A 56,294-nucleotide genomic window follows, 5' to 3' on the forward strand; every position below is an offset into this window, starting at 1 on the left:
ACGGGCCTGCTCGCCAGGCCGTGACGTCGGCCGGCCCCGAATGCCACACCCTGACATCTGTCAGGGTCGCGGCGTCCCTGGCGTGGTCTACGGTTCGAGGCGCTGACTCGGGGGAGCTCTTGGCCGCTCCGGCATCTGGAGCAGAGATGTGAGCGCTCCGGTCGGGTAATAGCAGCAGCCGTGGTGACTACATCTCGCCGTTGGAATGGCTGCATCGGTTGCGACTACGGAGGAGATCAAATGAGGTTGGGAAGAATCAGACGACGGTCGGCTGCGATGGTCGTGACGATGATCGCCGCGGTCCTTGTTCCGCTGGCTGCACAGGCACCAGCACAGGCAGCACCGAACGTTGCGACCGGAACGGCCGCATGGACACCGGAGATCTACCCGCTGTTCTCAGGCGAGTGGGTAAAGCGGGATGTGTCGGGTGCCCAGCGGAACAGTGAGCTGATCACGTGCTCCTTGGCATCTGGAATCGCCTGCGTGGCGATCGGTCAGGGCGACGGCAAGCACAGCATCTTCCACCTCTTCAAGTGCGATACGCGGTCGCTCTCGAACTTCGTCGACGCGCTCTCTGTCCGCAACAACCAGACTGGCGGCGCCCAGGTCCATTTCTGGGGTCCCCAGTACTCGTACTACGCCCCCGCGGACGGCAACATCTACAACTTCCCGGACCACGCGACGTACGACTTCAATCGTCTCGACATCTGCTGAGGGCACATCGATCCGGGCACGCTGATCATGGTGTCCGGGTCGATCCCCCTGTCGCGGCCGGTGTCGCCGCCGGGGCGATCGTTCGGTTCGGCACAGTGCGCTACGCTCTCGGCCCTCCGCCCGGCCCGGGCGGGCAGGACACGACGACAGGGGGGCGCGATGCGAGCTGGTACGGGGCTTCGGTCGCTGGTACCGCTGCTGATCTGCGGGGTCATGGCCGCGGCGGCGGGCTGCGGAGGTTCCACCGACGAACAGGGCGGTGAGTCCCTGGAGTTGGAGGCGAAGTGGCACGACAGGATCAGCGAGGCGGTGAGCGCGAAGCCCGACGGCTGCCGGGCGGGCGTGGGCAGTGCCTGCGAGACCCATGCGGCGGCCGTGCACGTGGTCACCGAGCAGTTGCACAAGGAGGTGGAGGCACGCCCCGACAAGGAGCGCTACCAGGCGACACTTGACGGCACCACCGCCATCGACGAGTCCTACGACCAGTACTTCACCCAGCTGTGCGCCACCGTGCCCGAGACGACGGTCGACGCTGCCACGACCCAGAAGTTCACGACCTGCTCCGGGCTCTACACCTCGATCATCACGGACGCGGGCGACCTCCAGAACAATCTGCGCCCGTCCGAGTAGCCCAGGGCGGGCCGAGGTCAGGTCAGGCCAGGCCGGAAGCGGGACGATCGCCTGCCTTCGACGCTGCGGCCGGGCGGGTCGCAGCCGACCTGAGTCAGTCGGCCCCTTCGAGGTCAGTCGGCCCCTTCCAGGTCAGTCGGTCCCTTCGAGGTACGACGCCAGGTTGGCCAGCGAGGAGGCGATCCCCGTTTCGTGGTCCGCCTGGTCGATGCCGGGCGGCACATCCGTCGCGGTGACGGTCACCTCGGTTCCGTCACCGGCGGCGGCGAGCTGCCAGGTCATCGTCATGGTGCCCGCGAACGACGGGTCGTCGGCCTCGAAGACCGCCCGCTGCACCACGCGTTCCGCCGGCACCAGTTCGGCGAACCCCACGTCGACGACATCCGTCGCGTCCGACGTCTTGCCGGGACTGTCGGTGGGGTCGAGGTAGGTGAGGACCATCCGGAATCCGCCACCCGGGCGGGGATCCCACCACTCGACCCGCCCGCGCATGCCGTCCGGCGGCAACCAGGCTTCCAGCGACTCCCGGTCCATGAGGGCGTCGTAGACATTCGCCGGTGGTGCCGCGATCATCCGGCTGGCGCGGTCGGTCCTGTCCATGGCCCGAGTCTAGGGCGAAGGTGGTTCCGCGCGCGGCGCAGAGTGACGGTGTCCGGGCCACCGCGGGGAAGAGGGCCGTGCCAGGGTGGCTGTCACCCGACGTGTCCGCTCCCGTACAGTCCGCCTTGGCGCCGGCGCACCGTCATGGCCGTGCCCGGCGGTTGACCAGGAGAGGAAACATGGACACTGAAGCCGGTCCCGGCTCCCCCTCGTACACCCCCGGAACCGGGCGGCCGTTCCCCGAAGCCGAGCCTGAGCTCGTGAAGCGGTGGCATTCGGGCGGCGGCGAACTGGTCGAGCTGCTGTCCCAGGTGCGCGAGCGCTTCGGCGGCGTCGCCGCGTTCCGGCTCGGTCCGACCCCCACCGTTCTCGTCACCGACCCGCAAGCGGTCCAGCACGTACTGGCCCGGTATCCGGAGCGGTACGTCAAGCGCTCCCACCGCGCCCGTGTGCTGATCGGCGACGGTGTCCTGGCCGCCACCGGTGCGGCATGGAAGCAGCAACGCCGCCTGCTGCAGTCCCAGTTCACCGGTACCGGGATGCGCCGCTACGAACAGCGGATCACCGATGCCGCCCGGACCACCGCAGGACGCTGGGACGCGTACGCCCGTACCGGGCAGTCCTTCGATGTCGGCCAGGAGATGCGCCGCTTCGCCCTGGACTCCATCTGGCGCTCCCTCACCGGGCACGCCCTCGATGACGAGACCGAGCGCGAACTGGCCGCCATGGAAAGCGTGGGGGCCGCCCTGCCGACTCTGCCCGCCGATATCGGCGACGCCCGGAACGCCGTTGCCGCCGATCTCGCCCGGATCGACGCGGTCGCGCGGCACGCCATCGAGGCCGCCCGCGGCGGAGCGGCCGGTCCCGACGGCCCGGGCCTGCTGCACGTCCTGCTCGACGCCGCCGCCGAGCACCCCGAGTACACCGACCGGCTGATCCGCGACGAGCTGGTCACGCTGCTGGCGGCCGGGCACGAGACCACCGCCACCACCCTGAACTGGCTCTACCTGCTCCTCGACCGGAACCCCGGCGCCCGCGAACAAGCGCTGGCCGCCGGCGGCGAGGGATCCCCGGAACGCCGCCAGGCCATCCAGGCCCTGATCCACGAAACGCTCCGGCTCTACCCGTCGGCCTGGATCCTGCCCCGCCACGCCACCGAGGACGACACGCTCGCCGGGTACGCCGTCGAGGCGGGCACCGACCTCCTGGTCTGCCCGTACCTCACGCACCGGGATCCCGAACTCTGGCCGGACCCGGAGGACTTCGACCCCCAGCGCTTCATCACGCCGGGCGCCCGCCCCACCCACCCGGGCGCCTACTTCCCCTTCGGCATCGGCCCCCGCGCCTGCCTCGGCCTGCAGTTCGCACTCCGCGAATCAACCGTCCTGCTCGAACACCTGCTACCGGCCCACACGCCGGTCTTCTCCTCCACCCCCACGAAGGCGGTACACGGAATCACCGTCCGCCCGGACGGCCCGACTCCGGCGGCCTTGGCTCCGCCGGTCACCTGAAGCGGGCCGTTCCCGTGCCCCACGCTCACCAGAGCCCGCTGGGCTCCCTTCCGGCCGCCCGGAGCAGGATGTCCCGTGTGGAACCCATCCCGAACTTGTCCACTTCACTGGAGAGTTCGGCCACGTCCAGCAGGAGCGGCCGGATGTCGACACCGGCGTCCCGGGCCTCCCCGCACAGACCGTTCAGGCTGACCATCATGTCCCGTGTGTCGCGGCCCTGATCCTCGACCGACATCTCCACCAGTCGCTGCCTGAAGCCTTGGGGCGTGGGCTCGAAGGGCAGCGTCGTCGCCCAGCCGAACGAGTGACACCGCTCCAGGAGCGCGCGCAGGGCGGCCCTGACCTCCTCGTCGCCCTCCTCGTAGCGAGAAAGGACGTCCCGCAGCGCCGCCTCGGCCTCCGCCCGAATCCCCGCCTCGTCCAGCGGACGCGGGCCCTCCTGCATCTTCCGCATCCAGTCGGGGTCGGTCGGATCAACCGGCCTCGTCGCGATGGGCTCGATGCACGCATCGATCACCGCCACCCATTCCTCGAGCTCCGCCAGTTCCCCCACCACGCGCCCCTTCCCCCGTCCGACCATCGGCGGCAGCATGCCACGGCCCGCCTCCGCTGCCGGAGGGCGGCAGAGTTCCGCAAGGCATTCGTGCCGGAAGCGCCCGTTCGTCTGTACTCACCTGCTGAGTACGGTGGCGTGAGCGGCCCCGGGCGATCTGTGCCGGGGCGCGATCGTGGTGAACGGTCCGAGGCGAGCGCGGGGTGAGGTGAGGGTGGTTGGTCTACCTGGTGCTGACTGCGACGGCGGTCGGGTCCGTCGTGGTGGCCGCCGCGATCGTGCTGGTGGGCCGTCAGAGGCGCCGGATGGATTCCGGTCCGGAAGCGCGGCGCATCGAAGCGGCGGCCACGAGAGGCGTGCGCGATGCGCGCCGCCAGGCTCATGCCCAGCAGCATTTCAACGATGCCGGCGGCATCGGCGCTCTGCGGGATCGCGACTCCCTCTCGTAGGGACTCGCGGTAGGAACCCGTAGGGACTCGCGGTAGGGACTCGCAGGGACCGCGGTAAGGACCCGCGGGGACAAGGAGACGACCTCGGACAACCCCTCGCTCCACCGATGACCGGATCGGTCCGCTCCTGGACCCGATGCGGCCTGGCCCCGGCCCTCCCTCGCGGCCCAGGCTTGGGGCATGACCCGAGCACTGATCGTCATTGATGTCCAGGAGTCCTTCCGGGCCCGTCCGCTGTGGGAGACCACCTCTGATCTGAAGATCGCCGACCAGGTGAACCGCCTGGTCCGGCTCTCCCGTCAGGCCGGGGACCTGGTCGTATGGGTGCTGCACTCCGACCCCGGCAGCGGGGGTGTCTTCGATCCGGCCCTCGGCCATGTCCGGCTCATGGAGGAACTGGAGCGGGCGGACGGGGAACCGCTGATCCACAAGACCTCGCACAACGCCTTCACCACCACCAACCTGCAGCAGCTGCTCACCGAGCGCGGTGTCAGCGAACTCATCGTCTGCGGCATCCGCACCGAGCAGTGCGTGGAGACCACCACCCGCGTCGCCGGCGACTTCGGCTACCAGGTCACCTTCGTCACCGACGCGACCGCGACCAATCCCATCCCCCACCGCGACGCCCCCTCCGACCAGAGCGTCGCCGAGCTGCTGGCCGACCCGCTCACGCTCCCCGCCGAAGAGGTCATCAGGCGCACCGAGTACGCCCTGGCCGGACGCTTCGCCACCATCGCGACCGTCGACGAGCTGGAGGCGGCGGCAGGACGTAGGGCATGATGACCGAATCGTGAGCCACATCGTCTTCTTCCTCGTGCCCGGAGTCCATCTGCTGGACCTGGCCGGCCCCGCGCAGGTCTTCTCGACGGCCGCCGACTTCGGGCACCCCTACACGCTGTCGTACGTCGCCGAGCGGCCGCAGATCTCCACCGCGCAGGGCCTGCCGCTGGTGGCCGTGCTGGACTGGCCCGAGCTCGGTCCCGAGGACCTGATCGTGGTGCCCGGCTGGCGGGCTGCGACCCTGGCCGACAGTCCCGCCATCGGTGCCGCCTCCCTCCAGGTCCTGCGGGACCACCACGCCAGAGGGGGGACGGTGGCCAGCGTGTGCGCCGGAGCCGAGGCGCTCGGCCAGGCCCGCCTGCTGGACGGCCGACGCTGCACCACCCACCACGACGTGACGGACACTCACCCGCCTCTTCAACCGCGCCACGGGACTCACCCCCCTGCGTTACCAGCAGGCCCTGCGCCTCGAACGTGCCCAACACCTCATCAGCCACGGCGCGACAACCGACGCCGCCGCACGCTCAGTCGGCTTCGAGGACCCCCGCATGCTGCGCCGCCTCCGCGCCCGCGCGGCCTGACGAAGCCGACACCCGGGCGAGCGTACGACGTCTCCTGCGGTGCGGCAGTTCGAGGGCCGGGTCAACACCGAGCCCGTCGGCGCCCTGCCTGACCGCACCCTCGACGAAGTCAGTTGGCGACGGTCAGGCACTTGCCGCTGTGGCGTGCTGCTGTTCTCGTTGATGACACGGAAGAAGCCGTTGCCCTGGGACTCCAGCCTCCAGAGCGGCAGGAATCGGGCTCTGCCCTGCCTCACGCCTCGCAGAAGCTCTTGGGGTCGCCGGCATCCGCGGTGCAGGTGTCGGTGTTGGCGCCCCCGTCGAGGGAGTCGTTGCCGAAGATGTTGTCCACGCCGTTGAGGGTGTCGTTCCCGGGGCCGCCGATGAGGGTGTCGGAACCGACGCCGCCGATGCTCTGGACGAGGTCGCCCTGGAGCGTGTCGTTGCCCGCCCCGCCGACCAGCCGGTCGTTGCCCCCGAAGCCGAGCATGTTGTCGTTCAACGCGCTCCCGGTGATCGTGTCGCCGAACTGGCTGCCGTAGATGGCCTCCACGTCGGTGAGGACGTTGTCGCCCTCCCCGCCGGTGCCGTCGTCGGCGGTGTTGTCGAAGTCGACGACCACGCCCGAGGTGCTCTCCAGGTAGCTGACGATGTCGAAGCCGCCTCCGCCGCGGAGCGTGTCTGCGCCGGGCCCGCCCACGAGGAGGTCGCTGACGGGGCCGCCGTTCACGGTGTCGTTGCCCGCCCCACCGTTGAGGACGTTGGTGTTGCCCTGGGTGGAGCCTCCGTTGATGGTGTCACCGCCCGACTCCCCGTTCAGTTCTCCGCGGACGGCGGCGGTTTTGGTGATGGTGTCGTTGCCGTCCCCGGCGTTGACCACGACCGAGGCGCGGATGAGATCGATCGAGCAGGCAACCGAACCGTTGATCTGGACCGCGCAACCGGTTCCGGCCGTGAGGGTGTCGGCGGTGTCCTGGATGAAGACGACGCTCCCCGACAGGCTGACCGTGATGTTGTTCGCGCGGCCCGCCGCCGCGTTCACGACGACGTTGTCGCCGCTCCTGAAAACACCGGTGGCCGCGTTGGCCGGCCCTCCGGTCAGGGTTACCGCGGAACCTGCCATCGCGGCGACCACCATGACCCGTAACAGCGCGTTTCTGCCCATCGACTGCCCCTCCGTTGTGTCTTCCGTTGTGTCTGCACTGCGCTTTCCGCGTGTTTCCGCGACCGCCGTGCGGTTGAAGGCCGGCACTCACCTGAGTCATGGCCGGCGTTTCCATGACTCAGAGTGCCGCCGGCTGGGTGGGATGGCGTGAGTAGTCGGTACTCAACAGCCGCCGGGGACAAGCGCGTTACCGAGCAAGCGCCTGAAATCCGCGCTCGACCGGGCGCGGCGGGCGCGGGCGTCATGGGCCACAACGGGCGGGCCGGGCGTCGTCGTCTACGAAAGGCGCGGCTGGTGATCCACTCGTGCGGCGGGCGGTGGTGTCCTGAGGGTCTGGGCCAGCTCGCGCCGGGTGGTGACGCCGAGTTTGGCGTAGGCGCGGTGGAGGTGGTTGTCGACGGTGCGTACCGACAGGGTCAGGGCGTCGGCGATGTCCTTGCTGGCGTTACCGAGCGCGGCGAGGAGGGCTATCTCGCGTTCGCGGTCGGTGAGCGGAGCGGTGGACTGGGCGGTGGTCAGCAGTGGCGTGCGGGCGCCTTCGCAGCGGGCCGGGGCGGCCGCGGCCCGCTGGGCGGCCGCCGAGGCGCGGCGGGCCTGGTGTGCCCGGCGCCAGGCGGCCGCGGCGGCGGTGGCCGCCTCGGCGGCGAGCAGCTCCGCGCCGACTGCCTGGCACGCGTCGGCCGCCTGGAGGAGCCGGTCGGGGTCGTCGGCCGCCAGCGCGGCCGCCAGTTGGGCGCGGGCCGGGGCAAGTGCCCCGTCGCATCTCTCCGCGAGTGCGGTCAGCCGGTCCGTGACGTCCTTCGCTCCGCCGAGACGGGCCACATCGGTCAGCAGCAGTGCCTCGCCGGTGAGATGGCCGGTCGAGCGGGCGGCAAGGGCGGCGGCGGTGAGCACGGACCGTGCCCGGCCCAGATGTCCGCGAGCGGCCAACAGCCATGCTTCGCCCAGGCGTTCCTCCCCTGCCGACACCAGGCCCGGTGCCAGCGGCGGCAGGGCGCGATGTTCGGCCAGCGACGCTTCGGCCGCGTCCAGATCCCCCAGTACGGCCGCACACGCGGCGAGGCCGCCGAGCACCGGGCGCAGGGCCATGGTGTGGTCGAAGGAACGGGCCAGGGCGGCCGCCTCGGCCCACCAGCGGCGGGCGGTCGCCGGCCGCCCGGCCAGCCACTCCGCACGTCCGAGAAAGACCGCCAGCCAGACCCGTACGACGGAGTCGGCGGCGACCAGTTCGGCGTAGGTGCGCTCGCCCTCGCGACGGGCTTCGTCCGGGAGGCCCGCTTCGGTGAGAGCGAGGACGAGCGGGATGCGCTGGACGGCGGGATGGGAGACGAGGGCGTGTTCGTCGACCTTCCGGTGGCCGGCGTGTGCGCGCTCCGCCCAGGTGACGGCCTCGCGCGTGCGGCCCACCAGTGCCAGCGCGAAGGGTTTCATCCAGGCGCCTCGAAGCCAGACGTTGACGTCGGGCGCGTCACCGACGTCGGTCTCCAGGTCCTCCAGGAATGTCAGCCCCTGGGCCGGCTGACCGGCGGCGATCCGCATGAAGCCCTCATTGATCTTGAGCTTGCGGCGGCCGGCCGGGCTGGTGATCCGGTCCAGGGCGGTGTCGTTGACCGCGAGTGCCGCGGCGAGAGGGGCGTTGCTCCACAGCAGGTTCAGCGTCCGGACCAGTGCGACCGCCAGTTTGTCCGGCTCACCGATGGCGACGGCGTCGGCCTGGGCGATCGCCGCCTCGGCCTGGTCCCAGCGGCCCATCTCGAAGAAGGCGTGGCCGAGTATCAGGCCGGTGGCTGTGGTGCGGTGCTTCTCGGGCAGGGCCCCCAGGAGCGCGACGATCTGGGGGTAGTCGTGTGCGTGGCGAGCCAGTAGGGCGGCCTGGGTGAGAAGGGCGGGGTCGGCGGTGCCGGTGGCGGCCAGCCGCCAGGTGGCGATGCGCAGCAGGTCACCGCGGCGGCGGGCCCCGCGCGCCTCGACGCGTACTGCCTGCTCCAGGAGCAGGGACCGGCGGCGCAGGACCGGAAGGCTGGCCCGCAGGACCTCGCCGTACAGCGGGTGGGCGAGGGACACGGCGGTGCGCCGCCGGTCCTGCGTGATGCGGACCAGTCCGGCCTGTTCCAAGGCCGCCATCACCTGCGGCGGGGCCAGGTCTTCGGCATCGGCCAGGGTCAACGGCTCGCACAGCGCCAGCAGTTCCAGCACGGGGCGTCCGGCGGAATCGGCGGTGGCCAGCCGACTGCCGATCACTTCGGTCAGCCGTGCGGTGGCCGGCAGTCGGCCCTCGGCCAGGTGCCAGATCTCCCCGTCCTCGGTCAGGTCCCCGGCGGTCAGGGCGCCCAGGACCAGTTCGCGCAGGTACAGCACATTGCCGCCGCTGGCAGCCGACAGCTCGTGCAGACTGCGCCGGTCGACCGCACCGCCGAGCGCGGCATGGAGCAGCGCCTCGATCTGCTCCGCGCTCAGTACGGTCAGGTCGACCCGGTACACCGCGTCTCCGCCCCGCAGCGCCGTGACGGCCTTCCCGTACGGCTCACCGCTGCGGACGGTGCCGATCAGCAGGAGCACGCCGGTGTCCATCAGTTGCCGCAGCAGCACCGCCGAGGCCGAGTCCAGCAGATGCATGTCGTCGACCAGCAGCACCCACCGTCTCCGCCCGGGGCCGGCGGCCAGCCGTTCGGCGACCGCGGCGAACCCGGCCACCGGGTCCGACAGATCCACCCCCGCGGGCAGCAGATGCGCGATCGCCCCCAGTGGCACGGCACCCGCCGCGGCACTCGCCGTGGCCCGCCCCACCCGGAAACCCGCCGCCGATGCCCGGCCCAGACACTCCTCGGCCAGCCGGGACTTGCCCACCCCGGCCGGCCCGCCCACCACGAACCCCCGGCACTCCCGGTCCGCCAGCGCCGCGGCGAAGGAGTCCAACTCCTCCTCGCGGCCCACCAACGGCCAACGCCCCACCCGATCCCGCACCACGGCTCCCCCTGGCAGGGCACGGCACGTGTACACCCCTCGACGGGCATCCCCGGCCACGCTCCACGCACTCAGCACGTGCACGATTCGCTTGACGCCAAGTGAGTCTAGGAACGCCCGACGGAGGGGGCCAACCGGCTCTCCGACGCTTCTCCGAGTCGGTCTACGTGCCTGACCCGGTTGACGTGGTTGACCTGGTTGACGTGGTTGCCTTCTCTACGAGGGGGACCATGTCCCCTACCCCCATTCGGTATAGCCGTTCACATGCTCGAAGCAGCTGATCGTCTTGGGCCCCGCTATTCCATCGACGCCTCCCGCGCACCAGGAGTACTGCTGGGAGCCCTGGATTCGCGTGGTCCAGTCCCTGGTGCGGGGACCGAGGATGCCGTACGAGAGGTTGTACTCAGGCACCAGGAAGTGCCCACTCCCGGGGATGAGTGGATTGTCGTAACTCGTGATGTAGCACGCGCCGGGAGACGCTTCGGCCGGAGCGGCGACGAGGAGCGAGGCGGCGGGTGAAGGACAGTACTACGCTCGTTCATCGGCGTCGCCACACTGGAGCGGCTCGACAGGAACACCTCGGTCCGACGTGTGGTCACCCGCCCTCGGTCAGGTGACCACTGGTCAGCAGCCGGCTACTCCGGCTGTGTCACCGTCAGAGCCCACCGAAGGGACTCCGTGGAGGCGTCGACGGCCACGAAGAAGGATCCCGGCCGAACCACACCGGCGTCCATGGTCACCGAACCCACTCCGGCAGCCCCTGACGGACAATCAACCGAGAACGCGGCAACCTCCGTCTGCTGCGACTCCATCGTCACCCGCACGCTGCCGCCACCCTCGCAGGCCACGGTGAGGACGGTCGGCAGCCCCTCCCACGCTCCGCCCGACGCGACGCCGCCGTCTCCCACGCGTTCCTCCACCCACACCAGGCCGTCCGGACCCGGGTGGGGCAACAAGACATCGGTCGACGCAGTGGCAGGGCCCGCCACCACACCCGTAAGCCCTAACGCCACCAGCGCCGTCACGGCCAGAGCTTTCCTCGTCCGTCTCACGTTCGCCCCTTCTCGATTCGTCATGGACACCACAGTCTGACCTTGGTGCCTGACCGCGCACATGAGTTCACGTACTCAGGAGGCCTCGGCTCGGGCCTTCCGGGCGACCGCTGGATCCCGAACACTGGATCCCGAGCGCAAGATCCCCAACGCAGGCTGCCGAGCGCAGGCTGCCGTTCAGGTCACTGCGATGGGGTCGTCCTCCGCGGCGGTGCGGAGGGGTTCGTCGGTGTCCATTGCAGGAGGAAGCGCAGCGCTTCCTGGGAGGCGGAGTCGGATGCGGTGTAGGCCACCAGCAGCTGGTCGGGGTAGGTGTCGACGGAGAACTGCTGGACGTCGAGGGTCACAGTGCCCGCTACCGGGTGATGGTAGGTCTTGGTGAGCTGCCTCGGCCCGCGCACCTGGTGGCCGGCCCACCAGGTGCGGAAGTCCGGGTCACGGACGCTGAGTTCACCGACCAGGGCGGTCAGGGTCCGGTCGTCGGGGCGGCGGCCCGCCTCCATCCGGAGGACGGCGACGCACTCGCGTGCGGCGCGCGGCCAGTCCGCGTACAAGGCGCGGAAGGAGTCGTCGAGGAAGGTCAGCCGGATCAGGTTGCGCTCGGCCGGCGGCAGGGTGCCGAAGTCGGTCAGCAGGGCGGCCGCTCCCCGGTTCCAGGCCAGCACGTCCATACGCCGATGCAGCACCATCGCGGGAACGTCGCGCATGCCGTCCAGCAGGCTCCGCAGCCGTGGGGCGACCTCCGGCCTGCCCGACGGCCGCGGGCGGGCGCCGGGACCGACATCGGCCAGGGTGAACAGGTAGGAGCGTTCGTCCGGGGCGAGCTGCAGCGCGTCGGCGAGCGCGTCCAGGACCGGACGGGAGACCCGTCGGGTGCGGCCCTGTTCCAGCCGGACGACGTAGTCCACGCTCACGTGCGCGAGCTGGGCCAGCTCCTCCCGGCGCAGCCCAGGGACGCGGCGCAGGCGTCCGTCGTCCGGCAGGCCGATGCTGTGCGGGTCGAGGGCCGCGCGGCGGGCGCGCAGAAAGTCGCCCAGGTCGTTGCCGTCGGAAGGATTGGCAGGCTCTTCCATGACTCCAGTGTCCGCAAGTTCTCGGTCACGTGCCTGGTACTGGTCTGCATAGGCAGCATCGTCCCTGGCACCAGCCGGAGGGCGGCATGACCGTGGTGGACGCGGTCGCCGGACCCTGGGCGACTGCCGGAACTCGCCACCGAGGCGAGCCCGCCCCCGTACGGCTGGAGACCATCATCATGAGGACAGACACCATGAGGACAGGCGTCACGAAGGCAAGCGTCACGAAGGCAGACGCCACAAAGGCAGACGTCACCTTTCTCAGCGCCGGCCTGAAGCTCGCCGGCCACCTCTACACCCCCGGAGATGTCCTCGGCGACTCCCTCGATGGCGAAACCGCCGGACCGCGCCCTGCCATCGTCGTGGGCCATCCCGGCAGCGGTGTGAAGGAGCAGGCCGCCGGACTGTACGCGCGGCGCCTCGCCGGGCAGGGCTTCGTCACGCTCGCGTACGACGCCGCCTTTCAGGGTGCGAGCGAGGGCACCCCGCGTGGCCTGGAGGACCCGGCCCACCGGGTCGAGGACATCAAGGCGGCCGTGTCGTACCTGACCACGCTCGACGAGGTCGACACCGACCGGATCGGGGCTCTGGGCATCTGCGCCTCCGGCGGGTACGTACTTTCCGCCGCCGCGACCGACCATCGCATCAAGGCGGTCGGCACCGTCAGTGGCGTCGACATCGCCCGCCAGTTCCGGCTGGGTGCCGACGGCGCTCAGGACCCGGCCGCCATCCAGGGCATGCTCGACGCCGCCGCGGCCGCGCGTACCGCCGAGGCCCTCAGTGAAGGCGTCCAGAGCTTCCGGCTCTTCCCCGACACCATCGAGCAGGCCCTCGCCCTCGGTGGCCGGCACGCCGCCGACGGCTTCGAGTACTACTGCACGGACCGCGCCCAGCACCCACGGTCGGCGAAGTTCCTCACCTGGTCCAGCATCGACCGCATGGTCTTCTTCGATGCCTTCGCCTTCGTCGACCTGATCTCGCCGCGCCCACTGCTGATGATCGTCGGACGTGAAGCGGTGACCTCGTGGATGAGCGTCGAGGCGTTCCAGAAGGCCCGCGGCCCGAAGGAACTGCACTGGATCGACGGCGCCCGCCACGTCGACCTGTACGACAAGGACGAGTGCGTCACGCCTGCCATCGCCGAGTTGGCCGGCTTCTTCCGCACCCGGCCGGCCGCGACTGCCCGGAACGACGCCCATCCCGGGGACCGCACACCGCCGACGCCGAACTGACCGAATGTGCCCCCTTGCCCGGGCAGTGGGGCTCCATCACTGTCGTTGCGCACCGCCCTTCACCTGATGACCGCCCACCGTCGGAGATCCCCATGCTGCGGGTGCACTTCACGCCCGACGACATCGCACATGTACGTGTCGCCGCCGCCCCCGACCCCCTGTGGGAAATCGTCAACAGCTTCCAGGCGCTGATCAGGGAGGAGAACGCCCTGGTGTTCGGCGAGTGGCGGCGCCTCGTGCGGCCCCGACTGGGTCCGGCGGACGGTCTGCTCGCCGCGCTGCTGCCGCCCCGCGGTTACTTCCCGGACTTCCTCACGCCCGACCTGGGCGGCTCCCCCGGGCTGGAGAGCGCTGTCGACACCGTGCTCGGCACACCCCGGTCCGACCTGCGCGGCGATCTGGCCAGGCTCGTCGCACCCCCGGCCCGACCGCGACCACTGCCGGCCGAGGCCCGTGCTCTCGCCGAGGGCACGCTCGAGGCCCTGCAGCGGCTGGGCGCCGCACTGCACGGGTACCACCGGCGAGCGCTCGCCGCCTTCTGGCCGCACATCCGGGCGCAGGTGGACGCCGACCGTGCCGTGCGCGCCCGGGCGGTGCTGGGAGGCGGAACCGACGGGCTGCTGGCGAGCCTCCGGCCCGTACTGCGCTGGCAGCCGCCGGTACTTGAGGCCGACTACCCGGTCGACCACGAACTGCGGCTCGATGGGCGGGGGTTACTGCTGCAACCGTCGTTCTTCTGTTCCCGGCGGCCCGTCACTCTCGCCGTGCCACTCCCCGACCGCACGCCGGTCCTGGTCTATCCGATCCAACACACGCTCGGCTGGGCGCTGGCGCCCGGCGCCACGGGCCGGAGCACGGGACTGGGCGCGCTGCTCGGCCGCACGCGGGCCGCCATCCTGGAGGAGGTCGTGACCGGGCGTACGACCGGTGAACTGGCGGAGCGTATCGGCGTTTCCGGGGCTGCGGTGAGCCAGCACACGGCCGTGCTGCGGCAGGCCGGACTGCTGCTGAGCGTGCGCCGCAGCAAGCACGTGCTGCACACCATCACTCCGGCGGGGCTCGTCCTCCTCGACGGCACACCGCACACGCCGCACATCCCGTTCAGCCCTCTGACGTCTGACAACTGACGCCTCACGCCTGCCCGTTGGCGCCAGGCGTGAGGCGAGAGACGCCTGAGAGGCGGCTTCCGTTTAAGCCACGGCTTCAACGTGTGGCGGCCACGCGACGGCCGGCGACAGCCTGGCACCACGAACGGGGCCACACCACCACCGGGTGCCTCGTATGTCGCGTCCTGAACAGGGGGATCAACCGAATGCGCAGAATGCACAGCGTGCACGGAGTGCGTGGCAGGCGTTCCGTCCTCGGCCTCATCGGTGCCTTGGCTCTGATGCTGGCTGCTGTCTTCGCGGCCGGACCGGCCCAAGCGTCCGTCGCCTCGGACGACGGTGCGGCCGACCGGGTACTGACCGCGCCACCGGCGCCGCAGGACGCACAGTCGGCGTCGACCCGGTCCGCGGCGGCGAACTCGCCGAGCGTCTCGCCGTCCGCCAGGTCCACCCACGTGGCACCCGGCGGCTCCTTCAGCTGCCCCAGCGGAAACCTCTGCACGGAGGTCTGGGATCCCACCACGAACAGCTGGGAGATCTTCTTCCTCTACTCCTGCAACCGGTACTACACGTCGTACTGGGACGGCGCCGGCTACTACTACGACTTCCAGACCGGCGGCGTCACCTCGTACTTCTACGGCCAGAGCGGCAACGTCCTCCACTCCTTCAGGCCCGACTCGGCCCTGCACTCCTACACCTGGACCCCCGTCTGGAGCATCCGCAACTGCTGAGCACGCGTACGCGTTGACGTCCGCCCCGGCACCGCACTCAGGAGAGTGCCGCGCCGGGGCGGACGTATCAGAACCGGTGGCGGGCCACCGACCGCCCGGGGTGACGACCCGGGCATGCGCGACGCCGTCTCCGTCAGTTGCCGGCGACTCCGTCCTGCGCCCGCAAGAATCGTGGGCATGGCATTACACGCGAACCAGACCCGCGCCCTGTCCTTCGACTCCATCGCCGCGCAGTACGCCGCCACCCGCCCCGGCTATCCACCCGCCCTCTTCGACGCCGTGGAAGAGCTCGCCGGCCGACGACTGGCCGGCGCCGACGTGCTGGACTGCGGGGCCGGCACCGGTATCGCCACCCGGCTGCTGCGCGAGCGCGGCGCCCGCGTGGTCGCGATGGAGCCGGGCGCCGGTATGGCCGCGGAGCTGCGCCGGGCCGGGCCCAAGGTCCCGTTGGTGCGGGGCGAGGGGAACCGTCTGCCCTTCGCCGCCGGCAGCTTCGATGTGATCGCCTACGCGCAGGCCTGGCACTGGACCGACCCGACCCGCTCCGTCCCCGAGGCGTTGCGCGTGCTGCGCCCGCACGGCGTACTGGCCCTGTGGTGGAATCAGGCCGACATCCGCGTCCCATGGGTCGCGGCGGAGGAGGACCGGCTCGCGCCCTTCACCCGCGGCTTCCCGACGACGGTGGCCGAGCTGTTCGCCCCGTTCGCGGTCCGGGTGGACACCCGTGAGATCACCTGGTCGCGCCGGATCACCGTCGAGGAACACATCCGCAACCTGGCCACGCACTCGCACTTCGTGGTCATGGATCCCGCCGAGCGCGCCGAACTCCTCGGCGCGAACCGCACCGTGCTGGCTCGACTCTTCCCCGACGGCGAGCTCGACGAGCCGTACCGATGCGGCCTGACCGTCGTACGACCGGCCACCGCTCAGGCCTGATCGGAGCCTGGAACCCCCGGGTGCGAGGACAAGTCCCAGGCACCCCGGCGACCACGTCCGCACCACAAAGTAAGGTGAGCCTTACTTCGGGATAGTGTTCCATGTGCGGCCACTCGCTGGACGCACGTACGTTGGGAGTTGGCCTTGCCGCACACGATCGACACCACCGGGAACGGGCCGGACGCGGTGACCGAGGAGGGCTGGGTCGAGCTGACGTCGAGCGCCGAGTTGCGTGAACTGCTGGGCGAGCCCTGGCCCATCGTGATCGAGAAGGTTCACGACCAACTCACCGACAAGGACCGGGACATAGTGACCCAGTCACCCTTCTGCCTACTGGCCACCTCCGACGCGGGCGGCAACTGCGACGTCTCCCCTCGCGGGGACGCACCGGGTTTCACGTACGTCATCGACTCACGCACGCTCGCCCTGCCCGACCGGCCCGGGAACCGGCGGGGCGACAGCTTCCACAACGTCCTCGACAACCCGCACGCCGGTCTGCTGTACCTGATACCCGGCAGCAAGGAAGTCCTGAGGGTCAACGGCCGGGCCCGCATCCTCACCGACGCCCCATTCTTCGACGCCATGAAGCTGGACGACCAGCGCCCCACGCTGGCCCTGGTCCTGGAGATCGACGAGATCTATCTGCACTGCCCGCAGTCGCTGCGCCGCTCGGGAGTGTGGAATCCGGCATCCTGGCAGACCGGCTGAGCCGCTCTCGGGACACCCTTTCCAAGATCAATTTAGGGTAGGCTAACCTTCACCGCGTGAGATCTGGTGAAGAAGCAGCAGACGCCCCGCGTCTGCGCGGTCATGAGCTGTCGGCCACGGGTGTGACCGTGTCGTACGACGGCGTCGACGTCGTACACGACGCCTCGGTCGCGCTCCAGCCCGGCGAGGTGACCGTTCTGGTAGGTCCCAACGGCAGCGGCAAGTCGACGCTCCTGCGGACGATCGCCCGGTTGCAGCGGGGCCGTCACGCCACGCTCAGGATCGACGGCGACACCGACGGCCTCGCCCTGAGTGCCCGTGAGTTCGCGCGCCATGTCGCCCTGCTGACCCAGGGCCGCCCCACGCCCAGCGGACTGACCGTGCGGGACGTCGTCGAGTTCGGCCGCTACCCGTACCGGGGCCGCTTCGGCCGGCCCGATCCGGACGCGTCGGCCGCGATCGACCGGGCGCTCGCCCTGACCGGTGTCACGGACCTCGCCGAACGGGGCGCCGACCACCTGTCCGGCGGCCAGTTGCAGCGGGTGTGGCTCGCCAGTTGCCTCGCCCAGGAGACCGGCGTGCTGCTGCTCGACGAGCCGACCACCTATCTCGACCTGCGCTACCAGATCGAACTCCTCGACCTCATCCGCGACCTGGCGGACGACCACGGGATCGCCGTCGGAGTCGTCCTGCACGACCTCGACCAGGCGGCGGCCATCGCCGACCGGATCACGCTGCTCGAAGCGGGCCGGATCGTCGCCGACGGCCTGCCCGAGGACGTCCTCACACCGGAACGCCTGACCGCCGTCTACGGCATCCGGATCGACGTCGACACAGACCCCCTCACCGGCCGACTGCGCACCCGCCCGATCGGCCGCCACCACACACGAGACAATCGAACCGAAAGGCTCGGCACCACCTCATGAGACGCCTCCTGCTCACCGCGGCCGCCACCACCGCCGCCGCGCTCGCCCTTGCCGCCTGCGGCACCACCGAGCCCGCCGCGGACAAGTCCGAGAAAGAGTCGGAGGCCATCACCCTCACCGACGGCACCGGCGCGAAGCTCAAGCTCGACGGCCCGGCCACCAAGGTCGTCGCCACCGAGTGGAACGAGGTCGAGAGCCTCATCACGCTCGGCGTCGACCCGGTCGGCGTCGCCGACGTCAAGGGCTACAAGACCTGGGACACCGCCGTCCCGCTCAAGAACGAGCCGAAGGACATCGGCACACGCGGCGAGCCGAGCATGGACACCGTCGCCTCCCTCTCGCCCGACCTCATCGTGGCCTCCTCCGACCTTCCGCCCGCGGCCGTGAAGCAGCTGCGCAAGATCGCCCCGGTGCTGGGGATCAAGTCCGCAGACGCCTCGGACCAGGTCGGTCAGATGCTGGAGAACCTCGACCTCATCGCCAAGGCCACCGGCACCACCGACAAGGCCGAGACTGCCCGTGCGAACTTCGAGGCCAAGGTCGCCGAGGGCAAGAAGGCCCTGGCCGACGCCGGTCTCGACGGCACGGACTTCGCCTTCGCCGACGGTTACGTCACCTCCAACCAGGTCTCCCTGCGCCCGTACACCAGCGGCTCGCTCATCGGGGCCGTCAACGAGCGGATCGGCCTGAAGAACGCCTGGAAGGTCAAGGGCGACGCGGCCTACGGCCTCGGGACCACCGACGTCGAGGGCCTCACCGCCCTGCCGAAGGACGTCCGGTTCGCCTACATAGGCAACGACGGCGACAAGGGCAGCACGCCCTTCACCGGCGCGCTGGCGAAGAACGCCGTATGGAAGTCCCTGCCGTTCGTGAAGGCCGACAAGGTGCACCGACTGCCCGATGGGATCTGGATGTTCGGCGGCCCCCAGTCGATGGAGGCGTACATCGACGCCGTCGTCGACGCACTGACGAAGTAGACGCCCCGGAAAGAAAAAGAAGCAGAAGCAGAAGCAGACGAAGTATCGGAGCCATGGCCGTCACCGCAACGCCTCCCGCCGTCACCCGTCCGCCGACGGCCGCGTCCCGGACGGGCGCGGTCGCGGTGACGGCCGGGCTCGTCCTCCTGGTCGCCGCCCTCGCCGTCGTCGACATCACCCAGGGCACCGCGGCCGTCGGACCGGCCGAGGTGTTCAAGGCCCTGACCGGGCAGGCCGATCCGTCCGACGCGTCCGTCGTGATCGCCTCCCGGCTGCCGCGGATGACCGCCGGCATCCTGGTCGGCGTCATCCTCGGCGTGGCGGGCGCCGTACTGCAGGCCGTCAGCCGCAACGTCCTCGCCGCTCCCGACACCCTCGCGGTGAACGCCGGTTCGTACCTGGCGCTCGGACTGGTCGGCGCCACCGGCGTCTCGCTCCCGCTGCTCGCCTCCTCCGGGGTCGCCTTCGTCGGCGGGCTCCTGGCCGCGGCCGTCGTACTCGCCCTGTCCGGCCTCGGCACGGGAACCGTACGACTGGTCCTCGCCGGCACCGCGCTGGCGCTGGGCCTGACCTCCATGACGGAAAGCCTGCTCCTGCTGTTCCCCGAGCAGACCGAGGGCCTCTACCAGTGGAACCAGGGCAGCATCAGCCAGAACGGCTTCGACGGTGTCCTGCAGATGCTGCCCGTCGCCCTGACCGGAGTCGTCGGCCTGCTGCTGACCTCCCGTCGGGTCGACGCACTCGCCCTGGGTGACGACGCCGCGCGCGGACTGGGCGTCCCGGTCCGCGCCACCCGCGTGACCGTGGTCGTACTGGCCACGCTGCTGTCCGCGGCGGCGGTCACGCTCGCCGGGCCCATCGGCTTCGTCGGCCTGTGCGCACCGGCCCTGGTGCGTCCACTCGCCCGCCGGTTCCGCGGTCTCGTCCGCACTCGTACGAACCTGCCGGTGGCCGGTGTGGTCGGCGCGGGCCTGGTCCTCGGCTCGGACGTGCTGCTGCGGGCCCTCGTACCCTCGGACACGGCCGTCGCCGTCCCCACCGGCGTCGTCACCAGCCTCATCGGCGCCGTGTTCCTGGTGGTGATGGCCCTGCGGCTGCGGGACACGGCCGGAGCCGAGGCACCGGACCGGATGCGCATCCCCAGCCGGACGGCGTTCCTGGCCACACTGGCCGCCCTCGTCGCCGTGGTCGTCGGCGTCACGATCACCGGCGCGCTGCTGGGCGACAGCAAGCTCCTGCTCGGCGATGTCGTGAACTGGGCGCAGGGGCGGGCCGGTCGGACCGTGTCCTTCGTTCTCGACACCCGGATGCCCCGGGTGCTCGCGGCCCTGTGCGCGGGCGCGGCGCTCGCCCTGGCCGGCACGCTGGTGCAGGCCGTGACCCGCAACCCGCTCGCGGAGCCGGGGGTGCTGGGCGTGTCCGGCGGAGCCGCACTGGGCGCCGTGCTCCTCGTCACCACCGTTCCCGTCGCCGGCACCTGGAGCGTCGCGGGGGCCGCCTTCGCGGGCGCCGCGATCACCTCCGTCATCGTCTTCGGGCTGGCCGCCCGGGGCGGCTACCGGCAGAACCGGTTGGTCCTCGTCGGCATCGGCATGGCCGCCGGTACGACGGCACTGGTCAGCCTGCTCATCGTGCTCACCGACCCGTTCAACGCCACCAAGGCGCTGACCTGGCTGTCCGGTTCGACGTACGGCCGGACCATGCCGGACGTACTGCCCGTCGCGCTCGTGCTGGTGCTGGGCCTTGTCGTCGCGGTCGCCCGGCGCACCGAGCTGGACCTCATCTCCCTGGACGCGGACACCCCTCGGCTCCTCGGCCTGCGACTGTCCCCGGCCAGGCTCGGCTTCCTGGTGGTGAGCGTCCTGCTCAGCGCGACGGCCGTCGCCTCGGCCGGCACCATCGGCTTCGTGGGCCTCGTGGCCCCGCACGCGGCACGTGCCCTCGTGGGCCGGCGGCACGTACGGGTCGTGCCAGTCGCCGTCCTCCTCGGCGCCGCGCTCGTGTGCACGGCCGACCTCCTCGGCCGCACGGTCATCGCCCCCGCCCAACTGGGCGCCGGCCTGATGACGGCGGTCATCGGCACTCCGTACTTCCTGTATCTGCTGGTACGAAGCCGGCGCTAGCCGCGCGGGACCGTGTGCTCGCTCTGACCGTTGCGGTGGATGGGGCTGGGCAGCGTCCGGGCCTGCGTGAAAAGCTCACCCCGGGTGGAGCCGGACGATCACGGACGGCGGCCACCGTACGAGACAGGCACGACGAGAGGTGGCGGCATGCGCATCGGACTGCTCGGTACTGGGCCCTGGGCCGACATGGCTCACGCTCCCGCCCTGAGCGGGCATCGCGAACTGGACTTCGTGGGGGTCTGGGGCAGGCGCGCCGACGCGGCCAAGGCGCTGGCCGACCGTCACGGGACACAGGCGTACGAGGATGTCGACGCCCTCCTCGCCAAGGTGGACGCGGTCGCCATTGCCCTGCCTCCGTCCGTGCAGGCCCCGCTCGCGGCGCGCGCCGCGCGGGCGAACTGCCATCTGCTGCTGGACAAGCCTCTCGCGGCGACCGTGGAGGAGGGCCGCGCCGTCGTCGAGGCGGTCGAGCAGGCCGGCGTCGCCTCGGTCGTCTTCTTCACCAGCCGCTTCCAGCCCGAGATCCAGGCCTGGATCGCCGAACAGGCCGCCACGGAGGGCTGGTTCACCGCGCGCGCCGAGTGGCTCGGCGCCGTGTTCACGAGCGACAGCCCGTTCGCCGCGTCGCCGTGGCGGCAGGAGAAGGGCGGACTCTGGGATGTCGGCCCGCACGCCCTGTCCGTGCTGATGCCGGTGCTCGGCGACGTCGAGCGGGTGGCCGCCGCCGCGCGGGGCCCGAAGGACACCGTTCACCTGGTGCTCCACCACGTCGGCGGGGCGTCGAGCACCCTGACTCTCAGCCTGACGGCCCCGCCCGCGGCCGCCGGAGCCGCCGTCGAGCTGCGGGGCAAGGCCGGGGTGACCGTTCTGCCCGGGTCCGCCGAAGGGGCGGTCGAGGCTCTCACCCGGGCCGCCGACGCCCTCCTCGAAGCCGCCCGCACCGGTCGCCCGCATCCGTGCGACGCCGCCTTCGGCCTGCGGGTGACGGAGATCCTCACGGATGCGGAAGCACAGTTGGGCACCGCTCCCCCGGTCCGCTGAGAGCGCTACGGAACTGAATCACCGGCGTGTGCCTAACTCCCGGCACACGCCGGCGCGTCCGCGTCGAGGGACAGCGGGCTGCCCTTGGGCACGAGGTAGGTGACGTACAACTCGACCGGCTCGGTCCCGAGGTTGCGCCCGACGTGGACGTGACGGGACCCGGCCGGCTCGATGAACGAAGTGCCCGCCTGGCTGACCTCCACCGAGCAGTCCTGCAGCGTGCGAGTGAGTGTGCCCGACTTGACGACGGCGATGAGCTGGCCCGGGTGGTAGTGCCAGCCCGTCGTGCCGCCCGGCGCGATGGTGATGGACCGGACGATGACGTCCGTACGCCCCTTGGCCTTGACCTTCAGTGTCCCGGCCGAGGTGCCCTGGGCGAGAACCGTGCCGGTGACCCCGCTGCCGGGAGTGGCGAGTGCGGAACTCGACCCGAAGGCGAGTGCGGCCGCGCAGCCGGTCATGACGAACGTTCTGCGGACCTTGCCCAGCCGAGACGTGCTGCTCACGGGGATCCTCCTCCGGATCGGCCAACTCATCGGCTTTTCCGACGAGTTGGGCCCGACAGGCTCACTGCCCCCGCGCATCGCCGTCCACACCCGGTGGCCCGGATCGCTCCGGGCCACTCGTGTACCGGCCGGGCCGCGCACGCTCGCGCCGCTCGCGTCAACCGTTCTCGACGCGCTCTCGGATCTGTTCCGGGGTCAAGTACGCGTTCGTGTGCTCGAAGTCCCGCAGCTTCGCGGACGTACGGGACAGCAGACCGGTGCCCACGAAGTCATGGCCGGCAACCGTGTTCAGCGCCCAGTTGGTCGCCACCCGGACCTTCGCCACATTGGTGCGCAGCGCCGACCAGTGGTAGCCGCGGGCGACGACCTGGGCGGGCAGGCCGCGCAGCTCGACGCCGAGCGGCTTGGACACGGCGTCGGAGCCGCCGAGGTCGACGACGAGTCCCAGATCCTTGTGGACGTACGGCGTCATCGGCTGTCCGCGCAGAGAGGCGATGACGTTGTCGGCGACGTGCTTGCCCTGGCGCATCGCGTGCTGAGCGGTCGGTGGGCAGATGGCGCCCTCCGTGTCCTTGGCCTCGTCCGGTACGGCGGCGGCGTCGCCGAGCGCGAAGACGCCGTCGTGGCCGGGCAGGGACATCTCCGAGCTGACCGCGAGCCGCCCCTTGACCGTCTCGGCGCCCAGGGTGGCCATGAGCGGGCTCGCCGCGACTCCGGCGGTCCAGATCAGCGTATGGGTCGGAACGACCCGGCCGTCGGTGAAGGTGACCTCGTCCGGGCCTGCCTTCTCGATGGAGACGCCCAGCGAGATGTCGATGCCCCGCCTGCGCAGGATCTCCTGGGCGCTGCGGCCGAGCTTGTCGCCCAGTTCGGGCATCAGCTTCGGCGCGATGTCGATCAGATGCCACTTGATCAGCTTCGGGTCGAGCCTCGGGTAGCGCTTGACGGCCTGGTGCGTCAGAAGCTGGAGGCAGGCGGCGGTCTCCGTACCGGCGTAGCCGCCGCCGACGACCACGAACTGAAGGCGCGCCGCCCGCTCTGCCTCGTCCTGGCTGGCGTCGGCGAGGTCGAGCTGTGCGATGACGTGGTCGCGGAGGTACGCGGCCTCGGCGAGCGTCTTCATACCGCGGGCGTGGTCGGTGAGGCCCGGGATGTCGAAGGTGCGCGTGACACTGCCGGGTGCCAGCACGATGTGGTCGTACCGCTCGTTCACGATCTCGCCCGTGATCTTGCGGACGACGCAGACCTTGGCCTTCAGGTCCACACCGATGGCACCGCCGGGGATGATGCGGGTGCGGTACTTGCGGCTGCGGCGCAGGGACACGGCGATCGACTGCGGAGTCAGCACTCCTGAGGCGACCTGTGGGAGCAGGGGCAGATAGAGCTGGTAGGAGAACGGTGTCACGAGCGCCACGTCGGCCTCGTCGGAACCGAGCTTGCGCTCCAGGCGCCGGACGCACCCGACTCCCGCGAAGCCCGCTCCCACCACCAGGATCTTCGGTCGTACCACGATGTCCATCCCTTCACCGGCCGCGCACGTTCTGTCTTCCCACGGTCCCTCTGCCCCGTGAGTCCCTCCTTCGCACGTGCTGATCCTCCGATGAGGCGAGCGAACGCACTCCTCGTGGGAGGACCGTCAGTGCCCGTGCCCCTTGCTCAGGCTCCGCAGCACGGCACGTGCCATGGCCGCCTCGCCCTTGGCGTTGGGGTGGGCCGGGGCCGCGGGCGAGGCCGGTCGCAGCGGTTCGACCCAGCGGACCTCGGGGGCCTTGCACATGTCGTGTCCGATCGTGGGTCCGTACGTGTCAACGTATTCGGCCCCGTTCAACCGCGCCACCACGCGCATCATCAGGTTGAGGCGCTTGCCGGTGTCGCGCAGATAGGGGAAGTCCTTCGCCGCGAACGGCACCGAGGGGTAGCAGCCGCTGCCGTCGTCCGGCAGGAGAGCGGGGTAGCCGACGACGAGCACGCGGGCGTGCGGTGCTTTGGCGTGCACGGCCCGCAGGACGCGGGTGATCTTGGGTGCCGTTTCGAGGATCCTCAGCGTCAGCTGATCGACCCCGGAGGACGTGAAGTGCCGCCGGCACGGGTCGCCCGTGAGGTCCTGCGAGCTCAGCTGGGCGCAGGTGCTGATGATGGAGCTGAACCCGATGTCGTTGCCGCCGATCTGGACGGTCACCAGGTCGGTGTCCCGCTGCAGGGCGTTGAGCTGCGGAGGGTTGGTCCCCTGTGCCTTCCACATCTGCTCGGTCGTGGCACCGCCACAGCTCACGTCCTTGAACGTGGACACTCTTCGCTCCGCGGCGACGAGTGAGGGGTAGTTGTGGTCGGAGCGGGCGCAGTTCGCGTCCACCTGCGTCGGGATCCCAGGCCCCGAGGTGTAGGAGTCCCCGAGCGAGACGTAGTCCGTGCCCCGGCCGTGGCCGCCGCCGTGCGCCGCGACAGGTGCCGCGGACGCGACGACGAGGGCGCAGCCACTGACCGCCGCCCCCATCGCGGTCGCGCGTCGGCGGTTCGTTGCCGTGCTGCCGGACTGGGTGCGACGGTTCTTCAAGATTCCCCCCTGGGTCCAACACCGCGTGCCGGGCCGCCGACGGCGCGCCCTTGCGTGGTGACTGAACTTGTATACCGGCCAGTTCGCCCTCAGGACAGAGGCGCGTCAGGACAGAGGGACGTAGGACGGAGGAGGAACGGGTTCGCGCCGTGGATGCGCTTCGGCGTGACCGCGGGGCCGCCGACTCCGGGGGGGGAGCCGGCGGCGGCTGAGTCGGCGGCGGCAGCTGTCAGACGCCGAACTCCGTGGGTGACAGACCGACAGCGGCGCAGGCGTCACGAATGGCGAACTGCTCGGACTGGTCGAAGTGCCCGTCGGCACCCGCGACCACGATGCCCGTCTGGATGACCGCGCGGGCCTCAACCGGCTTCTTGGCGGCCTTGGCGATCTCCCGCAGCGCTTCGGCCTTGCCCACCTCGAAGTTGGCGATGAGCTGGTCCAGGTGCTTGTTGAAACGCTGGCGAAGCTGGTCCGCCGGGAAGTTCTGCAGAACCTCGTTGGAGACGATCAGCTCCTCGACCCGCTGCCTCTCCGCCTGCTCCACATGTCCGTCGGCCGCGGCCACGAGCGCGCACATGGCCATGCTCGCGTCCCGGTACGCGCCGCTCTTGAGCTCGGTCTTGACCGACGCGAGCTGGGACTTGAGCAGTCCGACCAGCTGGGCCTTGGAGCCACCGGAGGACGAACCGGATCCGTGGCCACCACGCTGGCCCTGCCCGTACGGAGCCTGGCCCTGCCCATAGGGAGCCTGCCCCTGTCCCCCCGATCCCCTGCCGCTCTGGGACTGCTGGAGGTTCTTGGCCTGGTCCTTGAGCCGGTCCCACATCGCCACTACTGCCACCTCGGCTTCTGTTGCCTGTCCGGTACTGATCATCGGTCGCGCTGGTTCACGCCCCGCGACAAGTGAACGCTCTTCGCAGCCACCAAGGTTCCCGAATGGCAAAGGCAACGTAAAACAATCCTGGTCTGCGGCCTCTTTCACGGGCCACGCAGGACCGTGATGTGATGGCTTCGTGAGTCGTGCCGCAGAGGAGAGCAACCGTCGCATGCTTCGGGCACGGGATGCGATGGACCGTGGCTACGCGCGGCCGCTGGACGTCCCGGCCCTGGCCCGGATCGCGCATGTGTCCCAGGCGCACTTCACCCGCACCTTCAGGGCCACGTTCGGCGAGACACCGCACCGCTATCTGCAGCGCCGCCGGGTCGAGCGGGCGATGTTCCTGTTGCGGGAGACCGACCGCAGCGTGACGGACATCTGCTACCAGGTGGGCTTCGGCAGCCCGGGAACCTTCAGTCGCACGTTCCGCGACATCGTCGGCCGGTCGCCGAGGGCATACCGCCGCGAGGCGGTGACCGCGGCCGTACCGACATGTTTCGCCATGGCGTGGATGCGTCCGAGCGACTGACCGTCCGCACGGCCCATGCCATCCCGCCGGCTGAGCAGTTTTGGATAAGTTTTCGTCCGGTCGGCTCGATAGCGTGATGCACATGTTCACCGCTATCACGCACTCGCAGATCTACGTCCTCGACCAGGACGAGGCCCTCGACTTCTACGTGGGCAAGCTCGACCTGGAGGTCAACACCGACGTGTCCCTGGGCTTCATGCGCTGGCTGACCGTCAACGTCCCCGGTCACCCCGACCGCCAGATCCTGCTGGAGAAGCCAGGCCCTCCGGCGCTCTCCGAGGAGACGGCGCAGCAGGTGCGGGAGCTGTTGACCAAGGGAGCGATGGGCGGCCACCTCATCTTCACCACCGACGACTGCCGCAAGACGTACGAGAAGCTGCTGGCCAGGGGCGTCGAGTTCACCGAGGAGCCCACCGAGCGTCCGTACGGAATCGACTGCGGGCTCCGCGACCCCTTCGGAAACAGCATCCGCTTCACCCAGCCGAAGGCGTAGGACTCCTGACAGCTGTATCGGCGCCCGGCCGATGGCCGGACGCCGATGGCCGGACGCCGATACCCGTCACGTCACGCCGGTGACGTCACAGCCCGGCCGAGATGCCGGGCGAAGAACCGGACCGCGCTGTCGGCCTCGAACCGGGGCAATTCCTTGTGCGCGCCCGCGTTGGCATGCAACGTCTTCTCCTTGGGGGCGAAGGCGTCGAACAGCGCGAGGCCGGACTCGCGTGGGATGTGCTCGTCGTCCCACTGGAGCGCGTACTCGATCGGTACGGTGATCCGCCGCGCGTACTCGGCCAGCGCGTCGGGCCAGTGGAGGCCGAAGGCCGCGGCGGTGATCCTGGGTTCGACCGCGGTCAGCGGTACCCCGATCGCGGTGCCCATGTTCAGACCGAAGTAGCCGACCGGCCCGTCGGTTCCGATCTCGGGCAGTTCCTGGAGGGCGTCCAGGGTCGCCCGCCACTCCGGTACGGCACGGTCCGCCAGGTGGGAGTTGTACCGGACGACGATCGGGCCGACCGGTTCGCCCGCCGCCATGGCCTGCTGCATGGCGGCGATCTCCCGCTCGTCGTGAGCAGTGCGCGGTCGGCCGCCGTGACCGGGCGCGTCGATGGCGACGACGTGGAAACCGCAGCCGGCGACGAGGAGTTGCGCGCGGCCCGTCATCGCGGGCGCCTTCTTGTGCGTGCCGCCGCCGTGACCCAGCAGCACCAGGGGCGCGCGATCGGAGCCGGAGGCCGACGACCAGAGAACGCCGGGGATCTCACCTACGGTGAAGTCTCGTTCGCGGAGACCGTTCGACGATGTCTCCGCGGTGAAGTGCACAGAATACATGGGGTGTTGCCTTTCGGGAGTGCCTTGTCGAGGCGCTCCCGGCGACACCTATGTCAATCGCCCGGCCGTGAACGGGAGGGGGAGCACCCACATGGATACGGCGTTCATGGGTCTCACCTCCTCGCTCGATGTCACGATCGACTGCAAGCTAGCAGTCCGGGCGTCGTCCCGCCCAACCCTTTTCCTGACCCTGGGCCACCTCGCCGTCAGGCCGTCGCCTGGGCCATGTTGCCGGAGCCGCGCAGCACCGGATCGCCCCGCAGCCGCAGGAAGGCGAGGCCGAGGGCGACGGCCTGGAGTACGCCGCACACCAGAATTGCGTGCTGGAGCGCCGACAACGGTGTCAGAGCAACCACAATTCCCGCGACCGGGAAGGGCAGCAGCAGGAGCAGGATGGTCAGAGAGAGGGTGCTTCCGAAGGCGGCCGGGGGTATGAGGAGTGAGCGCAGTGTGCGCAGTACGACGGTCAGGCCGCCGTCGGCTGCCATGAAGAGCGCCATGACCAGGACGTACGAGACGTAGGTGGGCGCCTGGGCCAGCGCGAGGCAGGCGGCGGACGCGACGGTGGAGCAGACCACACCGACTCCCCACAGGCCCAGCCGGTTGAGCGCGATTCGGCAGGCCGCGACGGCGAGGAGGGTGGAGGCCGCTGCCGCCGACCAGAGGGTGCCCACGGCTGCCGAGGTGAGCCCGAAGCGCTCGATCACGATGATCGGGCTGGCGGCCTGCAACAGCCCGAGGGCGAGGTTGGAGACGACCAGCCCGGCCACGAGCCAGCTCAGTACGGGCAGCGAACTCAGCGTGCGCCACCCGGTTTTGAGCCCTGCCTGCCGTCGCACACCGTTCTTCGCCGAGCCGCGCAGTGGCGTCGGCGGGGTTTGCAGGGCGAGACAGGCTGCGAGGACGGAGAGCACCCCGAGGACGGCGAGCATGTGGCTCGGCCCGGCGAGCAGGAGCACACCTCCCAGCGCGGGCCCGGTGAGGGTGGCGGTCTGGTCGATGCCGATCAGCACTGCCTGCACCTTGTGCGCCTGGCCCGCCGTTCGCCGGCTGACTATCGCGCCCACGGCCTCGTTGGCGATGAAACTGAACTGTGTCAGGGCACCTGTTCCGGCGGCCAGCGCCATCACGGTGACCGTCTCGGCCGTCCCGCTCGGAAGCATGAACAGGGCGACGCCTCCCGCCGCCACGAGCAGCGCCCGTGCCAGGGAGGCCAGGAAGAACACGATCGCGGCCCCACGCCGGTCGACCAGGTCGCCCGCCAGGCCGAAGGCCGCCACTCGCGGAAGCCATTCCAGCGCGAAGGCGAGACCTGTCAGAGAGGCCGACTTGGTCGTTGCCAGCACCAGCAGCGGCATGGCGTAGGTGCACATGGAGAAAGCCAGCGCGTCGAAGGCTCTGGGTGCGTATACCCGGCGGAGCAGGCTGCCCTGGGGAATGGCTGCGTGCCGACCGGCCGGTAGGCCCTCATAAATCGAGATGGTCACGGAGTGGGGTGCTTTCAGTCAGCGGTGGCATGACAAAGGGGGAGGGGTGGACCTGACGGCCCTTTACATGAAGGACCCGGTCGATGGTTCTTGGCCTGAAGCCGGAAAGTATGTGCCGAAGCCGTTCCTACAAGGCCGTGTCCGGCACTCGGGGAGCTTCCGTCGTCGGCCGTGTCGAGCGGGAAGCGCTGCACTCGATCAGCAGGGCATCAGGCGTTGTTCGTACGCGATACGCGGCCGTCGCACCGCCGTCCGCGCACCGTCGGCGCGGGCCCTTGAACGGCTGCGTGGCCTCGTCGGACATGCCTCAGGGATTCCCGCGACCGTGCACCGAAGGGATGCCGGTTGCCCCACGCGTGCCGCTCCGCTCGGCGGCGGGCATGGCTGTGACGGGGACGCTGTCCGTCCACGCCAGGGTGCGAGCTCTTGGGCACGCGGACTCCACTCGAGTGGGGGCAAGAGGGAAATCAGGCCTGCGGTTCGAAGCGGCACGCCCGACAGTTGTGAAGTGACCTTGCCATAAGCCTTGTTGCGCAATCAACCACGGATTGCGCACGAGTTTTCCGCGTCATGTCCGCACCGGCGCCCGGCCACAGGTGTCGACTCCACTGGCGAGATGGACAGTTCGGGTCGTCCCGGACCGACCGGTCAGCATGGCGTACGAGGGCCTGGGAGCCATTCGGGGCCGGGCAGGCCCTCGTACGCACCGGTTCCTCGACGTTCTACGCGTAGAACGGCCCCGGGTACGCCCACGTCGTCGTACCGAAGATCTCGGGGTCGTCGATCGAGACCCGCACGTTGCTGACCTTGAGTCCGTACTCGGTCGGGGTCATGCCGGCCGGGCAGTCGACGTCCACGATCGGGGTGAAGTTGACGAACCAGTTGGGCCCGTATTCGCCGTCGGGATAGTCCCGGAACCGCTGGACGAGGTTGGCGGCGCCGCCCTCGACATAGACCGGGGACAGGCGGCGCTGGTCCTGGTGCACGACAAAGGCGGTGGAGTGGTCGAAACTGCCGTCAGGACGCAGACAGCCGAAGGTACGGTCGGTGTCGGCATACGCGTCGAAGTAGCCGGTTCCGGCCAGTTCCGCCTTGTAGCCGGGCTGCTCGCGAACGTTGTGCAACACCGTCCCGAGCTTGAAGCCGCCACAGCCGGAGGACGGGTCGAACTGCCGGAAGTACAGCTGGCAGGTGTTCGGTTCGTTGTACGCGGCGTCCGGGTCCGGGGTGTAGGGCTGGGGCACGACCGCCCCGTAGAACTTCATCGTCATGGAGACGCCGCCCGGCGTGGGCGCCGGGATGTCGACGACGGTGCCGGCCTGTGCGGCGTTCGGTCCGGTCAGGACGAGTCCTGTGGCCGCCTCCGGCTCGCCCACTCTACGAGCAGGCGTCCCGCGTCCGCCGACCGCCGACGTAACCGGGATGCCGATGCCGGATTCTGACCCGCCGGACGAGAGCGACGCGTTGGCGGCGTAGCTGTGGTGGCCCCTGTCCAAGGGGCCACCACGGCGGTCACGGTCGCGCGGATTCCGACACCTTGATGGCCCCGACCGGGCAGGCCCGGGCCGCTTCCCGGAGCATCGGGTCGTCGCTGTCCTCCTGTCCGGGCAGGAGGGTGCTGAAGCCGTCGTCGTCCTGGGTGAAGACGGCCGGGGCGGACATCGCGCACTGGCCGGCGCCGATGCATACGTCCGTGTCGATGTCGATGTGCATGAGGAGACCCCCTACCAGGCCACGGGGAGATCCAGCATTCCCTGGATCGTGTCGCCCGGTTTGAAGCGAGCCTCGTCCGGCGCCACATCGAGCCGCAGCCCGGGCACCCGCTCGAACAGGGAACGCAGGGCGATCTCCATTTCGGCACGGGCGAGGTTCTGGCCGAGACACTGGTGGATGCCGAAGCCGAACGCCACGTGATGGCGGGTGGGGCGGTGCCAGTCGAGGGTGTCCGGTTCCGCGTAGGCCTCCCCGTCGCGGTTGATGACGGACGTCGCGAAGACCACGCCCTCACCGGCGCGGATCGTCGTCCCGGCCACCTCGATGTCCTCCGTGGCCTGCCGCAGCAGCCCGTCCGCGATGGACAGCATCCGCATCAACTCGTCGACGGCGGCTGGCCACAGCGACGGGTCGGCCCGCAGCTCCGCCAGCCGATCGGGGTGCTGCAGCAGGGTGTACGTGCCCAGCGAGATCATGTTGGCGGTCGTCTCGTGGCCGGCCACCAGCAAGATCGTGGCCAGCGCGATCGCCTCCTGCCGGTCCACCGCGCCCTCGCTCAACTGCTCGTGGACCAGGGCGTCGAGTACACCGTCACCGGCCGACGACTCGGACTTGCGGTCGATCAACGCACCGAGATAGCCGTCGAGCTGGTCGCGCGCGTCCCGCACCTCGTCCACGTCCCGGCCGCGCAGCAGCCGACGGGACTGCTCCTCGAAGAACTCGTGATCGGCGTACGGGACACCGAGCAGTTCGCAGATCACCGTCGAGGGGACGGGCAGCGCGAAGGCGTTCACCAACTCGGCGGGCGGGCCCTGCGCGAGCATCGCGTCGAGGCATTCGTCGACGATCCGCTGGATGGCCGGCCTCAACGCGGCGGCGCGCTTGAGCGTGAAACTCGGGACCAGCATCCGCCGCTGGGCGTGGTGTTCGGGGTCGTCGACGTTCAGCAGGGCGGCCCGACGGTCGCGGAACGCCACGATGCGCGGCGAGGTGGCCGGATAGCCGGGGCGCATGCGGTCGGACGACAGGCGGGAGTCGGCGAGCAGGCTGCGGGCCAGGTCACGGCCGGTGACCAGCCAGGTGGTCCGGCCGTCGTAGAGGGTCACGCGGGCGAGGGGGCGGGCGGTGCGCAGAGGGTCGTAGCCCGTGGGTGGCTGGAAGGGACAGGTTCGGTCCTGCGGGAAGGCGACGGGGGCCGAGAGCGGCTTCACGTCTGCCGTATCCGTCATGTCTGTCATCGAAGACCTCGCGGACGAAGGGTGCGTCGTACCGATCTTCATTAGATGCCGCGGGCATCTAATGAGGCGACACCGACTTCGGCCAGATCCGCGAAGGGGACAATCTGGCCGGAATTGACCGCTCCGGTGTGCGAGTCCGGCCGGTCCGTCGAACGTGGCACCCCCTCCCCACGGAGGCCCGCCGCTTGGGCGGCACAGATTCACCACAGCCTCGACAGAGTGATTGACGCGCACCGAACAGCGCTCTACCTTCTGATCGACTTTCCGAACCTCGTTCGAAATCTCGCCCAACTTGCTTGCCCGGCTGCGCACTTCACGTCCCCGCTCCCCCGCCCCGCGCGCAGCCTCTCACCCGCCCCCGTGCGCCGCCTGGAGACCACGATGAGCGAAAGACCCCAGCCGTCCCGCCGGCTCTTCCTCGGCATGGCCGCCGCCACTCCCCTGGCCATGTCCGGCGTACTGACCCTCGGTGCCGGCACCGCCCACGCGGCCGACTCGGCCTATGTGATGTGCTACTTCACCGAGTCGACCAGCCTGGGCGCGGGCACCGACTACGGCCTTCACCTCGCCGTCAGCACCGACTCGCTCAACTGGACGCCGCTGAACCAGAACAACCCCGTGGTCGCCCCCACCGCGGGCGCCCTCGGTCTGCGCGACCCGTTCCTCATGCGCAAGCAGGACGGCACCTTCGTCGTCATCGCCACCGACCTCAAGGGCACGGACTGGAGCTACAACAGCCAGTACATCCATGTCTGGGACTCCGCCGACCTGCGCACCTTCACCGGCTACCGCCGCCTCAAGCTCCACGACATGACCACCCACAGCTGGGCCCCCGAGGCGTTCTGGGACGCCGGGCGGAGTCAGTACGCTGTCATCTACTCCTCGGTGAACTCCAGCGGCCACAACGTGATCATGGTGAACTACACCAGCGACTTCGTCACCGCCTCGGCCCCGCAGGTCTTCTTCGACCCCGGCTACGACGTCATCGACGGCAACATGGCCGTCGGCGTCAACGGGGTCAACTACCTCTTCTTCAAGAAGAACCAGACACTGGTGGCGGCAAGGTCCGGCTCTCTCAACCCCGGCAGCTTCACCGAATTCAGCGCGGGCGTCGCACACGGCGGCACCGAGGCCCCGACCGTGTTCAAGTCGCTGACATCCAACACATGGTTCCTCTGGGGAGACACGTACACCCCGAACGGCGTCTTCTACGCCTGGCAGTCCACCAACCTGGCCTCGGGCACCTGGACCGCACTCGACCAGAAGACCTACACCCAGCCGGTCAACTCCAAGCACTGCGGCATCGCGACGATCACCACGGCCGAGTACAACAACCTGCTCACCAAGTGGGGCGCGCCGACCTGGAACCGGCTCAAGTCGTACAACTTCCCGGACCGTTACGTGCGCCACGCCAACTACGCGGCCCGCATCGACACCTACCCCTTCGACCTGTACACCGACTCGCAGTGGAAGCTCGTTCCGGGGCTGGCCGACAGTTCCGGGGTGTCCTTCCAGTCGGTCAACTACCCCACCCGCTATCTGCGGCACTACAACTACCAGCTCCAACTCGACGTCAACGACGGGACGTCGACGTACGCGGGCGACGCGACCTTCTACCGCACGGCGGGCCTCGCGGACAGCACCTGGTCGTCCTTCCGCTCGTACAACAACCCAACCCGCCATATCCGCCACGCCAACTACGTGCTGCGCATCGACCCGATCTCGACGTCCACCGAACAGCGGGACGCGACGTTCCGCGTCGGCTACTGACGGGACCATGTCCCCTGTTGTCTCCTGGGATACTCTGCACAGGTCCCGGTGCACTCGGCCCTCTTGGCCGGCTCTAGGGTGTGCATCGCGTAAGCCCCCCTATCGCCCGGAGGTGCCATCCTGTGCCCCTGCAGATGAAGTTGAGCGCGGTCACACTCGACTGCCCTGATCCACTGGCCCTGGCTGCCTTCTATCAGCAGGCCACCGGTCTCGAACCCCACCCGATATCCGACGCCGACTTCGCTGCTCTCACCTGCGAGAACGGGCTCTCCATCGGCTTTCAACGGGTCGACGACTACCGGGCTCCGCGCTGGCCCGACCAGACGGTTCCCCAGCAGTTTCACCTCGACTTCGCCGTCGACGACCTGGACGAGGCCGAGGCCCGGCTGCTGGAACTGGGCGCGGGCAAACCAGATCACCAGCCGAACGAGGACAGATGGCGGGTCCTGACCGACCCGGCCGGCCATCCCTTCTGCATGATCAGAGGCTGATCCCTTCCAGCCCTTCTAGCGCCGCGCATTGGCTTGTTCTGGGATCAGTGGTGACGCGACCGACCACACTAGGGTCGACGTCATGGCAGTCAATGACGATGCCCTTCTGACGGAACAGATGGCCTACTACCGAGCACGCGCGCCCGAGTACGACCGGGTCTATGCCGAGCGTGAGGATCTGCGCGAGCTGCTGACTGTGGTGGACGACCTTCCGATTGCCGGGGACGTGCTGGAGCTGGCCTGCGGAACAGGGCAGTGGACCGGGGCGTTGGCCGCGCGGGCACACTCGGTCACCGCTGTCGACGCGTCACCGGAGGTGCTGGGCATCGCCCGAGCACGGACAGCGTCCGCCGACGTCCGGTTCGAGCGTGTCGACGTGTTCAACTGGCAGCCGCCGCGCCGGTACGACACCGTGTTCTTCGCCTTCTGGCTCTCCCATGTCCCGCCGTCCCGGCTCAGTGGCTTCTGGAACACCGTGGCCGCCGCACTCGCACCGCACGGCAGGGCCGTCTTCATCGACGAAGGCCCTGCCGCAGCTGCTCGTGAGGACGTGGCCGGGGAAGTGCGTCGACTCGAAGACGGCAGCGAGTACCGCATCGTGAAGGTCTTCCACGACCCGGAGCAACTCACCGGCGAACTCACCGAGTTGGGGTGGTCCGCCGACATCCGGACACGGGAGGAGTTCTTCGTCGGCATCGCAGAACCACGGTCCGCCACCTTCGCCTAGCCACGTTTCGGCTCCGGCCCAGTCCATGGGCTCTGGCCCAGTCCATGGGCTCCGGCCCAGTCCATGATCCGCCGGACGGGACCTGGCTGTGAGGCCCTCGAAAACCAGTGGAGCAGCGACGCTGTGCGCCACTACCGTGCTGCCGAATCGAGTCGTCTGGGCAAGGACGTGCCGTTGTACACCGTGTGAGACCCCCCGAGTGCTGAATCGTCGCGCGTCGCGCATCTGCGCCGCGCTCCTTTTTGCTGCGGACCTCTCACTGAAACTGGTGTACTTCTGTGCTCGAAGACTGGGTGGTCATGCCCACCTGCCTACCGCTGGTCCTCCGCCGTTGCCACGCGTGCGCGTCCGAGCGCTTCCGGGCGAACGGCAGGTTTCGCGTCAACGCCAACCACAAGCTCATCGACGTCTGGCTCCTCGCGCTCTGTACCGCCTGCGGGGAAACGACGAAGCTGACGGTCCTGGAGCGGATGAACGTGCGCTCCGTACGAGCTGGGTTGCTGGACCGGCTCCACGACAACGACCCTGTGCTGGCCGCCGAGTTGCTCCAGGATCCGGTCGTACGGCGTCGTAATCGCATCTCCCTCGACTGGGACAACGCCTGGCGTCTCGACACCGGCGGACCGGATCACCTGGACCGCGGGGCCGCGAACCGCGTAGGCGATACAAGCGACGCCATCGACGTCTCGGTCTGCTTCGCGGCACGCATCCCGGTCCGGCCGGTGCGGCTGATCGCCGAAGGCTTCGGTCTTTCGCGGGCCGAGGTCGAGAGACTGATCATGGAAGGGAGCCTCGTTTCGGCAGTCCGGCTGAGCGGCAAGCTCTCCGGCGACTTCACCTTCACGCTCAAGCGCTGAGCCCTGCCCGGGTGCGGCATGCCGGCCGGGTGACCTCCGGCTCCGTCGATGCGAGCAGCCCCCCAACGGATCGAGGCCCGGCGTCGCGGGTGGCCGCGACCTGGACCTCGACGCCGACGAGCCGGCCCGCATCGACCGAGCCGGCTCGCATCGACGCCACGGTCAGGTCGTGAGACGTTCGCTGACCTTCCAGAGGCGGGCGGCCGCCTCCGGGTCCACGGCGCGGGGCAGTACGCCCGGGATGTCCCCGCCGGCCCAGGCGGCCTCGTTCTCCGGGGTCACCAGCGGGCTGATGTCGACGTTCTCGCAGTAGACCCCGCCGAGACCGTCGAGCTGCGGGCTGGTCGCACACCAGACACTCGTGGCCGCGCCCTGCTGCACGGTCTTCATCTGGCGCTCGGGGTCACGGACGGGCCGGCCCTCACTGTCCAGGGCGCCCGCGGCCTGGAGGGCCGCCGGGTCGAGGTGCTTGACCAGGCCGGTGTCGATGATGAGCCCCGGGTGTACGGCGAACGCCCGGATGCCCTGTGCCAGTCCGCGCCGGTCCACCTCGACGGCGAACAGGGCGTTGGCCGTCTTCGACTGGCCGTAGGCCAGGAACGGCTCGTAGCTCCGGTGCTCGAAGTGCAGGTCGTCGAAGTCGACGCCGGCGAAGCGGATGCCCCGCGACGACAGCACCACGACCCGTGCGCCTTTCGCCGCGACCAGCGCGGGCCACAGCCGGGTGGTCAACTGGAAGTGCCCCAGGTGGTTGGTGGCGAACTGCCCCTCGTATCCGCGCGCGTCCCGCGCCAGCGGGGTCGCCATGATCCCGGCACTGTTGACCAGAAGGTGCAGCGGACGCCCGGACGCCAGGAACCTCTCCGCGAAGGTGTCGATGGACGCCGGGTCCAGCAGGTCCAGGTGCTCGACCTCGGCTCCGGGCACATCCTTGAGCGCCGTCCGGGCCCGCTCCACGTCCCGCGCCGGTACGACGACCTCGGCACCCGCGGCACGCAGGACGCGGGCCGTCTCCATTCCGATGCCCGAGTAGCCGCCGGTCACGATCGCGACCTTGCCGGTCAGGTCGATCCCCTTGATCACCTCCTCGGCGGTCGACGTGGCGCCGAAGCCGGAACCCAGGGGGTGCTGTGTGGTGGTCATGTCTGGTCTCTCCTCAAGGCTCGGGACGAGCTGTCCAGACCACCGTAGGTCGACTGATCCGTACGATGAATGCTTGAGAATCCGCATTACTTGCGTGATAGTTCGAGTATGACCGTAGACCCGTTGTCCGACGCCCTGGCCGTCGCCGACGCCCGCAGCGTGTTCTCCGGTGGCTTCACGGCCGGCGGGGACTGGGCCATCGAGCTGCGCGGACGCCACCGCCTGAAGGTGAAAGCCGTGCTGCGCGGCAGCTGTCTGCTGGTCCGCGAGGCGGGCGGTGAGCCCCTGCGGCTCACCGAGGGGGACGTGGTGGTCTCCGACGGTGACCAGCCGTACGTGCTGTGCAATCGGCCGGGTGTCGAGCCGGTCTCCCCCGACGACGTGGTCATGGACCCGGCGACCCGGATGGCCCGGCTCGGCCAGGGCGAGGCGGTGGACGTCTCCTGCGTGTCCGGGCACATCGATCTGAGCCGGGACCGCGGAGACCTGCTGCGCCGGGCGCTGCCGGAGCTGGTCCACGTACGGGCCGACTCGCCCGAGGCAGGCGTACTGCGGTGGCTCATCGGGCAGTTGGTGGCGGAGATGAGGGCCGGCCGGGCCGGTGCCGAGTTCGTCTCGGCCCAGCTCGCGCAGCTGATGTTCGTGCAGGTGCTGCGGATCTGCCTGACCGACTCGGAAGGGCTGCCACCCGGCTGGCTGCGCGCCCTGGCCGACGAACGGCTCGCCCCGGCCCTGCGCCTGATGCACGGCGACCCGGCCCACCCCTGGCAGCTGGAGGAACTCGCCCGGGCGGCGTCGATGTCCCGCACCACGTTCGCCGTACGTTTCAAGGAGGCGGCCGGGGTACCGCCCCTGACCTACCTGCTGAACTGGCGCATGAGCCTGGCCGCCCGAGCCCTGAGGCAGGACACCGCCCCGGTCGCGACACTCGCCCGCTCCGTCGGCTATACCTCCGAAAGCGCCTTCAGCAACGCCTTCAAGCGATCGGTGGGCGTGGCGCCGCGGGTCTACCGGGTGGAGGCCACTGCCGGGACTCGTCCGAGCGACAGCTGATCCCGTCAGCGACCTCAGTCAGGATGCCGCATCCGCAGTGATGCCGGTCGGGATCAGTAGGGATGCCGGTCGGGCTTGTGCGACCAGGATTCGTAGGCCTGGGCGCCGAGTTCGGGGTGGATTTGCTCTACGTGGATGCGGCGCTCGTCGAGGGGCTTCTGGAAGTCCTCGTACTGGAAGGCGTCGTCGAAGCCGATTTCGCGGGTGGCCTTCAGATCGCAGCTGTAGTAGACGTTGTCGATCCGCGACCAGTAGATGGCGCTCATGCACATCGGGCAGGGGGCGCCGCTGATGTAGATCGAGCAGCCCTTGAGCATCCGGGCCCGCTCCGGTACCGGGTCGGGGGACCCTTCGGGGCGCGGTACATATTCGAGGGTGCTCTCGTTCTGGTGTTCCGGCGATATCGAGGGAGCCTCGGGATTCAGACGTTGCACGGCCTTGCGGATGGTCTCCACTTCGGCGTGGGCGGTGGGGTCGCCGGTGAGCAGAACGCGGTTCTGACCCCGGGCCACGATTTCGTCGTCCCGGGTGATCACGGCACCGAACGGACCGCCCCAGTTCTTGTCGACGGATTCGGTCGCCAACCGTACCGCTTCGGTCAGAAACTCCCTGTGACTCATGTCGGACCTCCGCTCGGCATCACCGAGGAAACTGCCCCGTTTGTCCGGTAACTCCCCTTGGAATTAGACTACTCCGTATGGGTGTCAGTGCAATCCGTGCCCCGACCGGCGACGGTGCGACCGTTGTGACCTCCCAGAAGGTGCGGGAAGGCCGCGCCGACGACTATGAGCGATGGCAGGAGCGGACCAACCGGGCCGTGCGCGCATTCGACGGATTCGAGGGGACGGAAATTTATCCCCCGGGCGCCGGCGAAGAGCGGGAATGGGTGGTGGTCTTTCGTTTCTCCCGTATCGACCTGCTGACCGCCTGGATGGAGTCCGGCGAGCGCCAGGAACTGCTTGCCCAGGGACGTCCGTTGTTCGACGGGACGCCGACCCAGGAGGTCCTGGTCGGCGGCACGCCACCTCTCCGGGACGAGGAAGCCGTCACGGCGGTCATCTCCCACGCTGTGCGGCCCGGCCGCGAAGAGGACTTCATGCGGTGGCAGGACAAGGCCCTCAAGGCCCAGGAGAAGTACCCGGGTTTCATGGGGACCGAGTTGTTCAAGCCGGTCGAGGGGATCCAGGACAACTGGGTCGTCGTATTCAGATTCGACACCCGCGAACACCTCGACGAGTGGCTCGTGTCCGGCGCCCGCGAAAAGCTCCTCGAAGAGGGCCGGGAGTACTTCTCCTCCTACGACGTACGCAAGGTGGAGTCGGCGTTCAGCGGTTGGTTCCGCTTCGGGGAAGGCGCGGACGAGGCGGTACCGCCCAACTGGAAACAGGCCATGACCGTGGTGCTGGCGCTGTATCCCACCGTGATGGTCCTGAATCTGACGGTCGGTTTCGAACTGGACGAGCTAGGACTGCCCGGCTACATAGGCCTGTTCATCGGAAACATACTGAGCGTCTCCATTCTGACCTGGCTGCTGATGCCCTTGGTGAACCGGGTTCTCTCCTTCTGGCTGGTGCCCAGCCGGGCGCGTTCCGTACGAATCCATGTGGCGGGGGCAGCCCTCGTGATGCTGTGCTGGGGGCTGTGCATCCTGATTTTCGGGCTGACCACGGACTGACCACCGGCTGACCACCGACCGACCACCGACTGAGGAGCGCATCATGAGCGGAGTTGGCGGAGTTGGCGAAGTCGGCGAAGTGATCGAAGGGGAGATCGTCCGGCGGGGCGACGCCGCCTACGACAGCACCTGGTCGGCCATGCTGTGGAACGGTCTCAAGCCGGAGCGCTTTCCGGACCTCATCGTCCGGGTCGCCTCGGATCACGATGTCCGGGCGGCCATCCGGCTGGCCCGCTCCGAAGGTCTCCGGGTAGCCGTTCGCTCCCATGGGCACAGCTGGTGCGGCTCCCCGCTGCGTGACGGCGGCATGCTCATCGACCTCTCCGCGCTCAACGCCTGCGAGATCGATCCGGCCGCGCGCACCGCGGCCGTGCAACCCGCGCTCACCGGCCGCGAGTTCGTCGCCGCGCTGGCCCCGCACGGCCTCGCCTTCCCGGCCGGACACTGCGGGCCCGTCGCCCTGAGCGGCTACCTCCTCAGCGGCGGCCTCGGCTGGAACTCCGGCCTTCACGGTCCGGCTGCCGCCAGCGTGGACGCGGTCGAGGTGGTCACCGCTGACGGCGACGCCCTCACCTGCAGCCGAAGCGAGAACCCCGACCTCTTCTGGGCCGCGCGCGGCGCGGGACCCGGCTTCTTCGCGGTCGCCACCCGCTTCCACGTGACACTGCACGACCTTCCGGCGGCGGTCGCCGAGACCACGTACACCTTTCCCCTGACCGAGGTCGAAAGGGTCACCCGCTGGGCCACCGAAGCAGCCCAGCGCCTCCCGGCGAACGTCGAGGCGTCCTTCATGCTCTCGACCGCCTCCCCGGAGATCGCGGCGAATTCGCCGAGGCCCAAGGTGATCAGCTTCACCGGTACCGCCTTCGGTCGCACGCGCGACGAGGCCGTCCGCTGCCTGGACCCACTGCGGGCCTGCCCGTTCGCCGAACGCGCTCTGTTCCAACAGACGGATGAGCCGAGGACCTTCGAGGACCTGTACGGCACGTCCTCCGGCTTCTGGCCCCAAGAGCACCGCAACGCGGTGGACACCCTGTGGTCGGACACCGAGTACGAGACCCTGCTGCCGGTCCTCGCCGCCGCGCTCGCGAAGGCCCCCTCCGAGCAGTCGCTCGTCCTCGCTCCCCTGTGGCCCGCCTCCAGGGACCGCTCCCTCTCCGACGGCATGGCCTTCTCGGTCCTGGGCGAGACCTATGTCGCCCCCTTCGCGATCTGGGACGACCCGGCGGCGGACAGCGCCAACACCCGCTGGGTCCGGGACACCATGCGTGCCGTCGAGCCGTACGGGACCGGCCACTACGTCGCCGAGGCCGACCTCACCGCCGATGCCTCCCGCGCTCGGAGGTCGTACGCCCCGGAGGACTGGGAGCGGCTACAGGCCCTCAAGGCGACGTACGACCCCGCGAACGTCTTCCACACCTACCTCACGCCGTAAGCGCCCACGCTCAGGGCTGTGGACGGCCGACGGCCTGCTGGTAGCGGAACAGAGCGGTCGGGTCGAACCGGCGCTTGACGTCGACCAGGCGGTCGTAGTTGGCGCCGTAGTAGGCGTGCCGCCAGTGGCGCAGGTCCGGGTCGGGGAAGTTGACGTAGGCGGCGTCGGTGTTCAGGTGACGGCGCAGCATGTGGTGGGCGGCTCGGGTCTGTTCCAGCAGGCCGCGTACCTCGGCGGGCGGGGCGCCCGGCTTCCAGTGGGTGCCGATGTCGATGACGAAGGCGGCTTCCCGGTGGGGGTAGGCCGTTTCGTCCGGTCGTCGTGTCGCGGTGTCGCCGCCCATGGCGAACAGGGTCACATAGCCGGTGCTGCGGCCCGGTCCCGGGCTCCAGTCTCGGGTCCAGTCGGCGATGGCCGCCACGGTGTCAGGGCCGGGCCACTGGTTGGGGACGAGCGACTTCGAGGCGTAGGCCTCTTTCGGGCCGGGGGTCTCCATCAGGAAGTCCTGCGCGGACCAGAAGCCGCGTTCCTCGATGACCGCCGGAGCGGGGCGCAGGCGCAGCAGGGGTGCGAACCGGCGGAGCAGTCCGTCCTCGTCGCCGAGTCGCTGCCCGAGCAGCGCGAGGGTGGCCGTGCCGTCGCCGGCGTGCTTGAAGCCGATGCGTACGTCGAAGTCGTTGTCGCGGTCGGTGTCGAGGATGTCCCGCAGCTCCTCCAGCACATCGACGGCCGCGTGCAGGGGGTACGTGAGGTGGAAGACGGTGGCGCGCAGCCTGCCCACGGGTACGGCGGCGAAGGTGAACGCGGTGTTGATGCCGAAGTTGCCGCCCGCTCCGCCGCGGCAGGCCCAGAACAGGTCCGGGTTCTCGTCCTCGGCCGCGCGGACGAGGCTGCCGTCGGCCAGTACGAGACGGGTCTCCGTGAGCCGGTCGCAAGTCAGGCCCCACTTGCGGTCGTTGAAGCCCAGGCCGCCGCCTAGGGTCAGGCCCGCCACGCCCACCTCGGGGCAACGGCCGCCGGGGAAGTACAGGTTCGCGGCGCGGGCGGCGTACACGTCGGAGTTGGTGGCGCCCCCGCCCAGCCGCAGCTCATTCCCTCGCGGCACGACCTGATGCATCGCACGCAGGCTGATCACCAGGCCCGGGGTGGTGGAATAGCCGGCGTAGTTGTGACCGCCGGAGCGCGGAGCGAGCGGCACTCCGTGTTTCGCGCACCACCGCACGGCCGTCTGTACGTCGCTCTCCGTCGCGCAGGCAAGCACCCCGGCCGGACGCACGTACGCGTAACGCTGGTTGTCGGCCGTCGCACGGGCCGCGTACTCCGGCTGCCCCGGTCGGTACAGCCGGGCGGCCGGGCTCAGGCTCCCGGCCAGCTCACGCCACGCGCCGCGCTCCGCACCCCCGACGAGGGAGGTCCGACGGGCGGAGGCGAGGGCCGAGCCGCTTCCGCCGCCCAGCGCGATCGCGGCCCCGACGGCCGCGACGGCCCCTCCGGTACGCAGGACATCTCGTCGGCCAGTCTGCACAGGTACGCCCCTTCGCCACTTGGTGTCCGGATGCCGGAGGCGCGGGAGCGCACGCACTTTCGCGCAGGATCCCTGGCCCAGGCAGGGCTCACGATGGAGAAGGACGGGGTGGGGAAAGGGTTCTGACACCCCGGGACAGGCAAGCTTCATGCGAACGGGCCACGCAAGGTCAAGGCCCGCCCCCTGGGAGCGGTCCGTACGCGGGCCTGTGTGTGCCCCGTGACGGTCAGGCGTCCTCCGGGCGTTCGCCAGGTTCCCACGCCGCGGGGCCGGCTCCCGCGGCTATGCGGCGGTAGGCGGCGCGGGCATGGGCCAGGCGGGCGACCGCTGTGCCGATGAGGGCCGCGGCGAGCAGGCAGCTGAGCCAGAACGTGTCACGGTGTCCGGCCCAGCTGAGGGTTCCCAGGGGCGGGATGGCGAAGGCGTTGAGGAACAGCCAGCACAGCGCGGCCGTTCCGGGGGCCGCGGTGAAGCGGGAGCGCCCGCCCAGCAGGGCGGCCAGCAGGGACAGCGCCGCCAGCGCGAGCGCGGGCCGGTCGGGGCCGACGAGGGTGTTGAGGATTGCCACCAGCAACAGGGCACCGCCGAAAGCGGCAGCCCACACCAGCGGGGTCGCGACCGGCCGAGGGACGGGCCTTGCCCCGGCGCTGAGAAACACCCACTCGATCACGTTGACGGTTCCTTCCGGTCCTCCCGGGCACCGACGGAGAGATACACCGACCGTCCCTTGGCCGTAGCGCGCGGCCCCAGGAGGGGGATTCTCCCACTCACTCCTCGAAGGCACTCCCGTTGGCCGATTCCGGCCGCTCTCCGGGGACCAGGGCCTTCGAAACCGGTCTCACACAGGCAGCGGGCGAGTCCCCCTTGGCCATCAGCACGTTGTCGTCGTTGTCGTAGTACGCCGGCTCGGACGGGCTCCTCGACGGGGTGCCGGTCGTGGCCGGGGTCGACACGGTCGGTGGGGCCGACGATCCACGCGCGTCGTCGTCGCCGTCCGAGCAACCGGCCGCCCACACCAGTACACCCAGTAAGGCGGCAGCTCGTATGACACGCCCGTATCGCATCTCAAGGCCCCTCTGCCTCAGCGTTGCGGCCGGCATGGGACGTCGGCACCGGTCGCACAAGCCCCCGCATCTCACCCGGGAACCAGTCAACTCCCCTTGTGCGTAGGTACATTGAGACCGCTGATTCCTTGAGCGAGTGGGGTGGGGATGCGCGACACCGTCTTGGACGGCCGGTACACGCTCACGGAGCGGATCGGTGCGGGCGGTATGGGTGTGGTGTGGCGGGCCAGGGACGCGCGGCTCGAACGCCCGGTCGCCGTCAAGCTGTTGAGCCTGCCGCCGGGCACGGCCGGCGCCGAGCGGGAGCGGCTGCTCGCCATGTTCGGGCGGGAGGCGCGGGCCGCCGCCGCACTGGACAGCTCGTACATCGTGCCGGTCTTCGACCACGGGGCGGACGGCGAAGTCCCCTACCTGGTCATGCCGTTGCTCTCGGGCCGTACCGTGGGCGAGTTGCTGGCCGGGGGGCCACTGCCGCCGGAGCGGGTCGCGGAGCTCGCGGCACAGGTCTGCCGGGCCCTGGCGACCGCGCACCGGGCCGGCATCGTGCACCGCGACATCAAACCGGCGAACGTGATGCTCACGGACGAGGGCACGGTGAAGGTGCTCGACTTCGGCATCGCCAAGTTCCTCGACGCGGCGACCGGCGGCCGGCTCACCGCGACCACCGACTCCCCCATCGGCACCCTCCCCTACATGGCGCCCGAGCGCTTCACGCGCGGCGCGGACGACGGCCGTACGGACGTGTACGCGCTGGGCTGCACGGTGTACGAGATGCTCACCGGCGCACCGCCCTTCGACTCGACGTCGGCGCCCGCGCTGATGCACAGCCATGTGTACGAGACACCGGAGATGCCGTCGGCACGGCGTCCGGGGCTCGCCCCCGAGTGGGACGAGCTGGTGGGGCGGATGCTGGCGAAGCCGGTCGAGGAGAGGCCGACGGCGGAGGAGGCACGCGAGGCATTCGAGAGACTGGCCCTGCCCGCGCCGCGGGTCCCCTCCTCCGCCCAATTATCGGACCACACCCCGCCTTTGGGGCAGGACCCCGCCTCCACCGCACCGGGGGGCCCGGACCACGTCTCGTCCGAGCCGCAGCACTCCGCATCCGACTCGGCCCCGCAGCAACTCGCCGCGGGCGCCACAACCATCAGCCCCGACCCCACCTCGTACCTGCTCGCGCCGCCGCTCCCGAAGCAGCCGCCCGCTCCCCCGGCCGCTCGACTGCGCGGGCGGCGCGGGCTGCGCGTCACGTGGATCGCGGCCTCCGCGGTCGTCACGGCGCTCGTGGTCGTGCTCTCGGTCGTCCAGCCCTTCGGCGGCGACGACGGCGACAAGGGAAGCGGGAGGAGCGGTCCCGGCGGAGCGAAGGCAGGCGCCGGCACTGTGGCCCCGGTGGCGAAGACCCAGACCCTCACGCTCGGCTCCGACGCCGACGCCAAGGGGCCCGCCCCGGCGGTGCGGGGCGCCACCAAGGGCGGCAAGGTGACGGTCCTCGAACCGGGCGGTATCACCACTCTCGACCCGGGCAACATGTGGTCCGGGGCCGACCGGTTGATCTCCCGCCTCGTCTACCGCAGCCTGACCGCCCTCGAAACCCTGCCCAACGGTTCCGTCCGACTCGTCGGGGACCTCGCCGAGGACACCGGCCGGCCATCGCTGGGCGGCCGCGACTGGACGTTCACCCTCAAACCGGGCCTCACCTACAACGACGGATCGCCTGTACGCGCCCAGGACTTCGCGTTCGCGGTCAGGCGCACCCTCGACCCCGACAATTTCCCGATGGGCGACCGCACCCTGCGCACCTTCCTGTTCGGTCCCGAGGACGCGGACGGCATCGGCGGCGAGCACGCGATGCCGCCGGGCGTCATCGAGACCCCGGACGACCGCACGATCGTCTTCCACCTCGACGGCGCCCACCCCGACTTCAACGTCGTCCTGGCGGGCCCGAACGGCGCGCCCATGCCAGAGCGGGTCGCCGACATCTCCGGCACCTCCACACTCCTGCCGTCGACAGGGCCGTACCAGGTCGACTCCTTCACCGGCGCCAGGAACCTCACTCTCACCCGCAACCCGAAGTGGCGCGCGGACACGGACCCTGTGCGCACCGCATACCCCGACCGCTATCAGATCACCGGCTCGCTCACGCTCGACGAGATCAAGACCCGGATCCGCGCGGCCGGTTCGAAGTCGGCCGTGATGACGTTCTCCGGCTCGCTGGACAAGGACGGGCTGGGTACGGCGGACGGCTCCACCGACAGCGGCACGGTCCGGGTGACGTCACCGGCCCCCCATGTCCTCGCGTACTCGATCGACACCAAGCGTGTACCGAAGCTGAAGGTCCGTCAGGCCATCGCCACCGCGTATCCGGCAGCGGACGTCCTGGCCGCGAGCGGCGAGGACGGCGTCGCCACGCACCACCTCATGCCGCCTGGCATCCCCGGTTCGCGCGACTTCGACCTGTACGGGGCCGGGGCACACGGTGATCCCGACAAGGCCCGCGCTCTGCTCACAGAGGCAGGCGAGACGGACTTCCCGCTCACCCTCGCCTATGCGACGGCAGCCGACGAAGCACGGGCAGAAGTCGTGAAGAAGGCCCTGGACAAGGCCGGATTCCGTGTGACGCTGAAGAACGTCGACGTCTCCGACCTCTACGAGAACGTGGGCGACGGCGCCTACGATCTGGCCCGACTGCCGATGAACATCAGCGGCCTCCCGTTGGCATCGGCGTTCCTGCCGGACTCCTTCGACGGCCGCTACACCTACCCGACCACCTCCAACTTCTCCCGGCTCAACAGCAGCGCGGTCAACGACGCGATCGACCTGGCCAACGCCACCGCCGACGTGGCGGCAGCAGGCGAGAAGTGGTCCACCGTCGACCGCCGGGTGATGGAGCAGGCGGCAGCCATTCCGGTGTACGTGCCTGTGCGCACGTTCCTCTACAGCTCCAGGCTGAAGGGGGTCCAGGTGGACCTGGACGGGCTGTCACCGCTCAACGCGTATGTGACCGAGTGACGGCCGTCGCGCGCCGAGGATCCTCTGCCGGGCGACCCAGTGCATGGGTGGCATTCCTGTCTCGCGCACGAAGTGCCGGATGAAGGTTCTCCGCGATGGGCCTTCACAGGTGGGCGCCCGGCGGGTTCGGGCGTGCGAGGCCGAGGTCGTAGGCCAGGATCGTGACCTGTACGCGGTCGCGCAGCCCGAGTTTGCGGAGCAGGGCGTTGACGTGGGACTTCACGGTGCCGACGGTGATGCCCAGTTCTTCGGCGATCTCCGAGTTGTTGAGTCCGGACGCGACCAGGGTGAGGACGTTGCGTTGGCTGCCGGTGAGGCTGTCCAACTCTCGGGGGCCGGCGTCGGCCCGGCTCGCGGCGCCCGTTCCGGACGAGTAGTGGCCAATGAGCCGCCGGGTCGCCGACGGGGCGAGCACGCTCTCGCCCGCGGCCACCACCCGTATGCCCTGCAGCAGTTCGGCGGGGTGCACGTCCTTCAGCAGGAACCCGGAGGCACCCGCGCGCAGCGCGTCGAAGACGTACGAGTCGAGGTCGAAGGTGGTCAACACCAGAACCCGGGGCGCGTCCTGGCGGCCGGTGATGATCCGGGTGGCCGCGATGCCGTCCAGTTCGGGCATCCGGACGTCCATGACGACCACGTCGGGCGCCAGTTCTTCGGCGAGGTGTACCGCCGCGGCTCCGTCGGCGGCCTCACCGACGACCGTCATGTCCTCCTCGGCGTCGATCATGGCGGCGAACCCCGCCCGTACGACGCCTTGGTCGTCGACGACCAGCACTCTGAGACTCATCGTTCCCCCTCTTCATGGCCCTGTTGCTCATGGCCCTGTTCTTCGTGGCTCTGCTGCGGAACGAGTGGCAGCCGGAGGCGGACCGTGTCCGGCGCGTCGGTGGTCAGGGTGCCGTCCAGCGCCGCGACCCGCGCCGACAGCCGCTCCCGTACGGCGGGGTGGGCCGCGCGGGGTACTCCGGTGGCCGTGAGCGTCAACGTACCGTCGTCCGCGTCGAGTTCGAGCACCGCGGGCTCGGCCCCGCCGGCGGCCAGTATCATCTCGGCGGCATGGTAGGCGGCCAGGTCCACCACGGTGGGCAGGCGCTCGGGCACGCGGTCGCTCAGCCGTATCTCGACGTCGCGGCCGGTGGCCCGGGTCTGGTGGGCGAGCAGATCCAGGGCCTGAAGCGTGGGCTGCGGCCGTAGTTCGGGCTCCGCCTCACCTGCCCGGACCGTGTCGAGGAGGGCGCGCATCGCGGCCAGGGCCTCGCGGGCGCGTTCGGCGGTCATGTCGAGGCGGCCCGCCTCCGCCTCCGCGACCATTCCCGCGGTGCGCGCCAGCACGGTGGTCTCCAGCCCGGCGGCGATCCGACGGCGCTCGGCCCACGCGTCCCGGACGGCCTCCTCGGTCCAGGTGGCGAGGCGTTCGTCCCGGGTGCCACGGGCGGCCCGGTCGCGCCGCCCGCGCAGGGTTCCGGCCTGACGGGCGGCGCCGACCACCAGGGATGCCCCGGCCGTCATCGCCGCGGCGACCGCCCAGGCGGGGATCGCCGTGCCCCGTTCCAGAACGGCGACGGTCGCAGCCGCCGCGTGCACCACCACGGCCGCGACAGAGAGGACCGACAGGGCCTTCAGGATTGCGCGCGGGCGGCTTTCGGCAGCGGACGGACCGGCGGCGGGGTACGCCTCGTCCGAGGCAGGGTCAGGGGCAGTGGCAGTGGCAGTGGCAGTGGCAGTGGCAGTGGCGTTACGGGCCGCGTCCGCGGCCAGCGCCGCGCAGGTGGCGAGCATGCTCAGCGCCGGCGGCAGGAGGACCGGACCGGTGTAGTCGCCCGTGGCCATCGCCGGCGGCCAGAGCAGGGCCAGACCGAGCAGGACGCCCTGGGCGGCGCGGGGCGCCCGGCGCAGCCAGAGCAGCGCCAGCGCCTGTGCCGCGGCCAGCAACGCGAAGAGGACCCCGGCGGACACGTGCGAGCTGCTCGACGTGGTCTCCGTCCGGACGACCAGCACCGGAAGCAGTGGCTGCACGCAAAGGCCGACGGCAGCCGTCACCTGCGCAAGGCGGTAGCTCCACGGAACGGCCCCCCGCACCGGGGCGGCGGTCCGACCGGGCAGTACCGCTCTCACCTCCCAACCGCCGTCCGCCGTCGGGCCGCTGGTCAGTGTGCCGCCCGCCTCCCGTGCCCGGGACCGCAGGAAGCCCTGGCCGCGTCCGCCGCCGAGACCCGCACCGTGTGCCGCGGAACCGGGCGGCGGTGCCGCGCTCGTGACCACGATGTCCGTGCGGGTGTCGCCGTACCGGCACAGCACCCTCGTCCGCGCACCGGGGGCGTGCCGGGCCACGTTGGTCAGCGCCTCGCGCACGATGCCGTACGCCGCGTCCGCCACGGCGCCTTCCGGCAGTGGGTCGATCTCACAGTCCACCTCCTGGCCCAGCCGGCGGAACCCCGCGACCAGGCCCCGCAGCCGTTCCTCCGGCGAAGGCAGGTCCTCCCGTGAGGGCGCCGGTGCCCGGACCGCGCCGAGCGCCCGGGTGACCTCGCGCCCGGTCTCGGCCGCGAACTCCAGTGCCTCGTCTGCCATTTCGGGGCGACGGTCCCGCAACCCGAGGGCCGCCCCCGCCGTGACCACCACGGCCGTCAGATGGTGGGCGCTGACGTCGTGCAACTCCCTTTCCATGCGGCGCCGTTCGACTGCCGGAAGGCGGTGCCGCTCCATCTCGGCCCGCCTCAGCAGTTGTTCGGCCGTGCGCCGGACGCGACGGGTCCTGCGTACGAAGAGGCCGGCGCCGCACGCGACGGCGTACAGCAGAGCCGTCAGGACGAGGTCGAGTCCGTTCCGGTCGCTGAGGCCGTGCAGGGTGAGGCCGTACAGCAGTTGCCAGAGGGCGAGTGCCACCACGCACAACACGGTGGTGAAGGTGTCGCGTTCGGTCGCCACTGTGAACAGGGCCAGCGCGACACCCGCGGTTCCGAGTACCGCCATCGCCCCGGTGGGCAGTGGACCGGCGCCCACCGCGCAGGCTGCGGCGACCACAAGGAGGGTGACGACCGGGCGGGTACGGCGGAGAGCGAGGGCGGCCGTCACCAGTCCGGCGACCAGGGCCGCCAGAAGAAGGGAGGACGACGGCGCGACGGCTCCGCGCACCAGTGCCGCACCGGGCCACACCGCGGCCTGGGCGCAGATCAGCAGTACCGGGAGCAGCCGGTCGTCGGTGTCGGCGTTGACGTCGGAGCCGAAGCCGGAGCCGGTGTCGGTGTCGGTGTCGGAGCCGGTGTCGGTGTCGGTTCGATTCATGGCGGACCAAGGCTATGTCCGCAGGTGAGCAGCCCGGCTCCGGCTGGAGGCGGATTTCGTTCTCTTACCTGGGTTGCAGATACGGCGGTACGCGGATGACGGACGGACGGTGGACTGCCCGGGAGCGTTCTCTATCTCCGGTTCGAGACGGCATTCATCCCGCAGCGCGAGGACCGCGCAATACCTCGCGCCATAAGCTCGATCCCATCGAGAAGGCGATCGACCAGCGGTTCACTTCCTTTCCTCGAATCGCCATTACGTGCATCGCTTTCCGTGCTTTTCCGCAGATGAAGACATCTGCTCCAAAACGAATTCAGGGGGATCTTCCATGTCCAAGCACATTCTCGTGTCGTCGCTCATCGGAGTTTTCGTCGTCGGCGGAATTACCGCCGGTGGCTTCGCCGTGGCCTCGGCCTCCGCCGCCGACGAGCCGACTCTGAAGAACGGCTCGGCCCGCTACGTCGCCCCGTCCGACGGCGGCGCGGGGAAGCTCACCTTCACCGCGGACGTGCGTGACGACTCGGGCATCCGGGGCCTCAAGGTCCTTGCGTGGCCCGCGAGTTCGAAGCTCGACCCGACCGAGGCCGAGCTCCGGTCCGTGGACAGCGCCACGTGCGAGAGGACCTCGGACGAGACGTCCCGCTGCACCTACACGCTGAGGGTCACGAAGGAGGAGGCGGCCGAGCTGGACCGGGGCACCTGGTACGTCTCGGCGCTCGCGGCGGCCAAGGACGGGGACACGACGTTCGTGTCCCGCGCCGCGTCCTTCGACGTCACGCGCTGACCCACCACCGCGGCCGGGTGCCTCAGGGCACCCGGCCGTTCGGGGCGGTGTCCGAAGGTGAGCCGCAGGGCCCCGCGTGCGGTCGTCAGGCCATTGTCGGACCCTGGTGCTTTCATGGGAACCATGACCAGCAGAAGTGTCGTCGTCGAGCGGCGCATCGCCGCGGCCCAGGGACCGGTGTGGGAGGCCATCACCGATCTGGCCGGTATGCAGCACGTCCTCAGCAGCGTCTCGAAGGTCGAGGTCCTCACGGAGGGCGCCTTCGGCGTCGGCACGCGGTGGCGCGAGACGCGGCGCATGTTCGGCAAGGACGCCACCGAAGAGATGTGGGTGACGGCCAGCGAGCCCCCCGAGCGATATGTGGTGGAGGCCGAGTCCCACGGCTCGCGCTACATCTCGGAGTGGATGCTGCGAGCCGACGGACCGGTGACGACGACGGTCCGCATGACGTTCTCGGCCGTGCCGACCGGTGGCGTCGCGGGCGTGCTGGCCAAGGTCATGGGCCGCCTGGGGGCGCGAGCGGTCAGCAAGGCCATCGCAAAGGACCTCGAAGACATCGCCGCGGCGCTGGAGGGCCGCAGCGGCTGAGCCACGCGGCCCTCCGCCCTTCGGCTATCCCTCCGCCCTCCTGCTATCCCTTCACGGCTCCGGCGGTGAGCCCCTGGACGATGTGGCGGCTGGCGAAGGCGAACAGCAGCATCGTCGGCAGGATGGTCAGGACCGCGGCCGCGGACATGGATCCCCAGTCGATGTTGAAGCTGGAGATGAAGCCGTTCAGGGCCGTGGGGACGGTCTTGTTGCTGTCACTGTTCATCAGCGTCACCGACAGGAACAGCTCGTTCCAGCAGTTGACGAAGTTGAAGATGAACGCGGCCACGATCCCGGGACGCATCACCGGCAGCAGTACCCGGAACAGTGCTCCGAACCGGGACAGGCCGTCGATCATGGCGGCCTCCTCCAGCGCGTCCGGGATGTTCTCGAAGAAGCCGCGGAGCATCACCGTGCAGAAGGGGATGCACACGGCGACGTACACGAGGATGAGCCCGAGCCTGTTGTCGACGAGGTTGAGGTCGGTCATGAGCAGGTACAGCGGTCCCAGCGCGATGAAGGTCGGGATCATCTGGGTGACCAGCGCGGCCATCAGCAGGGCGGACTTGGTGCGGAACTCGAAGCGGGCCAGCACGTAGGCCGACAGCATCGAGATCGCGGTGGCCACGACGCCCGCCACGAACGCGACGAGGAGGCTGTTGGTGAGGTAGACGCCGAAGTCGGCCTTGCCGAAGAGCCCGCTGTAGTTCTCCAGCGAGAAGTGCTCGGGCCAGTAGGCGATCGGGAAGGCGAAGATGTCGCCGGGCGCCTTCAGGGACGTGATGGTGATCCAGTAGAGCGGGAAGACCGTGAAGACCAGCCACAACCCCAGGAAGGTGAATTTGGTTGCCCGGCCCGCCGTGGACTCCTTGCCGATCACGACTTCACCTCTCGCTTCTCACGCGTGGCCAGGAGGAAGAAGACCGCGAACACCAGCAGCGTGGCCACGATGATGAGCCCGAGTGCGGAAGCCCTGCCGTAGTCGCCCTGCTGAGTGATCTTGATCATCCAGGTGGTCACGATGTGCGTCTCGTTGTTCGGCCCGCCGCCGGTCATTCCGAAGATCAGGTCGGGGAAGTTGAAGATCCAGATGACGCGCAGCAGGACGGTGAGCGCGAGCGTGACCCGGATGTACGGAATGGTGATCTGGAAGAGGGTGCGCACCTTGCCCGCGCCGTCGAGCGCCGCCGCCTCGTACAGCTCCTCGGGGATGGACTGCAGCGCGGCCAGGATCATGATGGTGAAGAAGGTGACGCCGTACCAGATGTTGGCGACCACGACGGCGAACATCGCGGTCTGCGGGTCAGCCAGCCAGGCGACCGGTTCGTCGATCAGGCCGACCTTCTGGAGCAGGTCGTTGACGACGCCGAACTCGCTGTTGAACATCCAGCGGAACAGGATGCCGATGAGGAAGCCGGAGATCGCCCAGGGGAAGAAGATGAGCGCCTGGTAGAGGCCCCGGAAGCGGAACTTCTTGCGCAGCCACAGCGCCAGGGCGAAGCCGATCACCAGCTGGGGCACGATCGAACCGAACACCCAGATCCCGGTGTTGCCCAGCACGGTGCCCCAGGCGGGGTCGGCGAAGACGTCGCGGAAGTTCTTCAGGCCCACCCAGGAGGTGTCGGTCAGGTCCGCCAGTTTCCAGTTGCGGAAGGCCATCTGGCTGCCGGCGATCATCGGGTAGTACGTGAAGACCGCCACGAAGACCGCGGCCGGTGCCATGAAGGCGGCGATCAGGAAGCCGCGCCGGGCGGTGAACTCCGGCTTGCGGCGGCCTCGTTGCGTGCCGCGGCCGGGCGGGGTGCCTCCGGTTCCGGAGGGCCCCGCCGACGCCGATTTCGTCGTCTCCGTCGTTTTCGTCGTGTCGGACGCGGTGGGCATGGTCAGTTCTCCTGCTGCCGCTTCTCGGTCCAGTACGCGTCCCAGCCGTCGAGCAGCTTCTCGGGAGTCGTCTTGCCCAGCACCATCTTCTGGATGTCCGCGTCGGCCTTCTGCTGCCACTCCGCCCACCAGGCGACGCCGCGCGGCTGGCTGACGTTGAGGTAGGTGTCCGGGTTCTCCGTCATGGTCACGTAGCTGGACCAGGGGCCGGTCTTGTAGAAGGGGTCCTCGGTCGCCGACTTGAGGATCGGCACCAGGCTGTTCTTCTTGGTGAAGGCCGTCGACGCCTTGCCCTCGGAGAGGAACTCGACCAGCTTGACGGCCTCCGCCTTGTGCTTGCTGCCGTCCGCGATCCCCCAGCCTGCGGTGGCAAGCGGCTGTACGGTCTTGCCGCTCGGCCCTGCCACCAGCGGGGCGGTGTCCCACTGGTCCTTCGCGATCGCCTTGGACTCCGAGACGGTGGCGATGACTTCCGGGTCCTGGAGCAGGAAGGCCGTGGAACCGTTGGAGAAGCCCTCGACCATCTCCGGATAGCCCCAGGAGACCGACGACTTGGGCGACGCCTCCTTGAAGAGCTTGAGGTAGGTCTTCATCGCGTCGACGGCCTCAGGGGCGGCGAAGATCGTGCTGCCGTCCTTCACCTTGAAGCCGTCGGCGGGGTCGATCCTGTCGGCGACGTACGCCTCGATGACCGCGGTGGCGTTGCCGTTGGCGTTGGCCCCGCCGCGGAAGGCGTACCCGTACCGGCGCTTGGCCGGATCGTGGATGGCGGAGGCCTGTTCGAGCAGCTCGTCCCAGGTGGCCGGGGGCTTGTCGAAGCCGGCCTCCTTGATCAGGTCGGTGCGGTAGAAGACGCTCAGGCCGTAGAAGCCGTACGGGACGAAGTACGTCTTGCCGGTGGCGGTCTCGGATGCCTTGACGGCGTTCTCCGTCATCGCCTCCCAGCCCTTCCAGGGCTTGAGGTCCTTCTTCATGTCGTACAGCCAGCCGTTGTTCGACCACGGGCCAACCGTGGTGTCCCGTACTTCGAGGGTGTCCACGCCGCTGCCGGACTGGAGCATCTGCTGGATCTTCTGGTCCGCCTGCTCGGTGGGCGGCGAGATCAGATTGACCTTGATCTTGGAGTTCTGCTTCTCGAAGTCCGCTATCAGGCTCTTCAGCAGGTCCGTGCGGGCGGGGTTCGTCAGGCTCTCGACCATGTTGAGGGTGACCGTTCCGCCGGCTTCTCCGCCGCTCATGGCGGAGCAGCCGGTGAGGACCATGGTGGCTGCTGTGCCGAGGGCGAGAGCTGCCGTCCTTCTACTCATCGTGCCGACCTCTTCCTTGGATACGGGCGCGCTGGCTGTGGCTTCGGGGGTGGGGGGCCGTGGTGTCGGGGGGGGGCCGTGGTGTCGGGGGCCGTGCTGTCGGGGCCTGGTGTCGTCGGGGAATGGTGGTGTCGCGCCGTCGACACCACGGCCCGGGCTGTCAGTGGGCCGCGTGGGCCCATTCACCGATGACGGGGACGCAGTCCTCGGCGAAGTACTCGTAGTCGGCGGCGGTGTTGTAGACGTGTGCGGACAGCCGCATGTAGCCGATGCCGTCGAAGCTGGTGAAGGCCGCTTCCACGCCCAGTTCCCGGGCCGCTCGGTCGCGCAGTGCGTCCGCCTCGATCCGGCTGCCCGCCAGTCCCTCGGGCAGCCGGACGAGCCGCATCCCGGGAACCGGCATGCCCACGTCGACGATGCCGGGGACGGCGCCCAGTTCGGCGAAGGCGGCTCCGACGAGGCGCTCGGCATAGCCGGCCAGGTCGTCCATGTACTGGCGTGCGGTGTCCCAGTCCCAGGTGCGGTCGACGAAGTCCAGTGCCGTCGACGCGGCGAGATAGCCGGTGACGTCCACCGTGCCCTGCTGGTCGAAGCGGTCGGGATAGGGATCGGGGGCGCCCCACGAGTCGATCAGCGGATAGAGGTCCTCGCGCTGCGCCCCGCGTGCGACCAGCGCTGCCGTCCCGCGCGGCGCGCAGCCCCACTTGTGCAGGTTGCCGACCCAGAAGTCGCAGGTCAGGCCGTCGAGCGGGGCGGCGAGCAGGCCGGGGGCGTGCGCGCCGTCCACGAGCAGGGGGATCCCGAGCCGCGCGGCCTCGGCGCCGATCCGCTCGACCGGCATCCGGCGTGCGGTCGCCGAGGTGATCTGGTCGACGACGATGAGATCCGTGGCGTCGTCGACCTCCGCCATCACGGCCTCGTACGCCTGCTCCTCGTCCGCGTCCAGCGGCACCCGGGCGGTGCGGACCTCGCCGCCCCAGCGCCGGGCCAGCCGTTCGGCGCCCATGGTCACGGCTCCGTAGCCGTGGTCGGTGACGACGATCGCGCCGCCGCGGCGGCGCGGGAGAGCGTTGAGTACGACGCTGACTCCGGCGCTCGCGTTGGGCACCAGGGCGAGGTCGTCGGGGGTGGCCCGCAGAAAGGCCGCGAGATCGACCCGGGCGTCGGCGATCTTCTGCGGCAGCGCGGGGAACCACACGACCGGGGAGCTGTCCATCTCGGCCCTCAGTTCGTTCTGCCGCTCCTGCGCCACCAGCGGGACCGCCCCGAACGAGCCGTGGTTCAGGTGCTTCATGACGGGGTCCAGCGACCACGCCCGGGCGGCGGGCCGGCCGTCCGCCAGCAGCAGGGGACGCGGGGCGGTGGTGACCTCGGTCTCGCTCACATCACTCCACATCTACCGAACCCGAGTGCCACCAGACATCAGAGGATGACGACGACACGTATGATGACTCGGCATCCTGGCAGGCGTTTTCCGGCCTCGCAAGGGTCATGCAGCGAAAGTCATCAGATGACTCCCGGCCGATACATCCGAGACATCAGATGACTGACTACAGTGCCCGAGGGTCTCGGTGGTGCCGCCGGCCCGTCAGGGGAGGAATCGGATGTCCGCAGTCGACAAGGCGTTCCACGGTCT

Annotated in this window: 54 protein-coding genes and 1 pseudogene (1 of these 55 only partly in view); 28 read left to right on the top strand and 27 right to left on the bottom strand. The window is 69.9% G+C overall.

Features of this window, described 5'->3' with window-relative positions; all coding sequences use genetic code 11:
- Positions 1-483 precede the first annotated feature (483 nt).
- Positions 484-714 (top strand): hypothetical protein, encoded by a 231-nt coding sequence (locus ACIBEI_RS07140; RefSeq protein ID WP_398885903.1) that lies wholly within the window; start codon positions 484-486, stop codon positions 712-714.
- Between the two features lie 159 nt (positions 715-873).
- Positions 874-1,344 carry a hypothetical protein gene (locus tag ACIBEI_RS07145; protein ID WP_398885905.1) on the top strand — a complete coding sequence of 157 codons (471 nt, stop codon included), beginning with the start codon at positions 874-876 and terminating at the stop codon, positions 1,342-1,344.
- Between the two features lie 132 nt (positions 1,345-1,476).
- Here ACIBEI_RS07145 and ACIBEI_RS07150 read toward each other — a convergent pair whose 3' ends face one another.
- Entirely contained in the window at positions 1,477-1,944 is a 468-nt protein-coding gene (locus tag ACIBEI_RS07150; RefSeq protein WP_398885907.1) for an SRPBCC family protein, read from the bottom strand.
- 179 nt (positions 1,945-2,123) lie between these two features.
- Between ACIBEI_RS07150 and ACIBEI_RS07155 the strand changes: the two genes are divergently transcribed.
- Positions 2,124-3,455 (top strand): cytochrome P450, encoded by a 1,332-nt coding sequence (locus ACIBEI_RS07155; protein WP_398885909.1) that lies wholly within the window; start codon positions 2,124-2,126, stop codon positions 3,453-3,455.
- 25 nt (positions 3,456-3,480) lie between these two features.
- Here ACIBEI_RS07155 and ACIBEI_RS07160 read toward each other — a convergent pair whose 3' ends face one another.
- Positions 3,481-4,035, bottom strand: coding sequence for a hypothetical protein (locus ACIBEI_RS07160; protein WP_398885911.1), 555 nt, complete (start codon positions 4,033-4,035; stop codon positions 3,481-3,483).
- A gap of 191 nt (positions 4,036-4,226) precedes the next feature.
- Here ACIBEI_RS07160 and ACIBEI_RS07165 point away from each other — a divergent pair, with 191 nt between their 5' ends.
- From ACIBEI_RS07165 to ACIBEI_RS07175, 3 genes and pseudogenes are all read left to right on the top strand, one after another.
- Entirely contained in the window at positions 4,227-4,457 is a 231-nt protein-coding gene (locus ACIBEI_RS07165; RefSeq protein WP_398885912.1) for a hypothetical protein, read from the top strand.
- A gap of 180 nt (positions 4,458-4,637) precedes the next feature.
- On the top strand, positions 4,638-5,237 hold the full coding sequence (locus ACIBEI_RS07170) for an isochorismatase family protein (protein ID WP_398885914.1): 600 nt from the start codon (positions 4,638-4,640) through the stop codon (positions 5,235-5,237).
- Positions 5,238-5,247: 10 nt separating this feature from the next.
- Positions 5,248-5,818: pseudogene (locus tag ACIBEI_RS07175) on the top strand (DJ-1/PfpI family protein).
- Positions 5,819-6,050: 232 nt separating this feature from the next.
- Here ACIBEI_RS07175 and ACIBEI_RS07180 read toward each other — a convergent pair.
- The 5 genes from ACIBEI_RS07180 to ACIBEI_RS07200 all read right to left on the bottom strand — a co-directional run bounded on the left by ACIBEI_RS07180 (position 6,051) and on the right by ACIBEI_RS07200 (position 12,051).
- Positions 6,051-6,962: a calcium-binding protein gene (locus ACIBEI_RS07180; RefSeq protein ID WP_398885916.1), complete on the bottom strand. Its 912-nt coding sequence runs from the start codon at positions 6,960-6,962 to the stop codon at positions 6,051-6,053.
- A 276-nt stretch (positions 6,963-7,238) separates the two neighbouring features.
- A complete protein-coding gene (locus ACIBEI_RS07185) occupies positions 7,239-9,926 on the bottom strand; it encodes a LuxR C-terminal-related transcriptional regulator (RefSeq protein WP_398885918.1) in 2,688 nt (895 codons plus the stop codon).
- A 237-nt stretch (positions 9,927-10,163) separates the two neighbouring features.
- On the bottom strand, positions 10,164-10,337 hold the full coding sequence (locus tag ACIBEI_RS07190) for a hypothetical protein (protein ID WP_398885920.1): 174 nt from the start codon (positions 10,335-10,337) through the stop codon (positions 10,164-10,166).
- Between the two features lie 224 nt (positions 10,338-10,561).
- A complete protein-coding gene (locus tag ACIBEI_RS07195; RefSeq protein ID WP_398885922.1) occupies positions 10,562-10,978 on the bottom strand; it encodes a hypothetical protein in 417 nt (138 codons plus the stop codon).
- Between the two features lie 182 nt (positions 10,979-11,160).
- Positions 11,161-12,051, bottom strand: a complete 891-nt coding sequence (locus tag ACIBEI_RS07200; RefSeq protein ID WP_398885924.1) for a helix-turn-helix transcriptional regulator — start codon at positions 12,049-12,051, stop codon at positions 11,161-11,163.
- 194 nt (positions 12,052-12,245) lie between these two features.
- Here ACIBEI_RS07200 and ACIBEI_RS07205 point away from each other — a divergent pair, with 194 nt between their 5' ends.
- The 9 genes from ACIBEI_RS07205 to ACIBEI_RS07245 all read left to right on the top strand — a co-directional run bounded on the left by ACIBEI_RS07205 (position 12,246) and on the right by ACIBEI_RS07245 (position 21,831).
- Entirely contained in the window at positions 12,246-13,283 is a 1,038-nt protein-coding gene (locus tag ACIBEI_RS07205; protein ID WP_398886329.1) for an alpha/beta hydrolase, read from the top strand.
- 92 nt (positions 13,284-13,375) lie between these two features.
- The gene (locus ACIBEI_RS07210) at positions 13,376-14,410 is read left to right on the top strand and encodes an ArsR/SmtB family transcription factor (RefSeq protein WP_398885926.1); all 1,035 of its coding nucleotides are present in this window, start codon (positions 13,376-13,378) and stop codon (positions 14,408-14,410) included.
- A 203-nt stretch (positions 14,411-14,613) separates the two neighbouring features.
- Complete coding sequence (locus ACIBEI_RS07215) at positions 14,614-15,120, top strand: hypothetical protein (RefSeq protein ID WP_398885928.1); 507 nt, start codon at positions 14,614-14,616, stop codon at positions 15,118-15,120.
- 177 nt (positions 15,121-15,297) lie between these two features.
- A complete protein-coding gene (locus ACIBEI_RS07220; RefSeq protein WP_398885930.1) occupies positions 15,298-16,056 on the top strand; it encodes a class I SAM-dependent methyltransferase in 759 nt (252 codons plus the stop codon).
- A gap of 144 nt (positions 16,057-16,200) precedes the next feature.
- Positions 16,201-16,764: an MSMEG_1061 family FMN-dependent PPOX-type flavoprotein gene (locus ACIBEI_RS07225; RefSeq protein WP_398885932.1), complete on the top strand. Its 564-nt coding sequence runs from the start codon at positions 16,201-16,203 to the stop codon at positions 16,762-16,764.
- Between the two features lie 56 nt (positions 16,765-16,820).
- The gene (locus ACIBEI_RS07230; protein WP_398885934.1) at positions 16,821-17,690 is read left to right on the top strand and encodes an ABC transporter ATP-binding protein; all 870 of its coding nucleotides are present in this window, start codon (positions 16,821-16,823) and stop codon (positions 17,688-17,690) included.
- Positions 17,687-18,667: an iron-siderophore ABC transporter substrate-binding protein gene (locus tag ACIBEI_RS07235; protein WP_398885936.1), complete on the top strand. Its 981-nt coding sequence runs from the start codon at positions 17,687-17,689 to the stop codon at positions 18,665-18,667. Before ACIBEI_RS07230 ends, ACIBEI_RS07235 begins: the two co-directional genes overlap by 4 nt.
- Before the next feature lie 53 nt (positions 18,668-18,720).
- Positions 18,721-20,790, top strand: coding sequence for an iron ABC transporter permease (locus tag ACIBEI_RS07240; protein WP_398885938.1), 2,070 nt, complete (start codon positions 18,721-18,723; stop codon positions 20,788-20,790).
- 147 nt (positions 20,791-20,937) lie between these two features.
- Positions 20,938-21,831, top strand: a complete 894-nt coding sequence (locus ACIBEI_RS07245) for a Gfo/Idh/MocA family protein (protein ID WP_398885940.1) — start codon at positions 20,938-20,940, stop codon at positions 21,829-21,831.
- Positions 21,832-21,863: 32 nt separating this feature from the next.
- Here the strand turns inward: ACIBEI_RS07245 and ACIBEI_RS07250 are convergent, their stop codons facing one another.
- From ACIBEI_RS07250 to ACIBEI_RS07265, 4 genes are all read right to left on the bottom strand, one after another.
- Positions 21,864-22,292, bottom strand: coding sequence for a cupin domain-containing protein (locus ACIBEI_RS07250; protein WP_398886331.1), 429 nt, complete (start codon positions 22,290-22,292; stop codon positions 21,864-21,866).
- Between the two features lie 202 nt (positions 22,293-22,494).
- Positions 22,495-23,856 carry an NAD(P)/FAD-dependent oxidoreductase gene (locus tag ACIBEI_RS07255; RefSeq protein WP_398885942.1) on the bottom strand — a complete coding sequence of 454 codons (1,362 nt, stop codon included), beginning with the start codon at positions 23,854-23,856 and terminating at the stop codon, positions 22,495-22,497.
- 117 nt (positions 23,857-23,973) lie between these two features.
- Positions 23,974-24,831 (bottom strand): SGNH/GDSL hydrolase family protein, encoded by an 858-nt coding sequence (locus ACIBEI_RS07260; RefSeq protein ID WP_398886333.1) that lies wholly within the window; start codon positions 24,829-24,831, stop codon positions 23,974-23,976.
- Between the two features lie 289 nt (positions 24,832-25,120).
- A complete protein-coding gene (locus ACIBEI_RS07265) occupies positions 25,121-25,723 on the bottom strand; it encodes a tellurite resistance TerB family protein (protein WP_398886335.1) in 603 nt (200 codons plus the stop codon).
- Positions 25,724-25,904: 181 nt separating this feature from the next.
- On the opposite strand from ACIBEI_RS07265, the gene ACIBEI_RS07270 reads away from it, so the two are divergent.
- Together ACIBEI_RS07270 and ACIBEI_RS07275 are read left to right on the top strand one after the other, a co-directional pair.
- Complete coding sequence (locus tag ACIBEI_RS07270; protein ID WP_398885944.1) at positions 25,905-26,297, top strand: helix-turn-helix domain-containing protein; 393 nt, start codon at positions 25,905-25,907, stop codon at positions 26,295-26,297.
- An 82-nt stretch (positions 26,298-26,379) separates the two neighbouring features.
- A complete protein-coding gene (locus ACIBEI_RS07275) occupies positions 26,380-26,790 on the top strand; it encodes a VOC family protein (RefSeq protein ID WP_307518428.1) in 411 nt (136 codons plus the stop codon).
- A gap of 71 nt (positions 26,791-26,861) precedes the next feature.
- Here the strand turns inward: ACIBEI_RS07275 and ACIBEI_RS07280 are convergent, their stop codons facing one another.
- The 5 genes from ACIBEI_RS07280 to ACIBEI_RS07300 form a co-directional block, all read right to left on the bottom strand.
- A complete protein-coding gene (locus ACIBEI_RS07280; protein WP_398885946.1) occupies positions 26,862-27,626 on the bottom strand; it encodes an alpha/beta hydrolase in 765 nt (254 codons plus the stop codon).
- Between the two features lie 206 nt (positions 27,627-27,832).
- Entirely contained in the window at positions 27,833-29,113 is a 1,281-nt protein-coding gene (locus ACIBEI_RS07285; RefSeq protein WP_398885948.1) for an MFS transporter, read from the bottom strand.
- A 722-nt stretch (positions 29,114-29,835) separates the two neighbouring features.
- A complete protein-coding gene (locus ACIBEI_RS07290; RefSeq protein ID WP_398885950.1) occupies positions 29,836-30,609 on the bottom strand; it encodes a hypothetical protein in 774 nt (257 codons plus the stop codon).
- Positions 30,610-30,625: 16 nt separating this feature from the next.
- Positions 30,626-30,826, bottom strand: coding sequence for a ferredoxin (locus tag ACIBEI_RS07295; RefSeq protein ID WP_398885952.1), 201 nt, complete (start codon positions 30,824-30,826; stop codon positions 30,626-30,628).
- Positions 30,827-30,837: 11 nt separating this feature from the next.
- A complete protein-coding gene (locus ACIBEI_RS07300; RefSeq protein ID WP_398885953.1) occupies positions 30,838-32,064 on the bottom strand; it encodes a cytochrome P450 in 1,227 nt (408 codons plus the stop codon).
- A 381-nt stretch (positions 32,065-32,445) separates the two neighbouring features.
- Here ACIBEI_RS07300 and ACIBEI_RS07305 point away from each other — a divergent pair, with 381 nt between their 5' ends.
- The 4 genes from ACIBEI_RS07305 (at position 32,446) to ACIBEI_RS07320 (ending at position 35,909) form a co-directional block, all read left to right on the top strand.
- Entirely contained in the window at positions 32,446-33,834 is a 1,389-nt protein-coding gene (locus ACIBEI_RS07305) for a glycoside hydrolase family 43 protein (protein ID WP_398885955.1), read from the top strand.
- A gap of 122 nt (positions 33,835-33,956) precedes the next feature.
- Positions 33,957-34,325 carry a VOC family protein gene (locus tag ACIBEI_RS07310; protein ID WP_398885957.1) on the top strand — a complete coding sequence of 123 codons (369 nt, stop codon included), beginning with the start codon at positions 33,957-33,959 and terminating at the stop codon, positions 34,323-34,325.
- An 82-nt stretch (positions 34,326-34,407) separates the two neighbouring features.
- On the top strand, positions 34,408-35,052 hold the full coding sequence (locus tag ACIBEI_RS07315; RefSeq protein WP_398885959.1) for a class I SAM-dependent methyltransferase: 645 nt from the start codon (positions 34,408-34,410) through the stop codon (positions 35,050-35,052).
- A gap of 299 nt (positions 35,053-35,351) precedes the next feature.
- Positions 35,352-35,909 (top strand): DUF1062 domain-containing protein, encoded by a 558-nt coding sequence (locus ACIBEI_RS07320; RefSeq protein WP_398885961.1) that lies wholly within the window; start codon positions 35,352-35,354, stop codon positions 35,907-35,909.
- A 162-nt stretch (positions 35,910-36,071) separates the two neighbouring features.
- On the opposite strand, the gene ACIBEI_RS07325 is transcribed toward ACIBEI_RS07320, so the two are convergent.
- Positions 36,072-37,052, bottom strand: coding sequence for an oxidoreductase (locus ACIBEI_RS07325; protein ID WP_398885963.1), 981 nt, complete (start codon positions 37,050-37,052; stop codon positions 36,072-36,074).
- Positions 37,053-37,160: 108 nt separating this feature from the next.
- On the opposite strand from ACIBEI_RS07325, the gene ACIBEI_RS07330 reads away from it, so the two are divergent.
- Positions 37,161-38,105, top strand: coding sequence for an AraC family transcriptional regulator (locus tag ACIBEI_RS07330; RefSeq protein ID WP_398885965.1), 945 nt, complete (start codon positions 37,161-37,163; stop codon positions 38,103-38,105).
- A gap of 53 nt (positions 38,106-38,158) precedes the next feature.
- On the opposite strand, the gene ACIBEI_RS07335 is transcribed toward ACIBEI_RS07330, so the two are convergent.
- On the bottom strand, positions 38,159-38,725 hold the full coding sequence (locus ACIBEI_RS07335) for a nucleoside deaminase (protein WP_398885967.1): 567 nt from the start codon (positions 38,723-38,725) through the stop codon (positions 38,159-38,161).
- A gap of 77 nt (positions 38,726-38,802) precedes the next feature.
- On the opposite strand from ACIBEI_RS07335, the gene ACIBEI_RS07340 reads away from it, so the two are divergent.
- Both ACIBEI_RS07340 and ACIBEI_RS07345 read left to right on the top strand, forming a co-directional pair.
- Positions 38,803-39,780, top strand: a complete 978-nt coding sequence (locus ACIBEI_RS07340; protein WP_398885969.1) for an antibiotic biosynthesis monooxygenase — start codon at positions 38,803-38,805, stop codon at positions 39,778-39,780.
- Positions 39,781-39,823: 43 nt separating this feature from the next.
- A complete protein-coding gene (locus ACIBEI_RS07345) occupies positions 39,824-41,215 on the top strand; it encodes an FAD-binding oxidoreductase (protein ID WP_398885971.1) in 1,392 nt (463 codons plus the stop codon).
- A gap of 10 nt (positions 41,216-41,225) precedes the next feature.
- Here ACIBEI_RS07345 and ACIBEI_RS07350 read toward each other — a convergent pair whose 3' ends face one another.
- From ACIBEI_RS07350 to ACIBEI_RS07360, 3 genes are all read right to left on the bottom strand, one after another.
- Positions 41,226-42,740, bottom strand: coding sequence for an FAD-binding oxidoreductase (locus ACIBEI_RS07350; RefSeq protein WP_398885973.1), 1,515 nt, complete (start codon positions 42,738-42,740; stop codon positions 41,226-41,228).
- Positions 42,741-42,966: 226 nt separating this feature from the next.
- Complete coding sequence (locus tag ACIBEI_RS07355; RefSeq protein WP_398885975.1) at positions 42,967-43,410, bottom strand: hypothetical protein; 444 nt, start codon at positions 43,408-43,410, stop codon at positions 42,967-42,969.
- Positions 43,411-43,507: 97 nt separating this feature from the next.
- Positions 43,508-43,804 (bottom strand): hypothetical protein, encoded by a 297-nt coding sequence (locus tag ACIBEI_RS07360; RefSeq protein WP_398885977.1) that lies wholly within the window; start codon positions 43,802-43,804, stop codon positions 43,508-43,510.
- Between the two features lie 147 nt (positions 43,805-43,951).
- On the opposite strand from ACIBEI_RS07360, the gene ACIBEI_RS07365 reads away from it, so the two are divergent.
- A complete protein-coding gene (locus ACIBEI_RS07365) occupies positions 43,952-46,813 on the top strand; it encodes an ABC transporter substrate-binding protein (RefSeq protein WP_398885979.1) in 2,862 nt (953 codons plus the stop codon).
- 103 nt (positions 46,814-46,916) lie between these two features.
- Here ACIBEI_RS07365 and ACIBEI_RS07370 read toward each other — a convergent pair whose 3' ends face one another.
- Together ACIBEI_RS07370 and ACIBEI_RS07375 are read right to left on the bottom strand one after the other, a co-directional pair.
- Positions 46,917-47,600: a response regulator gene (locus ACIBEI_RS07370; protein ID WP_398885981.1), complete on the bottom strand. Its 684-nt coding sequence runs from the start codon at positions 47,598-47,600 to the stop codon at positions 46,917-46,919.
- Positions 47,597-50,098 carry a histidine kinase gene (locus ACIBEI_RS07375; RefSeq protein WP_398885983.1) on the bottom strand — a complete coding sequence of 834 codons (2,502 nt, stop codon included), beginning with the start codon at positions 50,096-50,098 and terminating at the stop codon, positions 47,597-47,599. Before ACIBEI_RS07375 ends, ACIBEI_RS07370 begins: the two co-directional genes overlap by 4 nt.
- 328 nt (positions 50,099-50,426) lie before the next feature.
- Between ACIBEI_RS07375 and ACIBEI_RS07380 the strand changes: the two genes are divergently transcribed.
- Together ACIBEI_RS07380 and ACIBEI_RS07385 are read left to right on the top strand one after the other, a co-directional pair.
- On the top strand, positions 50,427-50,882 hold the full coding sequence (locus tag ACIBEI_RS07380; RefSeq protein WP_398885985.1) for a DUF5707 domain-containing protein: 456 nt from the start codon (positions 50,427-50,429) through the stop codon (positions 50,880-50,882).
- Positions 50,883-51,005: 123 nt separating this feature from the next.
- Entirely contained in the window at positions 51,006-51,470 is a 465-nt protein-coding gene (locus tag ACIBEI_RS07385) for an SRPBCC family protein (RefSeq protein ID WP_398885987.1), read from the top strand.
- A gap of 43 nt (positions 51,471-51,513) precedes the next feature.
- Here the strand turns inward: ACIBEI_RS07385 and ACIBEI_RS07390 are convergent, their stop codons facing one another.
- The 4 genes from ACIBEI_RS07390 to ACIBEI_RS07405 form a co-directional block, all read right to left on the bottom strand.
- Positions 51,514-52,350: a carbohydrate ABC transporter permease gene (locus tag ACIBEI_RS07390; RefSeq protein WP_398885989.1), complete on the bottom strand. Its 837-nt coding sequence runs from the start codon at positions 52,348-52,350 to the stop codon at positions 51,514-51,516.
- Complete coding sequence (locus ACIBEI_RS07395) at positions 52,347-53,351, bottom strand: carbohydrate ABC transporter permease (protein WP_398885991.1); 1,005 nt, start codon at positions 53,349-53,351, stop codon at positions 52,347-52,349. The genes ACIBEI_RS07390 and ACIBEI_RS07395 overlap by 4 nt, the downstream gene beginning before the upstream one ends.
- A gap of 2 nt (positions 53,352-53,353) precedes the next feature.
- Positions 53,354-54,658 carry an ABC transporter substrate-binding protein gene (locus tag ACIBEI_RS07400; protein ID WP_398885993.1) on the bottom strand — a complete coding sequence of 435 codons (1,305 nt, stop codon included), beginning with the start codon at positions 54,656-54,658 and terminating at the stop codon, positions 53,354-53,356.
- A gap of 160 nt (positions 54,659-54,818) precedes the next feature.
- Positions 54,819-56,042 (bottom strand): aminotransferase class V-fold PLP-dependent enzyme, encoded by a 1,224-nt coding sequence (locus ACIBEI_RS07405; protein ID WP_398885995.1) that lies wholly within the window; start codon positions 56,040-56,042, stop codon positions 54,819-54,821.
- A 220-nt stretch (positions 56,043-56,262) separates the two neighbouring features.
- Here ACIBEI_RS07405 and ACIBEI_RS07410 point away from each other — a divergent pair, with 220 nt between their 5' ends.
- A protein-coding gene (locus ACIBEI_RS07410; protein WP_398885997.1) for a FadR/GntR family transcriptional regulator crosses the window boundary here: on the top strand, positions 56,263-56,294 show its start. 685 nt of this gene lie beyond the right edge of the window; only the first 32 of its 717 coding nucleotides appear in the window; the start codon lies at positions 56,263-56,265; the stop codon falls past the right edge of the window.

The organism is Streptomyces sp. NPDC050988 (assembly GCF_044456225.1).
Lineage (GTDB): Bacteria > Actinomycetota > Actinomycetes > Streptomycetales > Streptomycetaceae > Streptomyces.

Excerpts from the sequence above, each read along its gene's own strand:
- ACIBEI_RS07295 (WP_398885952.1), bottom strand. The coding sequence starts at position 30,826 with ATGCACATCGACATCGACACGGACGTATGCATCGGCGCCGGCCAGTGC.
- ACIBEI_RS07160 (WP_398885911.1), bottom strand. The coding sequence starts at position 4,035 with ATGGTCGGACGGGGGAAGGGGCGCGTGGTGGGGGAACTGGCGGAGCTC.
- ACIBEI_RS07375 (WP_398885983.1), bottom strand. The coding sequence starts at position 50,098 with ATGAATCGAACCGACACCGACACCGGCTCCGACACCGACACCGACACC.
- ACIBEI_RS07170 (WP_398885914.1), top strand. The coding sequence starts at position 4,638 with ATGACCCGAGCACTGATCGTCATTGATGTCCAGGAGTCCTTCCGGGCC.
- ACIBEI_RS07150 (WP_398885907.1), bottom strand. The coding sequence starts at position 1,944 with ATGGACAGGACCGACCGCGCCAGCCGGATGATCGCGGCACCACCGGCG.
- ACIBEI_RS07345 (WP_398885971.1), top strand. The coding sequence starts at position 39,824 with ATGAGCGGAGTTGGCGGAGTTGGCGAAGTCGGCGAAGTGATCGAAGGG.
- ACIBEI_RS07400 (WP_398885993.1), bottom strand. The coding sequence starts at position 54,658 with ATGAGTAGAAGGACGGCAGCTCTCGCCCTCGGCACAGCAGCCACCATG.
- ACIBEI_RS07180 (WP_398885916.1), bottom strand. The coding sequence starts at position 6,962 with ATGGGCAGAAACGCGCTGTTACGGGTCATGGTGGTCGCCGCGATGGCA.
- ACIBEI_RS07220 (WP_398885930.1), top strand. The coding sequence starts at position 15,298 with ATGGCATTACACGCGAACCAGACCCGCGCCCTGTCCTTCGACTCCATC.
- ACIBEI_RS07325 (WP_398885963.1), bottom strand. The coding sequence starts at position 37,052 with ATGACCACCACACAGCACCCCCTGGGTTCCGGCTTCGGCGCCACGTCG.
- ACIBEI_RS07245 (WP_398885940.1), top strand. The coding sequence starts at position 20,938 with ATGCGCATCGGACTGCTCGGTACTGGGCCCTGGGCCGACATGGCTCAC.
- ACIBEI_RS07385 (WP_398885987.1), top strand. The coding sequence starts at position 51,006 with ATGACCAGCAGAAGTGTCGTCGTCGAGCGGCGCATCGCCGCGGCCCAG.
- ACIBEI_RS07300 (WP_398885953.1), bottom strand. The coding sequence starts at position 32,064 with ATGACAGACATGACGGATACGGCAGACGTGAAGCCGCTCTCGGCCCCC.
- ACIBEI_RS07330 (WP_398885965.1), top strand. The coding sequence starts at position 37,161 with ATGACCGTAGACCCGTTGTCCGACGCCCTGGCCGTCGCCGACGCCCGC.
- ACIBEI_RS07380 (WP_398885985.1), top strand. The coding sequence starts at position 50,427 with ATGTCCAAGCACATTCTCGTGTCGTCGCTCATCGGAGTTTTCGTCGTC.
- ACIBEI_RS07275 (WP_307518428.1), top strand. The coding sequence starts at position 26,380 with ATGTTCACCGCTATCACGCACTCGCAGATCTACGTCCTCGACCAGGAC.
- ACIBEI_RS07370 (WP_398885981.1), bottom strand. The coding sequence starts at position 47,600 with ATGAGTCTCAGAGTGCTGGTCGTCGACGACCAAGGCGTCGTACGGGCG.
- ACIBEI_RS07340 (WP_398885969.1), top strand. The coding sequence starts at position 38,803 with ATGGGTGTCAGTGCAATCCGTGCCCCGACCGGCGACGGTGCGACCGTT.
- ACIBEI_RS07235 (WP_398885936.1), top strand. The coding sequence starts at position 17,687 with ATGAGACGCCTCCTGCTCACCGCGGCCGCCACCACCGCCGCCGCGCTC.
- ACIBEI_RS07145 (WP_398885905.1), top strand. The coding sequence starts at position 874 with ATGCGAGCTGGTACGGGGCTTCGGTCGCTGGTACCGCTGCTGATCTGC.
- ACIBEI_RS07360 (WP_398885977.1), bottom strand. The coding sequence starts at position 43,804 with ATGCGATACGGGCGTGTCATACGAGCTGCCGCCTTACTGGGTGTACTG.
- ACIBEI_RS07255 (WP_398885942.1), bottom strand. The coding sequence starts at position 23,856 with ATGGACATCGTGGTACGACCGAAGATCCTGGTGGTGGGAGCGGGCTTC.
- ACIBEI_RS07205 (WP_398886329.1), top strand. The coding sequence starts at position 12,246 with ATGAGGACAGGCGTCACGAAGGCAAGCGTCACGAAGGCAGACGCCACA.
- ACIBEI_RS07210 (WP_398885926.1), top strand. The coding sequence starts at position 13,376 with ATGCTGCGGGTGCACTTCACGCCCGACGACATCGCACATGTACGTGTC.
- ACIBEI_RS07240 (WP_398885938.1), top strand. The coding sequence starts at position 18,721 with ATGGCCGTCACCGCAACGCCTCCCGCCGTCACCCGTCCGCCGACGGCC.
- ACIBEI_RS07280 (WP_398885946.1), bottom strand. The coding sequence starts at position 27,626 with ATGTATTCTGTGCACTTCACCGCGGAGACATCGTCGAACGGTCTCCGC.
- ACIBEI_RS07365 (WP_398885979.1), top strand. The coding sequence starts at position 43,952 with ATGCGCGACACCGTCTTGGACGGCCGGTACACGCTCACGGAGCGGATC.
- ACIBEI_RS07320 (WP_398885961.1), top strand. The coding sequence starts at position 35,352 with ATGCCCACCTGCCTACCGCTGGTCCTCCGCCGTTGCCACGCGTGCGCG.
- ACIBEI_RS07200 (WP_398885924.1), bottom strand. The coding sequence starts at position 12,051 with ATGGAAGAGCCTGCCAATCCTTCCGACGGCAACGACCTGGGCGACTTT.
- ACIBEI_RS07305 (WP_398885955.1), top strand. The coding sequence starts at position 32,446 with ATGAGCGAAAGACCCCAGCCGTCCCGCCGGCTCTTCCTCGGCATGGCC.
- ACIBEI_RS07335 (WP_398885967.1), bottom strand. The coding sequence starts at position 38,725 with ATGAGTCACAGGGAGTTTCTGACCGAAGCGGTACGGTTGGCGACCGAA.
- ACIBEI_RS07395 (WP_398885991.1), bottom strand. The coding sequence starts at position 53,351 with ATGCCCACCGCGTCCGACACGACGAAAACGACGGAGACGACGAAATCG.
- ACIBEI_RS07155 (WP_398885909.1), top strand. The coding sequence starts at position 2,124 with ATGGACACTGAAGCCGGTCCCGGCTCCCCCTCGTACACCCCCGGAACC.
- ACIBEI_RS07315 (WP_398885959.1), top strand. The coding sequence starts at position 34,408 with ATGGCAGTCAATGACGATGCCCTTCTGACGGAACAGATGGCCTACTAC.
- ACIBEI_RS07250 (WP_398886331.1), bottom strand. The coding sequence starts at position 22,292 with ATGACCGGCTGCGCGGCCGCACTCGCCTTCGGGTCGAGTTCCGCACTC.
- ACIBEI_RS07260 (WP_398886333.1), bottom strand. The coding sequence starts at position 24,831 with ATGGGGGCGGCGGTCAGTGGCTGCGCCCTCGTCGTCGCGTCCGCGGCA.